Raw genomic sequence first — 57671 nt, forward strand, 5'->3', positions numbered from 1 at the left:
TTTCTACTTCTCTATTAGTGAACTCACCAAGTGCGCTCTGGTCTACTTCCCAATTAAATAAAAAAGAAATAAACGCAACGCTTAAGGCCAGGCCGAACAACATAAAGAAGCTGCCTAAAACTACCTTTTGTTGCCTATTAAGTTTAAAGGAAAATTTAGTTGATTTTTTCCCGGTATTTGTTTTAGTCCTGGTTTTCTTTTTGGCCATAAATAATTGGAAGGATTTTGAGCAAAAATACAAATTAGCCCCATCTAAAGTAAAGAAATTTTACTTCAGTTTAGTCAGGCTTAGTCTATATGTTTAAACGGTCAAATCTAAGCAATTATTTTTTGAGAACTAAGTCTTATATTTTTTGAAATTTAAATTGCCGGCTTTCTGTAAGTTATTTCAGCAAATAAATTAAAATATATAGGGGAAATAGATAATTGCACCAATAATTACCGCGGTAATTGCTGCTATAAAAACGGCTCCCGCGGCAATATCCTTAATATGGCCAATTTTATTATGGAAATCTGGGTGTACAAAATCTGCCATTGCTTCAAGCGCAGAGTTTAAGCCTTCTGCCGTCATTATAAGACCAATAGCTAAAAACTGAAACATCCATTCGGTTTTAGTGATTTCAAAGAAGTAGCCGGCAATACACATAATAATGGCAATTACAAATTGCACCTGTATACTTTGCTCGTGTTTTAATAGTAACCAGGCTCCTTTAATGGCATAACCGCTTCCTCTTATTCTCTTGCCCAGAAAACTATTGCGCATTATAAAAGGGTTTTTAATGCAGCAAGATAATCTGGTTCTTCTCCTATTTCCGGTACTTGTTGACTGTGAATCACAATCCCATTTTCATCTAGTACAATTACAACTCGTGATAGTAGTGCTTCAAATGCGCCATCTATAATTTCAAGGCCATAGTCTTTGCCGAAATTTCTATCTCTAAAATCCGATAGGTTTAGTACGTTTTTCAGTCCTTCGTCATTTACAAAACGTTTTTGCGCAAAGGGTAAATCGCGGGAGATACACAAAACCACGGTATTTTTGAGCTCGGTAGCACGTTCATTAAATTTTCTAACCGAAGTTGCACATACACCGGTATCTATACTTGGAAAAATATTTAGAATAACGCGTTTTCCTTGAAAGTCGTTTAAAGTAGCAGTACTAAGGTCTGATTTTACCAGTTCAAAATGTGGAGCTCTTTCTCCTTTTTCGGGTAGGTTGCCATAGGTGTTTATTTTTTCACCTTTAAGTGTTATTTGCGACATGGGTTTTACTATTAAATTGGTTTGCTAAATTTAGAACATCTAGCATGGGGATTTACTAAAATTATCATAAAAACAAAGGGCTGTCTAAATTTAGACAGCCCTTTTAAATTATAGTAATAATGCGATTTTTAGCGATCTATAGAACCCACTACTTTTTGCATAAAGTTGTTACAGGCATCTTTTTCAGGTGTTCCACCATCTATTGCTTGCTTAACTTCTACAGCACCGCATAAATTTGAGATCAATTCTCCTATCACATCCATTTCCTCGTCTTTTACTGAACGATGTTCAGAATAACTTTCAAGAACTTCTATGGTATGCTCCAGTTTTTGAGCCTCATTTTCGCGAGCTAAATGTTTAATTACTGGTAACTTCATTTACTAGGTCTTTTAGCGGTTCAAATTTGTTGGTTTGTACCTGATTTACGAAACTTCCATTTCTAAAAGTGGCGAAAGTTGGAAGGTTATCTACCTTAGCCAGTTTTCTGGATTCCGGATATTTCTCGGCATCTACCATTAAGAACGTTACATTCTCATTTTCTGAAGCCAATTTCTTAAACTTAGGCTTCATCAATCGGCAGTTACCACACCATCCGGCCATATACTGTACCACCACGGTTTCGTTATCTGAAACTATCTCGTTTAAATTATCTTTTTCTAATTCTTTTATCATAGCAATTTCTTTCCCTTTTTTTTAATTCAAGCTTAAGTAAGAAGCAACACCATCTCTATTGGCATTCATTGCTTCTTTACCTTCTTCCCAGTTTGCAGGACATACTTCACCTTTTTCCTGTACGTGCGTATATGCATCTACAAGTCTTAAAAATTCAGCTACGTTTCTACCAAGAGGCATGTCGTTTACTCCTTCGTGGAAAATTTTACCTTCTTCATCAATAAGGTAAGTAGCGCGGTAAGTTACATTGTCTCCTTCTAAAGTAACATCTCCTGTCTCTTCATCATAAGATTCACCGGTAATATCTAAAATACCAAGACGAGAACTTAGGTTTCTGTTAGAATCTGCAAGAATTGGATATTTAACGCCTTCAATTCCACCATTATCTTTTGGAGTATTTAACCAGGCGAAATGTACTTCAGGTGTATCGCAAGAAGCACCAACCACCATTACATTTCTTTTCTCAAATTCTTCTGCAGCTTTTTGGAAAGCATGTAATTCTGTAGGGCAAACAAAGGTGAAATCTTTTGGGTACCAGAATAACAATACTTTTTTCTTGTTTTTCTGAGCTTCTTCCAAAATGTTTAATTGAAAGGTATCACCCATTTCATCCATTGCATTTACGCTTAAATTTGGGAATTTTTTTCCTACTAAAGACATATTACTTCTATTTTTATTGGTTTAACTTTTTTTCTTATTTGAGTACAAATTTAGGGAATGATTCCGTAGAAAAAAGTTATTCAAATTTTAAAATCCTATTTAGTAATAGTTTTTGTTTATGCGTATTTAGTTTTTTAATAATTAAATCTTATTTATCCCTTTAAGCCCTATTATTGTTGAATTTTAAGCAGTTTGAGTTTTAGTTGATTGACTTAGCTCTTTAATTTTTATACCCAAAGCGGCAAAAAGTAAAGTCATAAACGGACTCAAATAATTAAAGAAGGCATAACCTGCGTAACTTAAGGTAGGAACACCTAGCACACCGCTGTGGTATGCACCACAGGTATTCCAGGGAATTAGTACTGAAGTAACCGTTCCCGAATCTTCTAAGGCTCTACTTAAATTCTCTGGGGCCAGGCCTTTATCGCGGTAAGCTTTGGCAAACATCTTTCCGGGTACCACTATAGCTAAATATTGATCGGAAGCGGTTGCATTTAAGGCTAAACAGCTAAAAACCGTACTGGCAAATAAGCCGAATGTGGTATGAAATAAATTCAATAGCGCCCTGCTTATTCTTGCCAGCGCTCCAATGGCTTCCATAATTCCACCAAAAACCATAGCGCAAATAATTAACCAGATTGTTCCAAGCATTCCTGCCATCCCTCCGGAAGAAAATAGGTCATTTAGGTTTTTATTGTCGGTTTCTACCGCAGTATCTACCGTAATGGCATTCATTACCCCACGATAACCACTAACAAAATCTAAATCTGTAGTGCCTGCAATTTGCGCAACTATGCCCGGTTGAAAGAGTAGGGCAGCAATAGCTCCTAAGAGGGTTCCCAATAAAAGAGCGATTAAAGGAGAGGTTTTTTTAACGATTAAAGCAATTACGATGGCCGGAACGAGAAAAAGCCAGGGAGTAATTTTAAAAGATTTTTCTATTGAAGCCAGGATAGCAGAAGTGTCAGTAGTCCCTGATGTTTCCAAATTAAGTCCTATAATTATAAAAATAAGTATGGTTATGCTTATGGTTGGAACCGTGGTTATGGTCATATACCTAATATGGGTAAACAAATCGGTTCCTGCCATTGCGGGTGCCAGGTTTGTAGTGTCGCTTAAGGGCGATAGTTTATCCCCAAAATAAGCTCCGGAAAGAATGGCCCCGGCAGTCATCCCTACCGAAATGCCTAAAGCTTCGGCTATACCTATTAAGGCAATACCCACGGTTGCAGAGGTGGTCCAGCTACTTCCTGTAGCCACCGAAATAACAGCACAAATAATTACACAGGCTGCTAAAAATATGGTAGGATTTAATATTTGTAGGCCGTAATAAATCATGGTAGGTATAATGCCTGAAATAAGCCAGGTCCCTGCCAGGGCGCCTACCATTAAAAGAATAAGAATAGCCCCCGCCGTACTTTGGATGTTACCGGCAACTTCGTCTATCATTTTCTCATATTTTACCTTGTTGAAATATCCAACAACGGCAGCTACAGCACCACCCAATAACAGGATAAATTGATTGGAGCCACTTAAGGAGTCGTCGCCAAAAACAAAAACATTAAAAGCAAGCATAATAATAAGCGCAAAAACAGGAATTAATGCAGGCCAAATGCCAAGTTCTTTATTGGTAGAAATTTGTTCAGTTTGAGACGAGTCCAGATTTTCCATTAAGATATGAAATATAAGATGAAACCTTTTTACGAGGTTTTAGTTGAAATTATATTAATTAAATTTTAATTTTCGCTGGTAATTTTACGATTTTACAGGAAAATGAGCAAGTTTTCCTTAAAACTATAATTTAATTAAAATTTATAGCCCAGTCCAAGTTGCACACCAAATGAAGTAAGTTTTTGATGATTGCTTTCTTCTTCAAAAGGAATAACGGCATACCTTCTAAAGTTTGGGTTGATAAAAACACTAAACTTGTTAAATGCATATTGTGCACCCAGGCCAAAGCCTACACCAATTCCCGCTTGTGGATCTACAGATTCACTTTCCGATCCCTGAAAATCCATCACGGGGCCGCCATTCGCGAAAAAATAATCTAAAAAACGAAAGTTGGCAAAAATGGGTATAGAGGTAGTTTGTAATTCTTCGGTGCGCGTAGTTTGCCCGGGCATAGGCGCCGAGGTTATTAATACTTCTCCCCGCCAGTAATTGAGCCCGGTTTCCAGGGCTATATTATCGGTCACATCAAGCAAATACCTAAACCCAAATTCATACGTGTTTTCAATATCATAACTGGCAGCTCCATCAAGATTGTCTTCTGTAAACAAATCACTACCGGTAAATCCATAGTATAATCGTATCTCGTTTTGGGTTTGAGAAAAAGCACTAATGCAAAAAAGTATAAAAAATAGGGGGAGTAGAAGTTTCTTCAAAGTTTTATTTTTTTGTGAATATACAAAAAAGAAAAAGTTCGAAAATACAGTCATTGATTATCAACTGTACATTCGAACTTTCAGTTAACTTCTGTGATTGTTCTATTTTAAAATGCCTACTTCCTGCATACAGGATTTCATCATTTTATAAGTGCGTTCTATATCGTTGTCCAAACCAATAGAAAATCGAATTAAACCATTGCTTAAGCCCATTTTTTCCTGTTCGTCTATTGGAATTTCGGAAGAAGTGGAACTTCCGGGTGCACTAAAAAGTGTTTTATAAAAACCTAAGCTTACGGCTAGATAGCCCAGGTTTTTTTCTTGCATCAGTTCCATTAGTTCGTTGGCTTTTTCCAGGCTACCAACATCTATGGTCAATAATCCTCCAAATCCATAATCGGGATTCATCATTTTTTTAAAGATTTCGTGGCCGGGGTGACTTTTTAATCCGGGGTAAACGGTTCTTAATCCATCTTCCTGAAATTTTTCAGCCAAAAACATAGCATTTTTGCTATGTTGTTTAATCCTAATGTGTAGAGTTCTTAAGTTTTTTAAAACTGAAGCAGCTCGCATACTATCCATCGTTGGCCCCAATAGCATATTTGCGCCATCATTTACACTGCGAAGTGCATTGATGAAATCCTGGGTTCCGCAGGTTACTCCGCCAACCGTATCGCTGCTGCCATTTATAAATTTGGTTAAGCTATGCACTACCACATCGGCACCCAATTCTTTAGGACTAATGGAAAGTGGGGAAAATGTATTGTCTACCACAAAACTCAGCTTATGTTTTTTGGCAATTTTGGCAAGGACTTCAATATTGGCCACCTCCAACAAGGGATTGCTTACCGATTCGCAGTACAGGACTTTTGTGTCTTTGGTAATGGCAGCTTCAACCTGTTCGGGATTGGTAATATCTACAAAGGAGGTTTGAATATTAAATTTCGGAATAAAATTTTTTAAGAATGCATAAGTGCCACCATATACCGTTCTGCTGGAAACAATATGGTCACCGGCCTGGCACAATTGAAGTAGGGTAGAGGTGATAGCTCCCATGCCACTAGCCGCTACATTCGCGGTTTCAGTACCCTCCATAGCGGCAAGCGCTTCGCCTAAATATAAATTTGATGGTGAAGAATGCCTGGAATATAGGTAACAACCCTCAGCATTTCCTTCAAAAGTATCGAACATGGTTTTTGCTGAAAGAAAAGTATAGGTAGAAGAATCAGAGATAGAAGGATTTACGCCTCCATATTCTCCAAAGTATTGAAGATCTTGAATTTTATCGGCAGGTTTATATTTCATCTTTATGTTATTTTAAATTCCTATAAAAATATACTTATAAAGAATTAAAATCAATTTAAAATTATATAATTAGTAAATAAAACTGTTTAAATTGAGTTTTTTAGAATTAAATTCTATATTTAATTTAAATTTCCAATACTTTAGAAAATTTTTCATTTAAGGTCCAGATAAATTTCAGCGAAAATATAGCTCTATCGATTTTATAGTATTAATGCTCCAACATAAATCAACAATGAATTTAGACCAGAAAGACCTTCAAATATTAAAACACCTGCAGCAGGATAGTAAAATGACCAATAAAGAAATTGCCAACAAGTTGCAGCTTTCGGTTACCGCGGTTTTTGAACGTATAAAGCGACTTGAAAGGGAGGGGGTGATTTCAAAATACGTAGCGCTTGTTGCTCCTCAAAAGGTAGCAAAGGATTTTATGGTTTTCTGCCAAATAAAACTTATTCAACATTCCCGGTCTTATCTCACCAAGTTTGAAGCTGAGGTCACTAAACTTACCGAAGTTTTGGAATGTTATCACGTTAGTGGAGAATATGATTATATTTTAAAAGTCCTTGTAAAAGACATGGAAGCTTATCGGGAATTTATGGTGACAAAGCTTACTAATTTAGACCATATTGGCAGTACCCAAAGCACCTTTGTAATTAGTCCTGTAAAAAATACAACTGCAATAAACCTTTGATTTCTAAATTTTAGAATGTATAATTCCTTCATTGGTCATTGATTTGAATAGTTGTACTTTTGTGTTTACTTTATTAGAAAAATAATACAAAAACTAAAATTATGAGTAAATATGATGTTGCAGTTATAGGTTCTGGCCCCGGAGGCTATGTGGCCGCTATACGCTGCGCACAACTGGGAATGAAAACTGCTATCATAGAAAAATATTCAACTTTGGGAGGAACCTGTCTTAACGTAGGGTGTATTCCAAGTAAAGCATTGTTGGATTCTTCTCACCATTACCACGATGCTGTAAAACATTTCGAAGAGCACGGGATAGATATTCCGGGAGAGGTAAAAGTAAACCTTGAGAAAATGATGGAGCGTAAATCTTCAGTGGTAAGTCAAACTTGTGATGGGGTGAAGTTCCTGATGGATAAAAATAAAATAGATGTTTTTGAAGGTGTAGGTTCTTTTAAGGATAAAACCCATATCAATATTACAAAAAACGATGGGGAAACCGAAACCATTGAGGCGGCTAAAACCATTATTGCCACAGGTTCAAAACCGGCTAACCTCCCTTTTATCGAGCTGGATAAAGAACGAGTGATTACTTCTACTGAAGCTTTAAAATTAAAAGAAATTCCTAAACACATGGTCGTGATTGGCGGTGGTGTAATTGGTTTGGAACTAGGCCAGGTTTACCGTCGTTTGGGAGCCGAGGTTACCGTAGTAGAGTTTTTAGATAGAATTATTCCTACTATGGATGCTGCGCTTTCAAAAGAGCTTCAAAAGGTGCTTAAAAAGCAAGGTGTAAAATTCCATACGTCTACTAAGGTGAAATCGGTAGAGCGTAAGGGAGACGAGATTATTATAAAGGCAGATGATAAAAAGGATAAGGAAATTGAAATAAAAGCAGATTACTGCCTTGTTTCTGTTGGACGTAAGCCTTTTACCGACGGATTAAATGCTGATGCTGCCGGAGTAAAAATAGATGATAAAGGCAGAATTGAAGTAAACGAACATTTGCAAACCAATGTAGATAATATCTATGCTATTGGCGATGTGGTAAAAGGTGCGATGCTGGCCCATAAGGCCGAAGAGGAAGGAACTTTTGTTGCTGAAAATATTGCGGGACAAAAACCACATATTGATTACAATTTAATTCCGGGTGTTGTTTATACCTGGCCTGAAGTTGCCGCAGTAGGAAAAACCGAAGAACAACTTAAGGAAGAAGGTGTGAAGTATAAGGAAGGAAAATTCCCAATGCGCGCCCTTGGACGTTCCAGGGCAAGTGGCGATACAGACGGATTTGTGAAAATTCTTGCTGATGAAAAAACCGATGAGGTTTTAGGCGTACATATGATTGGTGCACGTACCGCCGATCTTATTGCTGAAGCTGTTGTTGCAATGGAATACAGAGCATCTGCAGAAGATATTGCCAGAATGAGCCACGCACATCCAACCTATGCTGAAGCCGTTAAGGAAGCTGCTCTTGCCGCTACCGAAAATCGTGCGCTTCATGTGTAAGTAGTTTTTAATAGTTATATAAAAACGGCTGTTTGGTTTTTTCAAACAGCCGTTTTCTATTTTATCCACTGAGATTTAAATAAACCCTTTGGCCTGGTAAGAAATCTCATTCTGAACTCGTTTCAGGGTCTAAGCTTAGTAGACCTCCCAACTTTTAATATGAATTAGGTAAAATAAAAGTAGCTTTTAAATGAGAATCTACACTTCCAATTTTTTTAATTCTTTATAGTTATTATTTAATCTTCGCAGTAGAATTCCATAAATAACCCGGTAAAATAGCCATATTAATCCAAGAAACACAGCAAGTCCTCCAATCATTATTGCTGCAAACATGAGCCATTGTAAAGGAGTAAAACTGTACTTTTCGATATCTTCTACTGTAGTGCTTGAAATATGATAATCCATCATAAAATAGGTGTAGATTAAAGCAACTAATGCTGTAGAAATCAAAATATAACCTATATAGTACTTTACGGTTTTTCTGGTTCGTAAAATATTTTTCATTAACTGAGCTGCATTATCTGTAGAAGATATTTTTCGGTAGTTTTTATAGAAGCAAAAAATAAAGAAAAAAGTAATGCCGTAATTAATTACATAGGTGGCTACGGTAAATTCTTTTAGATGAATACGCTCCATTTCCTCCCAATATTCATGGTCTGCCATAAAAACCGTAATAAGTGCCCAGAATAAAAATTCAATAATACTAATTACAAAAATCCATTTTACTATAGAAGAAGATCGCTTCCATAGCATTTGGTATATTTGGTTATAGGAAAGATGGGGTAAGCTGCTTTCCCGTTTTTTCCAGTCTTTTTTTAATAAATCCAATCCATCCATTATTCACTACGGATTTAAAATGTTCTTTAATTTTGTTTTTACCCTATTCATCTTCACTCTTGCATTTACTTCAGTAATACCAAGGGTTTCAGAAATATCCCTGTAATTTTTATCTTCCAGATATAAAAAAACAAGTGCCTTTTCAATATCATTTAATTCCTGAATTGCGGCATACATTACTTTTAATTGTTGCTCGGTTTCATCGTCATATTCTTCTGCTTTAATCTTAAAATCTACCGTATCAAAATCTTGTGTAGGTATACTTCTTTTTTTCTTTCGGTATAACGTAATAGCAGTGTTAAGTGCCACCCGGTACATCCAGGTACTAAATTTTGCTTCGCCCCTAAATTTTGGGTAAGCTTTCCAGAGCTGAATGGTTATTTCCTGAAAAAGATCGTTATGCGCATCTTGATTATTCGTATAAATACGGCAAATTTTATGTGCAATATTCTGGTGCCTTTCCAGGTTGGTTACAAATTGATGTTCTAATTCCTTGTTCACAATAATTGGTTAGCAACTTATATGTAGCGCAAGTACCTGCAATGTTACAAAAAAGTATAAATTCGCGTTAATGACACTTTATTTTTTCCACTAAAGAACCAGAAAACTTAAATTTGAAGGCACTACCGCGATAATTGTGGTATTTTATAATCTCTAATTATTGGAGAAAAACCAAGTTTTATGAATATTCCAAGAACAAATTTACCTCGAGTCGTTATTATTGGTGGCGGTTTTGCAGGAATGGCCATGGTAAGAAAATTGATAGGCGAGGACGTACAAACTGTAATTCTAGATCGGCATAATTACCATACATTTCAACCTTTGCTTTATCAGGTTTCTACCTCCGGTTTAGAGCCAGATTCTATTGCGTACCCGATGCGTAAAATTACACGAAACAGCAAGAAATGCCTTTTTAGGATGGCTGAAGTAAAATCTATAAATCCTGAAAAAAGCCTTATTGAAACTTCTATTGGAGATTTAATTTACGATTACCTGATAATCGCAACGGGATCTAAGACCAATTTCTTTGGAAATGAAAGTATTGAGAAAAACGGAATGTGGATGAAAACGGTTCCACAGGCCCTAAATATTCGTAGTTTGATCCTTGAGAATTTGGAACAGGCGGTAATTACCGATGATCCTGAATTAAGAAAAGCACTGCTAAATTTTGTTCTAGTGGGTGCCGGACCAACCGGGGTAGAATTAAGCGGTGCCATAGCCGAACTTAAAAACCATATTGTCCCTAACGATTATCCCGATATTAATCCTAATGAAATGAATATTCATCTTTTAGAGGGACTGGACAGGGTTTTACCCCCAATGAGCGAAAAATCTTCTAAGAAAGCTCATAAGTTTTTGGAAGAACTCGGTGTGAAAGTTCATTTAAATACTATGGTAAAGGAATATGATGGGCATTTGGTAACCACCAATACCGATCTTAAATTAAAAACAGAGACTTTTATTTGGGCAGCCGGGGTAACAGGGGCACCGGTTAAAGGTTTAAAGGCCGGGGCATTGGTAGAAAAGGCCAATAGATATGAGGTGAACGCTTTTAATCAAATTAAAGGATACGAAAATATTTTTGCCATAGGTGATATTGCTTTAATGCAAACCAAAGATTATCCAAAGGGGCACCCAATGGTTGCTCAGCCGGCAATTCAGCAGGGAAAACACCTGGCCGCTAATATTATGAATATTGTGAATGGTAAAACCCTGGAACCTTTTAAATATAAAGATAAAGGGACTATGGCCACGGTAGGAAGAAATAGGGCAGTAGTAGATTTAGATAAAGGCTCTTTTGGCGGCTTTATGGCTTGGTTTATCTGGATGTTTGTGCACCTTTGGTTTCTTATTGGCTTTAGAAATCGTTTGGTGACTTTCTTTAACTGGCTCTATAATTATTGGAATTATGATAAAGCAGCCCGACTAATTATTAGGCCTTTTAAAGGCTATGAAAAACAAATGAAATTAGATAAAGAAGAGATATAAAAAGAAAAAAGAGAAAGAGACTGTTTGAGAATTTTTTAAAAACGTCATCCTGAATTTATTTCAGAGCCTGCCCCGATTCTTTATCGGGGATCTAATATGATGATAATTAAAGAACATGTTAGAAGCTGAAACAAGTTCAGCTTGACAAGAATAAACTTTTTCAAACAATCTCTTTTCCTTAGCCTGACTTTCCTTAATTTACTTTATTCCGAAAGCTTATTAATTGGCTTTTTCAATTATCTCATTTTCTTAATTTCTTTATTGTAATCTTCGGCAAGGGAAAGCTTTTGGTTATCGGTTAGCGCTTTTCCGGCCATTTGAAAAACTTCCTGTTCTTCTTCATCTAAATGATGAATTACCTTATGCTCCAATTCTTTTGCGATTTTAAGCCAGTTGGAAGCATCCATCTCTGTGTCTTCCAGTTGTTCTATAAGCTCATCCATCTCGTGATGTTCAGCTACACTGTGTCTGGCTTTTTCCTGGGTAAGGTCTTTTTTTATTAAAGGAATATAAAAATGCCTTTCTTCGGCATCTGCATGAATCTTTAACTCGTGTTTTAATTGTTCAAAAATCTTTTTACGCTCTTGGGTATCGCCGTGGGTTTCTACTAACTTGGCAACAAGATGTCGCTGTATTTCATGCTCCTGTCGTAAAGCTTCAAAAATATTCATAATTTAGGTATTGGTTGAAGTCCTAAATTATTGATTTATATGTTAAGAAATATGTAAACCATGTTTTTTGATTAACAGTTTAAATCGATTCTAAAGAAATGACAGTTCAGGTTCGTTTTTTTACAATTCAGAAATAATAATTAGTAGTATAAATTGCTTTAACCCATTTTAGTGTTCTAATTTAAAAATAGATGAAGTTTATTCTGAAAATATTAAAAATAAGTCTTGGGGTTGCGGTATTTATTATCTGTTTAGAATTAATTTTTGGCGGTTTTGAATTCGAGAAATTCCGGAATTTAGAAGTCTGGTTTATCTTCTTTACATACAGCTTTATACTCACTTTAATTAACGGACTTTACTTTTGGTGGTTTGGTGAAAAAATAACCTGGGAAAAAGCCACTTTAAAAAAAGTCCTGTTTGGAGCATTTGGGTCTATTATTATAACCTTAATAGGCTATTTCTTTTGCCGGGTTTTGCATTACGTGGTTTATAACGGAATCCCATTACAGGAGTTTTGGACAAATGAGAGAATAAATAATTACCTGTTTCCGCTACTTTTTACCACCATAATTTCCCTGTTTTTCCATCTTATATATTTCTATAAGGCTTTGCAAGAAAAAAAGGTTAAAGAACAGAAAATTATTGCCGGTGCTGCTTCAGCAAAATTTGATGCACTTAAAAATCAATTAGATCCGCATTTTTTATTCAATAGTCTTAATGTGCTGGCTTCACTTATAGATGAAAATCCAGATCAGGCGCAACGATTTACAACCGGCTTGTCTAAAATTTATCGATATGTCCTGGAGCAAAAAAATAAAGAGTTAGTGAGTCTCGAGGAAGAATTAAAATTTGCCAGTACGTATATGAAATTATTGAAAATGCGTTTCGAAAACAGTATTGAATTTGAAATACCCGAAGAAATTTCCAATGAAGAAGCCAAGGTGGTGCCTCTTTCCCTTCAGCTACTATTGGAAAATACCATTAAGCATAATATTGTAAGTGAAAACCGCCCTCTGAAAATAAAAATTTATGAACAAGACGAATTTCTTATAGTCGAGAACAATTATCAGAAGAAAGAAATATTGAGTAATAGAAAAGGCGTGGGTCTACAAAATATTGTAAATAGGTACAATGAAATTACGCAAAGAAAAGTATTAATAAATCAAACTGAAGAAATTTTTAGGGTAAAAATTCCTGTGTTAACCAAACAAATATCAATTATGGAAACAAACGAAATCAATAAGGAAAATGCTTATTTTAAAGCAAAGCAAAGAGTAAAAGAGATGAAAGAATTTTATGGGAATTTGATCTCTTATTGCGTGGTGATCCCATTTTTAATTTTTATAAATTATAGCACATACTGGGGCTTCCAATGGTTCTGGTTTCCGTTATTTGGATGGGGGATTGGGCTAACAATTCATGGGTTCTCTGTATTTGGATATGGTTCAGAGTGGGAAGAGCGCAAGATTCAGGAAATAATGGATAAAGATAAACTAAAAACAAAATCCTGGGAATAATGAGAACTAATTATAAAGAGAATTTTAGTTATAAGTCAGCTCAAAAAAGGGTAAAGGATATTAAAGGCTTTTATGTTCATCTGATAATTTATCTGTTCGTAAATATCGCCATTTTTGTTGTCACCACTCAGGGGGAAGGATTTATAAGTGGCATATCTAATTTATCAAATTATAGCACCATCTTCTTTTGGGGGATAGGATTGTTTGCTCATTGGGCCAGTGTTTTCGGACCTAATTTTATTTTTGGAAAGAAATGGGAAGAACGGAAAGTAAGGGAATACATGGAAAAAGAAGAAAAGCAGCGTTGGGAGTAATGAAAATAGTAATTGTAGAAGACGAAAAACCTGCTGCCCGGCGTTTGCAAAGAATGCTAAATAAAATCGGTTTAGAAGTAAACGTGATGTTGCATTCGGTGAATGAAGGAATTGCCTGGTTTAAGGAAAATACTGCACCAGACCTGGTTTTCTTAGATATTCAATTAAGTGATGGCATCTCTTTTGAAATTTTTGAAGAAGTAACAATAAATAGTGCCGTTATTTTTACCACAGCCTATGATGAATATGCACTAAAAGCCTTTAAACTGAACAGCGTAGATTATTTGTTGAAGCCTATAGATGAGGAAGAATTGACCAATGCTGTAACCAAGTTTAGAGAAAATTATCTGCAAAATTCACCAAAAATAGATTTTGATGCTTTCAAGAAAATCCTGGAAACAGGAACAAAGCCAGATTATAAATCTCGTTTTACGATTCAGGTGGGCCAGCATTTAAAGATTATAAATACCGAAGATATTTGTTGTTTTTATTCAGAAAATAAGACTTCTTACCTAACTACTAATACCGGAAGGAATTACCCGGTAGAACTCTCGCTAGAAAATCTGGAAAACGAACTAGATCCTGAAAATTTCTTTAGAATTAATAGAAAATCTATCGTTAATATTAACTGTATAGAAGATATTATTAGCTATACCAATAGTCGATTAGAGATTAAGCTGAAAACTTTTAAAGAGTTTCAACTAATCGTAAGCAGGGAGCGTGTGCGAGATTTTAAAAACTGGATTTCTTAAATAACAGTGTTAAAATCTAAGTAAACAAAACCCAAAGCTGTGTTTTTACGTATATATCTTTAGACAGTGGGGTAATTCAAATCTAATTTGCTACTAGCCCCGGTTTTCTTGAATTTTTTTTGGTTGGTTAAGTAAGGGTTTGCTGTATGATTTACAGCAGGCCTTTATTTTTTATGAATTAGAATTAAGAGATACTGGCTTTTTGTTTATCAATGTTCTATTTCTAGAAAGTGTTTCTAGTTTAGTTTTCACTAAGGGCTCAGTCTCCTTTTTAATAAATAATAAGATGTTTGTTTATGGAGCGGCTACGGTACCTAAAACATATAGCTGATCCATAGTTGGAGTCTCACTACCACCTTCAGGTTCTAAAGTAATTCCAAAGGCTTCAGACTGGTTTTGGTTTTCAAGACTAAAAACTTTATTGTCATCGGCTTTAAAATCTGCCAGTAAACCTATACTGGTAGGGGTAAGTGGTTGCATGGTGAGGGACCATACCTGGTAAACTTTTCCTCTTGGTGGTTCAGGAAGGTCTTTTGCATCTATATAAGCGGTATTATCACGGGTGTTCCAATATACCGAGGCATAAGCTTCCGGAGCTACTTCCTGCCCCCTTAATGGGATGCGCTGTACATTTTTATCCCTAATAATTGCCAGTAATTCCTCAGCATCTTTTGCATTCTCCCTGGCATTGGCAATTTGCTCTTCCATTTGCAAATTTCTGGCTTGTGCTGTACGTAATTCTTCTCTTAAATTATTGGTACGGTTAAAGAAGGTAAAAAGTCCTATAAGTAATAATAAACTAGCTGCCCAACCGGAATAGGTAATCCAACTTATGGTTCTAACCGGTCTTTCAGGAGTAGTTTTTGCAGATGTTCCGGTTAATTTATCTTTTATACTGGTAATTAAATGTTCTGCATTATTAGGTGCAGTAGCAGCCGATAAATTGAGTAGAGCTTTTTCAATCTCCTCTACTTCGGTTTTAACTTCGGGGTATTTTTTAAGCACACGGCTTACCTCCCGACTTTCTTTTTCAGAAAGCGCGCCATAAACATAAAGTTCCAGGATTCCAGATGATATGTACTTTTTAATATCCATTACTTAATAACCATTGCTCTTAACTTATCGATACAAATTCTATTACGGGTTTTTACCGTACCCAGTGGCATATCTAATTCTTCTGAAGTTTCTTTTTGTGTATATCCCTTAAAAAAAAGATAATCTATTAATTTCTTACAAACCGGTTTTAAAGCTTTAACATACTTTTTTAGGCCTATAGCATCTACTGCTTCAGAGAAATTTGTTTTTGCCTCTAATATATCTACGAAATTATCAGACGTAAGGTTTTGTTGATTGTTCTTAAAACTTTTAGACCTTATCTTATCTATGGCAGCATTTCGGGCAATATTAAGAATCCAGGTAAAAAACCGGCCTTTATTAGAATTATAGCTTGGGGCTTTGTCCCAAATTTTTAAGAATACATCCTGTAGTACTTCTTCAGCTATGCTCTCATCCCTAACTATACTATAAATAATACCATAGGTGCTTTCTGAATACAAATGATAAATACGTTCAAAGGCACGCTGGTTACCGTTTTGAAGTTCTAGAATTAAAGCATCTTGTTGCATAAAGTAGTATGTGGCTTGCCCAGTAAAAGTATGTAAATCTCTCGCCTCAAAAAAATAAAAAGCGGCAAAATGCCGCTTTTTATTAAAAATTATGTAAAAAAGATTACATTTTTATAACTCCACATCCAACTCTGGTTCCCGCAGCTCCAGAAGGTTGAGAAGTAAAATCGTCTACACCATCGTGTACAATAATCGCTTTTCCAACAATATTTTTGTTATCGTCTTCACAACCTATACACCATTCATCGGTTGTCATAGTAATAGTTCCTTCACCATTGGCATCAACTTCAAAGTTTCCTATATCGCCTTTGTGGTAGCCCTCGGCATCACCCCATTTCCCGTGTTTTTCATTGGTTGGGTTCCAGTGGCCCCCGGCAGAGGTTCCATCTTCAGCAGAGCAATCTGCTTTTTGGTGAATGTGTATTGCGTGCTTTCCTTCAGCCAAACCTGTAATGGTCGCTTCCATAGTAACTTCACCATTTTCCTGAGTGAAAGTTACTTCTCCGCCTAAGTCACTTCCACTTTTAGGCTCTAAAGGCACGGTAATCTCTTTAATTTCTTCTTCTTTTTCCATGCTATCCATTTCAGAATTCATTTCTGTTTCGGCAGCATTTTCTGTTTCATTTTCTTTCTTTTCGTTTTTACAACCTATAATAAATAAAGAGGCGCAAAATACTAATGATAAACTTATTCGTTTCATAATCTATGATTGGTTTTAGATTTAACAATGCTAAATTAATTTTATCGCAGGGTATAGCCAAAAGATTTAAGGATAGGTTAACAACCCTTAGCCTGGTTTAGATCAATTTGGTTTTTATAGTTGTGGTTGAAGTAAGACTTTTATGCACGGGGCAACGGTCTGCAATTTCCAGTAAACGCTCTTTTTGTTTTTTGTCTAAATCTCCATAGAGCTTAATCTCCCTTCTAAATGTATCGATTTTGGTATCGCTTTTTTCACAATTTTCGCAGTCTTTTTGATGTTCCCTTGAGTAATACACGTGGGTTTCTACATCGTCAAGGGGCCATTTCTTTCTCTTAGCATACATTTGAAGCGTCATGGAAGTACAGGCAGCCAGACCTGAAGATAAAAATTGATAGGGGGTAGGCCCATAATCTTTCCCTCCAAAGCTTATAGGTTCATCTGCCAAAAAACTATGATTTCCTGCTTTTATTCTTGTGGTGAAAGCATCTTCTTTTTCTAAGACCGCTACAACATCGGCATTAGATTCTGGAATTTCTTTATTCGGAATGCTTAAATACCTTGAAGCCCAGGTGGCGATTACATTACCGGCATAAGTTGCGTCTTCCTTATTACTTAAAAGATGTTCAGCCCCATCCAAAGAAACAAAACTTTTTGGATGTCTTGCTGCTATATATAATTCTTCGGCATTTTTAATGCCTACAATCTTATCTTGCGGCGAATGCATAATTAAAAGCGATTTTTTAAGCTTGTTTAGATAAGAGGTTAATTCATGTTTATCAATATCTTCTAAAAATTGTTTTTTAATGTTAAAGCTTCTTCCGCCAATATTCACTGTTGCGTTGCCATTTCTTTCAATCTCTTCAACACTGTCTTCTATTAAATGTTGAACATGCGCGGTGGTAGAGGGAGCGCCAATAGTAGTTACTGCTTTAACCGATTGTAAGTCTTTTGCAGCAAATAATACTGCGGCACCACCAAGGGAGTGCCCAATTAAAAGGCCGGGTGCTTTAAATTCCTGCTCTAAATAGGCAGCAGCCGCAAGTAAATCCTCTATGTTTCCTGAAAAATTACTATTTGCAAAATCGCCCTTGCTTTCACCCAGTCCGGTAAAATCAAACCTTAGGACGCCATAACCGTTTTGTGCGAGGGTTCTACTTATATTTTTAGCCGCAAAGAAATTTTTATTGCAGGTAAAACAATGAGCAAAAAGAACAAAATTATGAGGATCCTGGTCTATTGGTAGTTCTAGATAGCCCGATAAATCATTACCCTGGTTGTTTTTAAAATTTACTTTTTCGGTTCTCATTACTTTATTTTTTACTTCATAAGCTTTAAGTATCAAGACCTCGAGACATGTCTTGAAACCTAAAAATCTTTTTATGGGCACCGCCAAAGGGTGCAATAATCCGAGGCCTGCCTCGAAATTAAAAATTTGTTTCCAACGAATGTCTCGTGGGCTTACCCCGAGGTAGTTTACTTAAAAACTTGTAGGTTTCCCAACAGGTTTCTTGATAATTTACAAATTGTTTAGTACAAGTACTAAAATAAAAAAGAGGCTGTCTGAAGAGTATATTTTCGTCAAGCTGAAATTAATTCAGGATGACGGTTTTAAAATCTTTTCAAACAGCCCCAATTATAAAATAGGAATCAGGTTAATCTAATTCTCTAATTTTAATATTTCTAAACCACACTTTGTCTCCGTGGTCCTGAAGAGCAATATGGCCTTCTTTGGTTTTTCCAAAGTGTTCCCAATCTTTAAACTTAGAGTTTGCTACCAGTTTATCCCATTCTTCACCATGAACCGGGAATTCTGTAATTAGCGTACCATTTAAACGAACCGAACCTTTATTGGTTTTATGGTTAATTTTTATAACAGTTTTGTTCCATTCTCCGGCATTACGTGATTTATCTTCACTGGGTGGCATCATATCATAAAGAGCTCCGGCCTGCCTTATGGGACCGTTTTTGGCATCAGGATGCAGTTTATTGTCTAAAATTTGAATTTCAGGACCGGTTAAATAAGGTTCAGAAAACTCCTCACTTTCCTGAACGCCCCACATAATCCCGCTGTTTCCTGCTTCTGAAATTTTCCATTCTAATGAGAGTTCAAAATTGGCATATGAGTTTTTAGAAATAAGGTTTTCTGTGCTTTCTCTTTTTCCCTCTGCCGGGGTGAAAGCGATAGCCCCATCTTTTACCTGCCACTGGTCTGATATTGAATCGGCATTAAAAGCTTTCCAACTTTCAAGGTTTTCGCCATTAAACAAATGGGTCCAATTATCTTCATTATTTGCCATGGCGGTAGTATCTACAGTTTTATCGGCTTCCTGTGTTTTTTCATCTTTTTTATCAGATTTACAGGAGGTAGATAATATGGCTAAGGTTCCTAAAATTAAAATATTTTTCTTCATTGGTTTTTGGTTTTTTGCTCAATAATAGAGATTTATCCGAATAATTTTCAGGACTCCGAGGCTTGGCTCGAAATCAAATAAAATCATTTATTGCCTCGTTAGTTTTCCAGAAGGTAACTTATTTAAGAGAACTACAACTCTTCTTAATTTATATTTGAAATATTATAGGGTTTATTTTATAAATTTAGTTAATTCCTAAGATTCGCTTTAATTTCTCTTCATCAACTTCGCTGCCTGCGAAATCGTCAAATTTCTTTTGGGTAGCTTCAATAATATGACTTTTAATAAAAGGCGCACCTTCACGCGCACCCTGTTCTGGCGATTTAATGCAGCATTCCCATTCAAGAACGGCCCAAACATCACAGCCATATTCGGTTAATTTAGAAAATATAGTTTTAAAATCTACCTGGCCATCTCCCGGATGTCTGTATCTTCCCGCACGGTCTATCCAGTCACCATAGCCACCAAACGAACCTTTTTTTCCGGTAGGGTTAAATTCGGCATCTTTTACATGAAACATTTTTATGAATTCGTGATAATGATCTATGTACGAAATATAATCTAGTTGTTGTAGCACAAAATGACTGGGATCATACAGTAAATTTACCCTTTTGTGATTATTTGTGGCTTCAAGGAAACGCTCAAAAGTTACCCCATCATGCAAATCTTCACCCGGGTGAATTTCGTAACAAAGATCAACTCCCTGTTCATCAAATTCATTTAAAATAGGCAACCATCGTTTTGCGAGTTCCTGAAACCCCATTTCAACCAGGCCTTCAGGTCTTTGTGGCCAGGGGTGCGCGGTATGCCAAAGCAGTGAACCGCTAAAAGTTCCGTGCACATCTAAATCAAAATTCCTGCTGGCACGAGCTGCGCTTTTTAATTGTTCTACGGCCCACTGGGTTCTTGCCTTTGGATTGCCTTTAACTTCATTTGGAGCGAAATTATCGAACATAGTATCATAAGCTGAATGTACCGCTACAAGTTGGCCCTGTAAATGAGTACAAAGCTCGGTTACTTCTAGACCATAAGAAGCTACTTTTCCTTTAATTTCTTGGCAATACTCTTTGCTTTCACCGGCTTTCTTTAAATCTATTAGAGCCGATTCCCAGGTGGGGATTTGTATTCCTTTGTATCCTAAATCTGCAGCCCATTTACATAAACCATCCAAACTATTGAATGGCGCTTTCGAATCCATAAATTGTGCTAAATAAACCGCAGGTCCTTTTACTGTTTTCATCTCTTTATAATTCTGAACCCAAAGTGGGAATTTTTACAGGTTTAAATTACTTACCTGTATATTACTTATTTTATGTCCAGCATTATGCTGGTTCATCTTACTAAAATTTTATGAGTCTAATTTCACCCAAACGTTCCCTTTATTATGGGAGTCTACTACTTTTTCAATGAAATTCATTCCGCGTACTCCATCTTTCATCGTAGGGAACTCTGCCGGATGATATTTTTCGCCATTAATAGCTTTTGCTACTCCTTTGTAGATATTACCCATAGAATCGAAAATACCTTCGGGATGTCCCGGAGGTAGTTTTGTTCCGTCTAGCGAAAGTGCTGAATTATACTCGTGCCCGGGTTTTAAAACTTTTATTGGTTGCCCATCTTCCAATTTATAGAGGTAATTTGGGTTTTCCTGTTCCCATTTTAAGCCGGCTTTTTTTCCGTAGATTTTTACGGCAAAATTATTCTCTTCCCCGGTTGCAATTTGGCTGGACCTTAGTACTCCTTTTACATAATCTGAAAAGCGAAGCAGCACAGTACCATCTACATCCATTTTATTATCTGAATACACATAGTTTAAATCGGCTAAAAGTTCTTTTACCTCAAGCCCCGAAACGTATTCAATCATATCAAAGGCGTGTGTTCCAATATCACCAATACAACAGCTTATACCACCTTTTTCGGGATCGAGCCTCCAAATACTGTTTCTTTGATCCTTATCATGAATTATAGGGTTTATCCAACCCTGGTAATATTGTACATCTATTTTTTGAACCTCTCCAATCTCGCCTGTGGCAATCATTTCTTTCATCTGGCGAATCATTGGATAACCTGTGTAGGTATAGGTGACCGCGAAAATAGTTTTCGATTTATTGAGGGTTTCTTCAAGAATTTTAGCTTCTTCAAAAGTAGTGGTCATTGGTTTTTCACAAATCACGTGAAATCCATTTTCCAAAAGCTGCTTGGCCATAGGGAAGTGCAGGAAATTTGGCGTTAGAATAGAAACCACTTTTATACGCTCATCTTCCGGTAGTTTTGTTTCTTCTGTAATTAAATGATCCAGGTCTTGATAAACCCTATCGGTTCCAATCCCCAATTCCTTCGCAAACTTTTTGCTTTCGTCTAACTCAGGATTGAATACGCCTCCTACAAACTCAAATTTATCAAACATAGAAGAGGCTACCCGGTGTAAAATTCCGATAAGGGAATCACCACCACCGCCTAAAACTCCTAATTTTATTTTTTTACCCATACTATTCTATTCTTTTACTGTGTTATATTTCAATATCTTTTTTTTCTATTTTTTCATTTTTGAAGAAAATAGCAAATATTATCATTACTACAAAAGCAAATCCTGCGGGAACTACCCATATTTGTTGCCAGTCGTGACTACCATCGGCGTTTAGATAAAGATCACTTATTTGTCCTGCTACCCAAAAACCAATTAACATACCTACACCATAAGTAGCCAGGGTAATCAAGCCCTGCGCAGCACTTTTAATTTTTGGCCCGGCTTTGGAATCGGTATAGATTTGCCCGGAAACAAAGAAAAAGTCGTAACAAATACCGTGGAGTGCAATTCCTATAATTAGCATAAAAGTAAGTTCTCCGGCATCGCCATAAGCGAATAGTAAATAACGTACCACCCAGGCTAACATTCCGGCAAGTAAAGTAATTTTGAATCCGTATTTCTTAAAAAAGAAAGGCAATAACAAAAGAAATAAGGCTTCAGAAATTTGGCCAATAGACATCATAAAAGTTGGATCTTCCATACCAACTTCTGAAAGGAATGGGTTTGCATTTTGGTAATAAAAGGCCAATGGGATACAAATTAAAACCGATGAAATAAAAAACATCAAAAAGTTTTTTCCTTTAAGTAGAGCAAGTGCTTCCAGGCCTAAAATATCAGATAACGTAACTTTTTCCCCTTTACTGCTGGGAGGGGTTTTAGGCAGTGTAAAGCTAAATAAGCCTAAAATAGCAGAAGCAACTGCAGCCATTAAAAAGGTATATTTTAGCATTCCTTCTTCGCGGGCTATAGCAGAGTCCCAGCCAAATACAAGACTAATTACCACTCCCGAAATAATCCATCCAAGGGTTCCAAAAACCCTAATTCCGGAAAATTGTTTGGAAGGGTCTGTCATTTGGTAAAAGGATATAGAATTTACCAAAGCCAGGGTAGGCATATAAATAATCATATAACCTAATACAAAGGGATAGAAATTAGTAAAATCTTCAGATTGGAACATCATATAAAGCAAAACTGCACCTGCAAGATGAAGGAAGCCCAAAATACGTTCGGCATTAAAAAAGCGGTCGGCGATTAATCCAATTATAAAGGGAGCTATAATGGCCCCCCATGATTGTGTAGAAAAAGCCATACCTGTTTGTGCACCGGTAGCACTTAAATTTTGTCCTAAAAATGTTCCTAAGGTTACAAACCATCCGCCCCAAATAAAAAATTCGAGGAACATCATGGTTGAAAGTTGAATTCTGGTTAAAATTTTCATTATCTCCGGTTACTTCTATTGATTATTTAGTTTACTTCCAACTTCTATTAAAAGCTCTTTGGTGGCTTTAATACCTTCTTCTGGAGATAAATTTTGACCTTCATATTCTACACCAATAAATCCGGTGTATCCTGCGTCATATACAGTTTTAAGTATTCTTTCATAATCCAGCGTGGTTTCTTCGCCTTGTTCATTAAAATCGTAAGATTTTGCACTTACGGCTAAAGCGTGAGGCATCATTTCTTCTATACCCTGGTATTTGGGGTATTCTTCAACGCAAGAGGCGTCCCAACGCTCACCACCTTTTCTTTTAAGGCAGAAATTTCCAAAATCAGGTAGTGTCCCACAATTTTCCATATTAACATCTTCAATAACTTCTACTAATAGTGCAGCATTGGAGGATAGGTAACCGTGGTTTTCAACTAAAATGTTAACATTTTTTTCTGCTGCATATTCACTAAGGGCTTTTAATCCTTTAGTTGCAGCGGTTTTCCATTCTTCCGGTTCGTCGGTACCAAAAAGGTTTACCCTAATTGACTCGGCTCCCAGGTAATTAGCGGCATCAACCCATTTTTTATGATTTTCAACTGCTTTTTCACGTTCGTTTTGGTCTGGACTGGCCAATTCGCCTTCACCATCAACCATTATTAATACGTTTTCTACATTAAATTCTTCACTTTTTACTTTTAGAGTATTTAAGACCTGTTGCAAAGCTTCTTCAGGATTTTCGGCATCTTTAATCTTTTGCGCATAAAAACTACTCACATATTCAATACCTTCAAAACCCAATTCATTTGCTTTTTCAGCAAAATCCATAGGGTCTAAATCGCCTGCAAAAATAGGTTTGTTAAGAGACCATTGTGCTAGAGAAAGTTTAAAAAAAGGTTCTTTAGTTACTTCTGAACTAGCTTCGGTGGTTGCCGTACTTTCTTTTTGTGATTTTTGATCTTTACAGGAAGAAATTCCGAGGAATAATAAAAACATAAGGGAAATTGAAAAAAAATTGGTTGAGGTAATTTTCATAAGATAAGTTTAAGTGTTACGAAATGTAATTTTACTGATATTTTTGGAATCTTAAAAGTATACTTTTTTTTAAAGAAGTAAAATTATAAGCATAAATTTATATATTTGGAAGGATTCGATTAACTAAATTATTAATTAACTACAGGAGAGTGAGCAATTATTATGAAAATGACACTTATGATGCAATAGTCGTAGGTACCGGAATTAGCGGTGGTTGGGCCGCGAAAGAGCTTAGTGAAAAAGGATTTAAAACCCTGGTGTTGGAAAGGGGACGTATGGTAAAACATATTGAAGATTATCCTACAATGAACGATGATCCCTGGGATTATAAGCATAAAGGACAGTTAACAAGGGAGGAAAAGAAACGCCAGGAGAAGCAATCCCGTACAGGTTACACTACCAATAAAGCCAGTGCACATTGGTTCGTAGATGATATTAAGCACCCTTATAATGAAACTAAAAGATTCGATTGGATGCGTGGTTACCACGTGGGAGGTAGGTCTATTATGTGGGGAAGACATAGTTATCGTTTAAGCGATTTAGATTTTACTGCGAATAAAACTGATGGTCACGGAGTAGATTGGCCCATTCGTTATAAAGATATTGCACCCTGGTATGACTATGTAGAGTCTTATATAGGGGTAAGTGGTGAAAATCTTGGTTTAAGTCAGTTGCCAGATGGAAAGTTTCTTCCACAAATGCCACTTAATTGCGTAGAAGACCACCTTAGAAAAAGTATGTCAGAGAATTTTAGTGATGGTAGGGTGTTAACAGCAGGGCGTGTTGCACATCTTACAGGTAATAAGGAATTTGAAGGTCGTTCTAATTGTCAATTCCGAAATCGTTGTATTAGAGGTTGTCCTTATGGCGGGTATTTTAGTAGTAATTCATCTACTTTGCCGGCAGCCGAGCGTTCGGGCAATATGACATTAAGACCAAACTCTATAGTTAGCGAAGTCCTGTACGATGCCGATAAAAAACGTGCTACAGGAGTTAAAGTTATAGATACCGAAACTAAGGAGGAAATTGAATATAAGGCGAACGTGATTTTTCTTTGTGCTTCTGCTATTGCCTCCACAAGTATTCTAATGCAATCAAAATCAGATAGGTTTGAGAATGGTATGGGGAACGATAGCGGGGAATTAGGTCATAACTTAATGGATCATCATTTTCGAGCCGGAGCTTCAGGAAAGTATGATGGTTTTGAAGATCAATATTATAAAGGCCGAAAACCAAACGGCATTTACTTACCGCGATTTAGAAACTTAAAAGCCGGAGATAATCTTGATTTTAAACGAGGATATGGTTACCAGGGAGGTGCCGGTAGGGGAGACTGGAGCCAAAGCATTGCTGAAGCCTCTTATGGCAAAGAGTTGAAAGAAGCCATTGTAAAACCCGGAGGTTGGACTATGGGATTAATGGGCTTTGGGGAGACTTTGCCTTATCATGAAAATAAAATGACCCTGGATTATAACAAAACAGATGAATGGGGCCTTCCTACTGTAACTTTTGATGCCGAGTTTAAAGAAAATGAACTTAAAATGAGAAAGGATATGGTAAACCAGGCTGTTGAGATGCTTGAGAAAGGTGGATTTAGGGATGTTAGGCCTTATGATTATTTAGGAGCACCTGGTCTTGGAATACACGAAATGGGGACAGCCAGAATGGGAAGAGATCCTAAAACATCGGTTTTAAACGCTAATAACCAAATACATGCCGTTCCAAATGTATATGTTACCGATGGATCTTTTATGACCTCTGCCGGTTGCCAAAACCCATCATTAACTTATATGGCGATGACCGCAAGAGCGGCAGACCATGCTTCAAAGAACTTTAGAACATCTAACGCTTAATTTTAGGATTATGAACAGAAGACAGGCATTAAAAAACATAGGACTTGGAGCCGGAGCTATAGTTGTTGGCCCTGCAACATTAAATCTTTTGCAAAGTTGTAAAGGTGAATCCGGTTCTAATTGGGAACCCGTTTTTCTAAGCGTTTCTAATGGTTTTGCTTTAAAACAAATATTGGAGGTAATTATACCTAGAACAGATACACCAGGAGCAGAAGACCTAAACATTGCTGAGTTTATAGATTCTTATATGCAGGAAGTAGCTTCTGAAGAACGCCAGAAGAATTTTAAAGAATCTGCCGATGCTTTTTCCAGAGCTTTTAAAAGTCAGTTTAATAAAGAAGAAAGTGAAGGCAGTTTAGAAGAATATGAACAAATTGTGGCCAAATATTTAAAAGCTACGCAAGCAGAGAGGGATGAGATAGCAAAACGAAATACCGAGACCCAGGATCCACAGGATAAAGATTTGGAAATTACGTTAGATGCCGATGCCGGTTCTCTTGCCTATTTGCAAGAAGTACGTAATATGGGAATATGGGCTTATAAAACCAGTGAAGAAATTGGTGAGAATGTAATGTGGTACGATCCCATTCCGGGAGAATATATTCCTTGCGGTCCGGTTGAGGACTTAGGTGGCGGAAAGGCCATGTCTCTTTAAGTTTAGGAAGCTAAGTATATAAAAATATGCCCTCGCAATAATTTTTGTTGAGGGCTTTTTTATAATGTTTGGCTAATTGCGTTCAACCCATAATTGAGACTTGATGCTTCAGGGCTTGCCTCGAAATCAAATAATATTTAATCCCTTTTGGCTTGACACGGGGTAATTAACATATTCCCTTTTTTGAAGCAATGTTGAGAAGCTATATAAATGTTTGTTTAAATAGTGATACAGATTGTTTCACGATATTTTTAGGTCATTATTGACAGTTTTTCAGGAGAAATTTTGACATAAATTTCTTCTTCTTCACCAATATATTCACCATCAATTTGAAATGAAACCGGATTTTTACAATAGACTCGTGCTTCTTTTAAAGGAATTATCTCTACAAATTCAGAATTCACTTCGGTTTCGTTACGTAGAGTTTTTAAGATTTCAAGCATATTGAAATTCTTAAACAAAAGAAGCTCAAAAACACCATCATTAATTTTTCCTTTAGGATTTACATTGGCACCGGTGCCATATTTTTTTGCATTGGCAAAAGCCAGTAAGATTCCTTCTTTGGTAAAGCTTTTATCTTCCATTTGAATCTCAAATTCAAATGGATATTTACTATACAATAGGGTGGGGATAGACTGAAGAAGATACCCCATTTTTCCCCTAATTCGAGATTTTTGATAGTTTTTTATCAACTCGGCATTTATTCCCAGGTCTCCCATGTGCAAACATAGCTCGCCATTAATCTCCAATACATCCATTTTGGTTACCGTGTTTCCAAAGGCAATATTTAGTTGTTCTTGTAGATCATTTGGAATACCTAAATTAAGGGCAAGCCCATTAGCTGAACCGGCCGGTATTATGGCAATAGGTGTTTTGTGCGGTAATAATGCTTCGGCTACCAGCTTTATAGTTCCATCGCCACCGGCAATTAGAATCCTATCAAAGGTCTCTGAGGCGACCAAATTTTTAATTTTCTTTTGATCATTCTCACCGGTTGTCTGGTAAACTTCTAGCTCTGCATTTAATTTACTAACCTCCGACTCAATTTTTTGATTGATATTTCTTTTATTAATCCCGCCCGAAATGGGATTTACAATCAGTAAAACCTTATCTATTTCTTTCATATAGCTTCAAATATGTTCTTAAAATTAATTATTTTGGAATTAGAAAAATTCAATAAAATTCTAAAATTTTGAAATTAGATCTAAAACTTTATCGCGGTTACGTAAATGACCAGGAGCTTAATGTATATGGACATTTATTTAAATCGTGGGCGCCAGATAAGTATAAGATGGATAGGCGCGGACTTAAACATGCGGTGGCCATTATTCATATGTTTCGCATTAGTCCTTTAGAAAATAAAGAGATCACTTTAAGGTTTAGAGATATTGAGGTTACTACTAAAACCTTAAAAGATGGCTATTTTAGGTTTTCCATTCCATTTTCTGAAGATTTAAAAAGTGGTTGGCACGAATATGAGGTGAGCTGTAATATTAAAAATTTTGGAATGATAGAAAAAGGTGAGTTTTTAAAGCCTCATCCTTCTAAATATGGTATTATTTCAGATATAGACGACACATTCTTAATCTCCCACAGCAACAGTGTTTTTAAGAAACTTTACGTCATGTTGTCCAAGAATATCAATAAACGCCAGACATTTGACGATGTGGTAGAACATTACAAACAATTAAGCCGGGCTGGCCAGGATTTAGAACATGCCTCCAATAGTTTTTTCTATGTTTCCAGTAGTGAGTGGAATTTATATGAATTTGTGAATGAGTTCGCTAAAATGCATGAACTACCCAAAGCGGTCATAAAACTTAAAAAGATTAAAACCAGGATTTCAGATTTTTTATTTACCGGGCGGGGAAGCCACGATCATAAATTTGAAAAAATAAAAGATATAATATCTTTTTATCCTAATATTCCCTACGTTCTACTAGGCGATGACTCTCAGAAAGATGCTGATATTTATGAGCGTATTTGTAAAATTTTTCCGCAGAGCTTAAAAGCGGTTTATATTAGGCAAACGGGTAGAAAGAAAAAACCTAATATCACTGAAATTCTTAGAAACATTGAAAGTCTGGGGGTTAGCATTTGTTACTTTAAACATAGCCATAAGGCTATAGAACATTCACGGGAAGAAGGGATTATTTAATTCTTTTGAACCCTATATTTGCTAAAACCTACATATTATATAATTTGAAATTGCAATAATTGAAAGTACAGGACTATATACAATCTCGCACAAAGCTGGCTGCTAAAAGCATACAAAACACCATCTCACTTTTAGAAGCCGATGCCACCATTCCGTTTATTTCTCGTTATCGGAAAGAGGCCACAGGAAATTTAGATGAAACTGAAATAGAAAAGATTTCTCAACTGCTTAGTACTTTTAAGGAATTGGAAACCCGAAAAAATGCCATCCTTAGATCTATAAAAGAACAGGAGGCATTGACCGAGGCTTTGGCCGATAAAATAAATAAGGCCACAACCTTAGCTGAAGTTGAAGACCTTTATTTACCATACAAAAAGAAACGAAAAACCAAAGCAGATACTGCCAGGGAAGCCGGTTTAGAACCACTGGCTAAAATGTTAATGGCCCAGAACTCACCGAATATAGAGAGATCTGCACAACAATTTATTTCCGGAACAATAAAAAGTAAATCTGAAGCATTCGTCGGTGCCGGGCATATTATTGCCGAATGGATTAATGAGAATACTTATGTGAGAAATTCTCTTAGGAGGTTGTATACTCAAAAGGCCTTGCTAAGTACAAAATGGGTGAAAAAAGAGGAAGAACATCCTGAGGCACCAAAATTTACACAATTTGAGAAATGGGAAGAACCACTTAAAAGAATCCCTTCCCATAGATTTTTAGCAATATATCGTGCCGAAAAATTAGGGATTATTAAGCTTAAAGTTGAAGTCGATAAATTTGATGCTTTAGCCATAATTGAAAAGGCAGTAATTAAAAATAAGGGCTTTTCGGGAGTAAAGTACTTAAAGAATGCAGCAGAAGATGCTTTTGCGAGATTGCTTAAAAAATCTTTTGCAACCGAATTTCTTAATGATGCAAAAGAAAAAGCCGATGAAGATGCGATTGCTGTTTTTGCGTCCAACCTCGAGCAATTATTAATGGAAGCACCTTTGGGAAGCAAACGAATTCTGGCTATAGATCCCGGTTTTAGATCTGGTTGCAAAATTGTTTGTTTAGATGAGCAAGGAAATTTACTCTACAATGAAGCCATATTTCCCCACCCGCCACAAAAGAAAATCGATGCTGCTTCAGCGAAAATTAAAAGCCTGGTAAATGCGTATAAAATTCAAGCTATTGCTATAGGGAACGGTACCGCTGCGAGGGAAACCGAACAGTTTATTAAAAATGTTTACTTACCTAAAGAAGTATTGGTTTTTACGGTAAATGAAGCTGGCGCATCGGTATATTCGGCTTCTAAAATAGCCAGGGAAGAATTTCCTAATTATGATGTTACTGTTCGTGGCGCTGTTTCTATTGGCCGAAGATTGAGTGATCCGCTTGCTGAATTGGTGAAAATTGACCCTAAAGCTATTGGGGTAGGGCAATACCAACATGAGGTAGATCAAACAAAACTTAAGGAAAAGCTGGATGTAGTGGTTAAGCGTTGTGTAAATAAAATTGGAGTAAACCTAAATACGGCTAGCAAGGAATTACTTTCTTATGTTTCAGGAATTGGCCCCGGATTGGCGCAAAATATTCTGGAATATAGAAAAGAAAATCACCATTTTGCGAGTCGAAAGGAGTTGCTAAAAGTACCAAGACTTGGTGCAAAGGCTTTTGAGCAAGCAGCCGGATTTTTAAGAATTAGAAATGCTGAAAATCCTTTAGATAATTCGGCAGTACACCCCGAAAGTTATTTTATAGTTGAAAAAATGGCTAAAAGAAATGGTTTAAATCCTGAGGAATTTATAGGAAACAAAAAGGTCTTGGGAAATATAAAGCCCGAAGATTATGTTACGGGAGATTTAGGAGTCCCCAGTTTAAAAGATATTTTGCAAGAGCTAGAAAAACCGGGTGTAGATCCCCGGGCCAGGAAAAAGCCTTTTAGCTTTGATTCTTCTATAAAAACCATTGCCGATCTAAAACCGGGTATGCGTTTACCCGGCATTGTGAATAATATTACCAATTTTGGTTGCTTTGTGGATATAGGAATAAAAGAGAGCGGACTTATACATATCTCTAAACTGGCGAATGAATTTGTGAGTGATGTAAATACCGTGGTAAAATTAAATCAGGAAATGGAGGTGACGATCTTATCGGTTGATGAGGATAAGAAGCGAGTCCAACTTTCTTTAATAGATTGATATAATGTAGAATATAATCAAAGCAAACCTCGCAGATTTTCAAATCTGTGAGGTCTCTTTATCAAAGTTTTTTTAATGCTTTTTATCGGATTTTTCCGAGGAGAATTAATTTCCAGTTTTGTTTTCTTGTTAAAGTTTAACGAAAAACTCCTGAAGGGAAAACCACCACACTTTCGTGACCATCTTTTCCTACACTTGCAACTCCAAAAAAGTAGTTGTCTATTACGATTCCATCCAGGGTAAATTCATTTACATTACCCACAAAACGCGAGTATTGCCATTGTGCTTCGGTAGTTTCCCTCCAATAAATTTTATAACCTGCAATTTCACCTTCAACTTTATCCCATCTTAATGTTGCCGAGGGTTCTACAATTCCTCCAATCTCTACATTTTTTGGGGCGGGTGGAGCCCAGGCCAGACTTGCCATATTTATGGCGTTTACTGCGGTAAGCTTTTTGGCATAATCAAAATTTACACCGGCTACCACATCGCCATATTCTATTCCATTTTCAGTACGAATATCCTGGTGCTGCCGATTATAATTTTCATGTGCTTCCATAATTCTTATTCCGGCAAACCCCAGATCGTTAAAAGGACGATGGTGACCACCCCGGCCAAACCTGTCTAAACGATAAATCATCATCGGGTTCATTTCGGGCATATAGGTTTCTGTGGTTGTATGTACATAGCGAGCAAGTTGACGTGAAATACCATCTACCTCGCCGCCGTAAAACCTACGTCTGTTTCTTTCCCTATCTGTTTCATTTGGAGGAACGGATTCAGAAAATATTCTAAAAGTACGATTATCAATTACGCCGTCCACTCCTTCAATATTTCCAATCATATCGTTGTTAAGAACACCAATAATTTCCCAATTATTGGCTTTAGCATATTGGGCAAGGCCTTTACCTCCAAAAAGCCCCTGTTCTTCTCCCGAAAGTCCTACATACACTATGCTATTTTCAAATTCGTATTGTGATAAAACCCTGGCGGCTTCCATAGTACCGGCCATCCCACTGGCATTATCGTTGGCGCCGGGAGCATCGGTTTTAAAATCCATGGTATTGCTGGCACGAGAATCTATATCGCCGCTCATGATGATATACCGATTAGGATATTTTGTTCCTTTTTGAACAGCTACTACATTTACCACCCAGGCATCGTGAGGAATCCGGTCTCCATCTGCTGTGGTCACAAAATCTTTTTGATAAAAAACATCCAGGCAATTATCGCAATTTTTAGAAAGATAGTCGAATTCTGATTTTATCCATCTTCGTGCTGCTCCAATTCCGCGTGTGTCAGAGACGGTGTCACTGAAGGTATTCCTGGTACCAAAACCGGCAAGTTTACGAATGTTAGCTTCAATACTATCGGCAGATACATTTTCAATAATATCGTAAATGCGCTGATCGGTTTGTGCGTTTGTTTGCTGAATTAGTAATCCTGAAAATAAGGCTAGGGCAAGGGTGGGTATTTTTCTAAGCATAAAACAATTGTGGTTTAAGCTTCTAAAGTACCCAAAGTTTCTTTGATATCACAAAGAATTGCGAATTTGGTAATACTATAAATAAAAAATCCCGGAAATTTTACCGGGATTTTTTATCACATTCTATTTAAAATAGAATTTAGCTGGCTTTCATATTATGAATTTCAGCTTTTGCTTCGTGTGCTTTTTCGTCAACTTTAGATTTAGAAAGGCTAGCTTTGGTTTTGTTCTTTAAGGCATCTACTTTATGACTTAGAGAATTTGAAAATTCATTGAATTTTCCTTTAGTTCCTTCCAATGCTTCATTGCTTGAATCTGAAATCGCCTTTCTCGTATCTGCTCCTTTTTTAGGGGCAAATAATACTCCTAAAGCTGCACCTACAGCTGCTCCTGATATTAATCCTAATAACATTTTTCCTGATTTCATCGATCTAAGTTTTTAAGTTTGGTTCGTATAATTGTTCAATGTAAAAGTAGAAGATATTAGAATGTTTGCCATATTTTAGGAGTTAAGTTATGCATAAACTTTTTTGATAAATGTCAAGGATTTTAACAGTTTCAAAGCTTAAGAGTTTTCCGCAAATTTATTCAGAATATTCCTTACTCTAGAGGTGTCTTCTACATAATAGCGGGCACTGGTTTTTTTCATCCCAACTTTAACCGTAAAAGATTCTTCAGGGAGTTCTTCAAACATATATTCATCTGTCCAATCATCTCCAATAGCAAAAATGAAATCGTACTTTTTACCAACTAGTTTTTTGTTGGAAGCTTTTCCTTTATTAACTCCGCTACTTTTTATTTCAAGCACTTTATTTCCCTCAAGAACGCTAAGTCCGTGATTAGAAATCAACTCTTTTAAAACATTAGAAAGTTCATTAGCCCTTATTTCTCCTAATTCCGGATCGGCTTTTCTGTAGTGCCATGCCAATGAATAATTCTTATCCTCAATAAAAGTACCGGGTGTTCTATCTACAAAGGTTTCGATTACCGGTCTTACCGTACTCATCCAATCGTTATTTACATTTTCAGAAAGTTCCCATTCCGAGTTTTTTTGACGCATCCAAACACCATGTTCCGAAATAAGTTCTACAGGAATTTCCTGCCACCAGGAACCCAGGGTGTCTTTGTCCCGGCCACTAATAAGGATTACATCGGTATTTTTGGATTCGTTTAATTTATGAACCAAATCAATTAATTCTTGATCGGGTTTCGCCTTCTCAGGCTTGTCTGTAAAGTTCACTAGAGTTCCATCGTAATCAAGGAATAGGATTCTACTCTCTGCATTTTTAAATTTCTCCAAAATTTCATCTGAAACTTTAGAAGATATCCTTGTAGCTTTAAATGCTTCTCGATCCTGACTTGTGTCTTTTAGTGCCTTCATAAAATCATTGGCCCATTTTTCTACGCTGTAACGTTTTAATCGCTTTTGAAGTGTTTTATTTCGTTGCTGTTGTTCTTCTTTTGGCATTTCTATAGCCTGGATTAAAGCTTCTGAAATTTGCTGGAAATTATTGGGGTTTATTATTAATGCTTCATTCATTTCGTGAGCGGCCCCGGCCATTTCGCTTAAAATAAGCACCCCGGTTTGGTTTATTCGGGTAGCTACAAATTCTTTGGCTACCAGGTTCATTCCATCTCTTATTGGCGTTAATAATGCAATGTCGCAACTGGTGTAAAGATCTATTAAGTTTTCAAAAGGCATAGAACGATAGAAATACCAGATGGGAGTCCAGCTTACTGTAGAAAATTTTCCATTTATTCTTCCTACCAACTCATCTATTTCCCTTTTTAATCGTTGATATTGAGGAACATTAGATCTTGAGGGCACTGCAAGCATTACCAATCTCACTTTTTCAATAAACTCTGGGTGGTTATCCAGGAAATATTCAAAGGCACGAATTCTGTTGGCAATTCCTTTTGTATAATCTAAGCGGTCTATGCTTAAAATAAGTTTTGCATTAGGGGTCTCGCTTGCATGATGATCTAACCGCCTTTGTAATTCTGTACGCTGTTCTTCAGTATTTTTAAAATGCTCATGGGCGGCATTTTCAAATTTCTTATAGTCTATACCCATGGGGAAAGAATCTACTTTTACAATCCTTTCCGGAAGTGTGATTTCATTAAAATTCACCTGATGCCGTAAAATTCGGCTTACCGAACTTAAAAAATGTCGCTCATAATCATAGGTATGAAAGCCTATTAAATCGGCGCCCAGTACACCTTTTAACACTTCATCACGCCAGGGTAGTGTTCTAAAAACTTCATAAGAAGGAAAAGGAATATGATTAAAAAAACCAATAGTTGCTTCGGGTTGTTTTTCCCTAATCATATTAGGGACTAAAAGCAATTGATAATCGTGCACCCAAATGTGATCACCGTCTTTATAATGTTTCAGTACTTCATCTGCATATTTTCTATTTACGCTTTTATAGGTTTCCCAGTGCTCTTTATCGGCTTCGGTATATTCCATAAAATAGTGAAAAAGCGGCCAAATAGTTCGATTGCTGAATCCAAAATAGAAACCTTCAATTTCTTCTTCACTAAGATTTACCGCAACACAATTTTCTTTTCGGGCTTTTTCTTTAACATCTTTCAAAAGATTTTCCGGGATTTCTTCTTTTGTGAGTCCGCTCCAGCCTATCCAAATACTATCACCATCCTTATGGAAAGATTTTAAGCCGGTTGCCAGTCCGCCAACACTTGGAGTGACCTCCAGATGATTATTTTCTAAACTAATTTGTAAGGGTAATCTATTGGAAATTATTATCGTTTTACTCATAATTAAATGTGAATGGCGTTGTTGCGAATTTGATTTTTATTAAATTTCCGAAAATCATTTTACACTACAAGTCTTTTTAAAGAATTTTAAGAGTATATGGAGAATTTAGATTACGGAATTATAGGGAATTGTAAAAGTGCTGCATTGATTTCAAAAACGGGATCATTAGACTGGTGTTGTTTGCCAAATTTCGATTCTTCGGCTGTTTTTGCCAAGTTATTGGATGAGAAGGTTGGAGGCAGTTTTGAGTTTATAGTAGACGATTCCTATAAAATTACCCAGGAATATCTTTGGGAAACCAATATTTTAAATACCCAATTTAATGATGGTGAAAATTCTTTTCAGGTTATAGATTTTATGCCTAGATATCCACGAGAAGACGGGTCTTTTTATGCGCCGCCAGATATAATTAGATTTATTCGTTTAACAGGGGGCAGACCTAAGTTTAGAATTAAATACGATCCTCGTTTAGATTTTTCTCGCGAGAAAACATATAATAATCTAAAGGAAAATTATATTAAAAGCTATACCAAAGAAGGTAAGTACGACTCTCTTTTCTTTTATTCCAGTTTAGACCTGAATGACATTTTAGAACAAAACGAGATCGAATTAACCGGAAACGCATACTGCTTAATTGGGTATCACGAGAAGCTTATAACGCAAACTTTAGATCGTTCTTATTTGAAATTTCAACGAACCAAGACCTATTGGATGAATTGGAGTGCAAAAACCACCCGATATACGCATTATGAAAATGAAATAATGCGAAGTGCACTGGTTTTAAAATGCCTTAGTTATAAAAAATCGGGTGCTGTTTTGGCGGCCGCAACCACCTCTTTACCCGAAACTATCGGGGAAGAAAGAAATTGGGACTATCGTTTTTGTTGGATTCGTGATGCCTCTATGGTAATTAAAGTAATGGCCGGCCTTGGGCATATAAAATCGGCTAAAGATTTTCTTCAGTTTATCATAGATATTATCCCCGATAAGGATGAGAAAATCCAGATTATGTATGGGATAAATGGCGAAAAAGAGCTCACCGAGCATATTTTAGATCATTTATCTGGTTATAAAAACTCTCACCCGGTAAGAACCGGCAATGCGGCTTATATCCAAAAGCAAAATGATATCTATGGAATTTTGATGGAGGTAATTTACCAGCAATTTAACCAGTTTGAAACCTCTTTAGAGAATTCTGAAGAACTCTGGACGGTGGTACGCGGTATTGTAAGTATTGTAGAAGAAAACTGGAAAAAGCCTGATAAAGGAATTTGGGAATTACGTACTGAAGACCGGCACTTTGTGTTCTCAAAACTTTTATGTTGGGTAGCAATAGACCGGGCTATAAAAATTGGAGAGGTTTTAAGAATGGGTATTAATGATACACATTGGAAATCTCTACGTGCCGAAATTTATAATGATATTTATAAAAATGGTTGGAATGAAGAAGTGCAGGCCTATACACAATATTATGGTTCTAAAGATTTAGATGCTTCTACTTTACTAATGGAGCAATATGGCTTTATTGAAGCTAAAGACCCCAGATTTGTAAGTACCGTGAAAGCAACCGAAAAAGAGTTGTGCAAAGATGGACTCATGTACCGCTATAAAAATAAAGATGATTTTGGCGAGCCAACTTCTTCTTTTACAATCTGTACTTTTTGGCTTATAGATAGTCTATTTAAAATAGGGGAGAAGAAGAAAGCCAAAAAAATGTTCGATCAATTACTTTCTTATAGCAACCACCTGGGGCTATTTAGTGAAGATATAGACTTTGAAACTAAAAGGTTGTTGGGTAATTTTCCGCAGGCATACTCTCATCTGGCATTGATAGAAACCGCTGCTAATTTTAGCATTGGAACAAGCTCAGAGGAAAGCTGGCTTAGCGAGTTTTAATTAAAAGAGCATTATCTAATTGTGGAGCTTAATTTTTTATTGGCACCGAACACCCCCGGGGCTTCCTCAAAATTAAAAATTTGTTTCCAATGAATGCCTCGTGGGCTTTCCCCGAGATAGTTTACTATAGGAAGAAGTTTAGACAGATTTTATTTTATATAAATCTAAGGCTTCTTCCTGCAAATTCATAGATTAAAACCGGCAGCTACTTTAAGTCAATTATTCGTTTGGTTTTTTAATGTTTTTAGAGTTGAAATGTGGCTCTTTTACCTCTACGCGAGAGCGAGTTAAGTAAATTCCTTTTTCTAACTCTTTAATATAAGCAACCATTTGTTCCCTTAGTTTACAGTGTAGGTCCCAGGCCATAACTGCTGTACTGGCGCTACAAATTGCTCTTACTTTTAAAGATTTTTCAGTCATTTCTGTAACCTGTAATATAGGTGGATGCTCTTTATCCCACTCTTCAGAATTTTCGAGTAATTCTTTGAATTTCATTCTAAGTTTCTCAACATCTATCCTGTAATCTACATAAAGTTCTATTTCATTTAAAGAATGGGGACTGGTTATAGAAAGATTCTCAAAAGTATCAGAAATTATTGTTTTTAAAGGTACCACCAGTCTTCTAAGATCCCAGGTTCTAACAATCATATAAGTAAAACGAATATCCTCAACATAGCCCCATCGTCCTTCAATAATTACGGTATCCCCAATCCTGGCAGGTTTGGTAAGGGCAATTTGAATTCCGGCAATAATATTTCCCAGGGTGCTTTGCGCTGCAATACCTAAGATTATGGTTGCTAATCCTGCCGAAGCTAACATGGAAATTCCAAGTTTCTCCATAGATCTAAATTGAGATAGGATAATGGAGGTGCCAATAATTACCACCGTAAAAGTTAAAATTCTTCTGGCTACCGACAAATAGGTGAAAAGTTGCCTGGACTCATGACTGTTTTCTGAGGTAAGATCGCCAATTTTATGTTCGGCAACGTAGCGCATTGCAAAATCTAATATTCGCATAAAAAACCAGGTTCCGGATGCTATTACAATTGCAAGTAAAAGGGCATAAATAGTACTTGAATAGACCCCGGAATAGGATATGAGTTCATTAAGACTAATATAGAAGAAGAGCACACCCGTAGCTAAGGCAGCCGGAACGCCTAACTTTTTGGATAGAGCCATAATGAGCGGTTTGTTAAATGAAAGGGCAATTCTTCTAATTAAAAGAATAGCTACCTTTCCCAACATATACGAGAATATTAGCAATATAAAAGTTAGCACCGGCTTCCATAGGGGAACGGTACCTATTTTTGCCTGTGACCAGGTTGGCATATAGCGGTCTAAAAAAGTAGGACCGTAGACCTGGTATAAATCTTCAGTATTCTCAACAGTGTTCGCAGAAATTAACCAAAAAGCCCCATAATCTTTATATTTTACTCTTTGTAGCCTAAAAATTATATCACGATTTTCTATTGCTGCCTCGCCAAAAACCACACTTCTTCTGGGGGCACCTGCTACTGCCTGGTTGGTAGTTGTACTAATATCTACCTGCCCGTCTGGCCTGTCTGAAATACCATCCCAATTAATTGCCACGCGCTGATCCATGACAAAATATAGTTTTTGAGCAATGTTAATCGCTTCTTCTTCAGTTAAGTTGTTAGGGAACAAATTAAAATTTAAAGCATAAGCGGCATCTTTAAAATTTTTGTTCCTACAGTTAATTACAAAATGTTCCAGGGTAGCCTGGGGAGTTTGTAAGTTAAATTTGTTTGGGGCTAAACCTAAAGGATTATTTAATCGCGTAAGTTGATAATAGGCCTCATTGTAGTCTTCTAAGCTATTAGGGAGATAGTTTGATTTGTTTGGTTCATTTATTTTTTCTTCTGAAGGAAGCTCTTTGGAATTAGCTACCGAGTCTACTTGAAATGCGTATATTGAAATGGGTAGCAAAAAAATGCTGAAACTTAAAAATAACCATTTTAATTGGTTGCTCATACCTTTTTAATGAAGTTTACTTAAAAATTGCTAATGGATTATTTTTAAAATTAAGCAATAAAAAAAAGACCGTCTAAATTTGACGGTCTTTTAAAATAGATTTATCAGAATTTTTAGAAACAATATTTATTTTCTGAAGTAAGTTTTTCAGCAATAGTATTTCTTAATTCTACAACATTTGGCATTCGGTCGTACTTGGTGAAACGTTTAAGTCCCATGAGCATCATACGTTGCTCGTCTCCTTCAGCAAAAGATGCAATTCCCTCTTTGGCTTTTTGATTAACCGTATCTACAGCGTGGTATAGATACAATTTCGCCATGGCAATTTCTTCTTTTTGTGCCTCTTCGCCAAAACGCTTTGCATTTTTTTCGGCTCTTAAAATACCAGATTCGGCCATATAAGCTTCAATAAGTATATCTGAAGCAGCAAGAAGCAATTGTTGGTGCTCTTCTAAATCCTGACCAAATTTTTGAACTGCACTACCGGCTACCATCAGAAAAACTTTTTTCAGTTTTTTGATCATATCTTTTTCCTCGGCGAATAACTCATTATAATCTGGCTTATCCATAGAAGGTATAACTGTAAGTTCTTCGCCCACCGCCTGCGCTGGTCCTAAAAGATCTACATGGCCTTTCATTGCTTTTTTAATAAGCATACCAACAGCCAACATTCTATTAATCTCATTGGTGCCTTCATAAATTCGGGCAATTCTGGCGTCTCTCCAGGCAGATTCCATAGGGGTGTCGGCAGAGAATCCCATACCTCCCAATACCTGAATACCTTCATCACTACAATTTTGAATATCCTCAGAACAAGCAACCTTTAAAATGGAACATTCTATGGCATACTCTTCAAAAGTCTTTAATTCAGCATCGGCATGAGACTGGCCATCCTGTAAGCGAAGGTTTATTCTATCTTCAATGTTTTTTGCAGCCCGGTAACAAGCAGCTTCCCCAACATAAGCTGAGGTAGCCATTTCGGCAAGCTTAGATTTTATAGCACCAAACTTTGCAATAGGTGTTTTAAATTGTACCCGGTCGTTAGCATATTTAACGGCTTCTTCGGTTACTCTTCGCTGTGCTTCTAAAGATGCGGCAGCCAACTTAATTCGGCCTACGTTAAGGGCATTCATCGCAATTTTAAACCCGTTCCCTCGTTCCGAAAGCATATTTTCAGCCGGAACTACGGTATCATTAAAGAACACCTGTCGGGTAGATGAAGCGTGGATTCCCAATTTCTTTTCTTCTTCCCCAAAGGTGATTCCGTTAGGGTTCTCCTTGTCATACTCTACGATAAAGCCCGTAATATTTTTATCGTCCTTAATACGGGCAAAAACAATAAAAACGCTTGCGAATCCTGCATTAGAGATCCACATCTTTTGGCCGTTTATTTTATAGCTTTTTCCGTCTTCGGTAAGCTCGGCTTTGGTTTTTCCCGAATTGGCATCACTTCCGGCCCCCGGTTCGGTTAAACAGTAGGCACCAAACCATTCGCCTGTAGCTAATTTGGGAACGTATTTTTTGCGTTGCTCTTCATTTCCATATAGTAGAATTGGTAGCGTTCCAATGCCGGTATGGGCTCCAAACGCAGTTGCTATAGATCCTGTTGCTCCCGAAATATAATCGCAAACAAGCATTGTTGAAACGAAGCCCATGCCAAGGCCTTCATATTCCTCGGGTACAGCAACTCCTAAAAAGCCCAGTTCCCCCGCTTTTTGCATTACTTCTTCAGTAAGGGCGTAGTTCTTTTTCTCAAATTCTTCTTTTTTCGGCCAGATCTCCCGATCTACAAATTCCTTTACCGAATCACGCATCATTTTTTGCTCCTCTGTAAAATCTTCGGGCGTAAATATATCTTCTGCTTTGGTTTCCTTTACAAGGAATTGACCACCGCGGAGAAACTCATTTTTATTTTCTGTTGTTTCCATTATTTTGATGTTATTTTTAATTTTTCTTGGAATTAAGTATCCGAATACAGGAGTCAGGATTCAAGACTTGTCTAATCCGTCTATAAATCGTGAAATCATTTTTTATATTTCCTGAATTTTCAATTCACATTCCTTAAATCTTTCTTCTGAAATATATTTTTCTGAATAAGCAATTATTAATTGGGTTTCCCACTCAAAAGCTGAACCGAGACTATTTTCAAGGTATTGTATAAAATGTCTATTAGTTCTTTTACTCGTTCCTTCAGCAATATTAGAAGGAATAGAAACCGCACATCTAATTAATTGAGACACAAGATTAAATTTTTCAAAATCGGGAAAATTTCTAACTATTTTATAAGTTTCTTTAGTAAGAAACATTCCTTCTTTCCAAATTTTCAATCTTTTGAAATTATGTCTTTGCATCTCTTTAGTATTAAGTCTTGTCTCTTGAGTCTTAGTTCTTGCTTCTAGCTAAGAAACTCATAAACTCCCGCAGCTCCCTGTCCTGTTCCTACACACATGGTTACCATGGCATATTTGTCTTTTAGGTTGCGTTTTCGCATTTCATCAAAGATTTGTACCGAAAGTTTTGCTCCTGTACAACCCAATGGATGTCCCATAGAAATAGCGCCTCCATTAGGATTTAAAGTTTCAGGGTTTAAGCCTAATTCTCGAATTACAGCCAGAGATTGCGAGGCAAAGGCCTCGTTAAGTTCAATAAGCTGCATGTCGTCCTGTTTTAACCCCGCTTGTTTTAAAGCTTTTGGAATGGCGTGAACAGGACCAATTCCCATAATTCTGGGATCCACACCTACCGGGGCATAACTTACTAATCTGGCGATAGGCTCAAGATTGAATTCTTTTACTATTTCTTCACTCATTACCATTACAAAGGCAGCACCATCGCTCATTTGTGAAGAGTTACCCGCAGTTACGCTTCCACCTTCGGCAAAAACAGGTCTTAGTTTTCCTAAAACTTCTTTGGAAGTATCGGCACGTGGCCCTTCGTCTTTATTAACCGTATAGGTTTTGGTTTGCTTTTTACCATCTTTGCCTACAAATGTTTCTTCTACGTCAATAGGTACAATTTGATCTTGAAAACGATCTTCTTTTTGTGCTTTTAATGCTTTTTGATGAGAATTAAACGCAAATTCATCCTGGTCTTCACGGGAAACCTTATATTTCTCGGCCACTGCTTCTGCGGTTAGTCCCATTCCCCAGTAATAATCTTCGTTTCCTTCTTTGGCTACCTTGTAATTAGGAACCGGTTTATATCCTCCCATAGGAATGTAACTCATGCTTTCTGCCCCCCCTGCAATAATACAATCGGCCATACCACTTTGAATCTTGGCCGAGGCAATAGCGATTGTTTCCAGTCCCGATGCACAGTAACGATTAACCGTCATCCCGGGAACTTTCTCGGTTTCCAGTCCCATAAGAGAAATTAAACGCCCTACATTTAAACCCTGTTCTGCTTCGGGCATTGCGTTTCCAACAATTACATCGTCAATTCTGGTTTTATCAAAATCGGGTAATTGTTTCATCATGTATGCAATGGTTTCTGCAGCCAAATCATCGGGCCGTTTAAACCTGAATACTCCGCGAGGGGCTTTCCCTACGGCTGTTCTATATGCTTTTACTATGTATGCTGTCTTCTTCATTTCTTAGTATTTAGATGTTAGTATTGAGTATTGAGACAACTCAAACAGCTAACGATTTTATTAAAGCGTAATTCATTTTTTGAACCTCAATTACTTCAGATAAAATTGGAGCAACTTTTTCTTCGTCCACCAAATTCAATCTATAAGAAAGTAACAGTTGAGTATAAAGTTCGTAAGAAGAGCCGCTCGCAATTCCAAGGAAATTTTTAAATTCTCCCTTAGTATTTCTGCCGGCTCCTTCTGCTATATTCGAGGGAACTGACACAGCACTTCTTCTTATTTGACTTGTTAAACCGAATTTTTCCTCAGCTGGAAAATTAGCAGAGAGCTGATAAGTTTTTTTAGCAATATCCATTGCTTTAATCCAAACTTTTAAATCATTTAAATTGTGCATATTCTAAACTTTTAAGTTTTTCACTCACTACTCTATACTAAATACTCCATACTAGTTACGAAGCGGCTTCCCTTTCTTCAACATATGCTGAAGTCTCTCAAGGGTTTTGCGTTCACCGGTTAGGGATAGGAAAGCTTCTCTTTCCAGGTCTAACAAGTATTGTTCACTTACCATTTGTGGTTCAGATAAATCTCCACCGGCCATAACATAAGCCAGTTTGTTTGCAATCTTTTTATCGTGGTCACTAATATATTTACCTGCATTCATTTGGTCGGTTCCTACCAGGAAAGCACCTAAAGCCTGTTTTCCAAGTACTTTTATATCGGTACGGCGAATTGGCCTGGTATACCCATTTTCAGCCATTAATAAAGCGTGTTGTTTAGCAATGCTTAGTTGGCGCTCGGGATTAACAACTACAATATCTTTTCCTTTTTGAAGAATATTTAAATCGTATGCTTCGTAGGCCGAGGTAGAAACTTTTGCCATTCCAATGGTTAAGAAATGCTCTCTTAACCGGTTTAATTCCACATCATCTTTTTCAAAAGTATCTGCGGCCCGAAGTGTCATTTCTTTAGAGCCCCCACCGCCGGGAATAACGCCAACTCCAAATTCTACAAGGCCAATATAAGTTTCGGCTGCTGCCACTACCTTATCGGCGTGTAGTGAAAGTTCACATCCGCCACCCAGGGTCATGGAATGTGGGGCGGCTACCGTAGGAATAGAAGAGTAGCGCATACGCATCATCGTATCCTGGAAATATTTTATAGCCATATTAAGCTCTTCATACTCCTGTTCTACGGCCATCATAAAGATCATCCCAATATTTGCACCTACCGAAAAGTTTTTACCATTATTGGCTACTACCAATCCCTGATAATCTTTTTCTGCCATATCTATGGCTTTATTAAGCCCATCGAGAACATCACCACCAATGGCATTCATCTTACTGCGGAACTCTACATTAAGGATTCCATCACCAAGATCTTCAACTACAACTCCGCTATTGCTGAAAACCTCTTTAGACTCACGAATATTATCTAAAATGATAAACGAATCCTGTCCCGGAATCTTAACGTGATCTTTTTTATTAATGTCGTAATAATAAGTGTTTCCATCTTTAACGGTGTAAAAAGAGTCTTTACCGCTCTCTATCATCTCATGTACCCAAGCCGCGGGTTCTTTACCTTCGGCTTTCATGATTTCAACACCTTTTTTAACACCCAGGGCATCCCACATTTGGAAAGGACCGTGCTCCCAACCAAATCCGGCTTTTACACCATCGTCAATTTTATAAAGTTCGTTCGAGATTTCCGGAATTCTGTTAGAAACATAGGCGAAAAGTGCAGCGAAATTCTTGCGGTAAAATTCACCGGCTTTACCCTTGTCACCTACTAAAACCTCGTAGCGGTCTTCCAGTTTATCTATTGTCTTGGTTTGCTCCAGTACACTAAATTTCGCGCTTTTTCTATCGCGATATTCCATTTTATCCAGGTCTAACGATTTAATTTCGCTAGAACCATCTTCTTTCTTTATCTTTTTATAAAACCCGGTATTATTGGTTTTACTACCCAGCCATTTATTATCCATCATGGTCTGTATAAAATCCGGTAAGGCAAAAAGATCGTGTGCCTCATCGTCTGGAACACCTTTATGAAGTCCGTTGGCCACATGCACCAGGGTATCTAAACCAACCACATCTACCGTACGGAAGGTGGCAGATTTCTGGCGACCAATAACGGGACCGGTAAGTTTATCTACCTCTTCTATTGTCATATCCATATCTTTCACCATATGGAAAAGACTCATTATGCTAAAAATACCTATCCTGTTTCCTATAAATGCCGGAGTGTCTTTGGCAACAACCGATTTCTTACCAAGGTATTTTTCGCCATATTCGTTTAAGAAATCTAAAACCTCCTGCTTGGTATCTGGCCCAGGAATAATCTCAAATAACCTTAAGTATCTTGGAGGATTAAAGAAGTGTGTTCCACAAAAATGTTGCTTAAAGTCTTCACTTCTGCCTTCATTCATTTGCTGAATAGGAATTCCCGAAGTATTAGAGGTAATAAGTGTACCTTTTTTACGGTGTTTTTCCAGCTTTTCAAACACTTGTTGCTTTATATCCAGTCTTTCCACAACTACCTCTATAATCCAATCGGCTTCGGAAACTCTGGAAATATCGTCTTCCATATTTCCGGTTTCTATACGATTTGCAAAATCTTTATGATAAATAGGGGAGGGCTTAGACTTTAAAGAAGCTTGTAAAGAATCGTTTACCAATCTGTTTCTAACTTGCTTATCTTCTAGAGTAAGTCCTTTTTTCTTTTCTTTCTCATTGAGTTCTCTTGGGACGATGTCCAACAAAAGAACTTCTACGCCAATATTGGCGAAGTGGCAGGCAATACCGCTCCCCATAATTCCGGAGCCTATTACTGCTACTTTATTAATTCTTCTCTTCATAATTATAATCTGGTTTTAACTATAAGGTTTTCGTTATTAAATAAAAACTACAGGTTTTTAAACTGTAGAATTACTTGTTTTTAGTTTACTTTAATTTCTTTCTGGTAAATTTTCTTTTCTGAAATAAGGTTCAGAATTGTGTTGGCTACTTTAATAAAGGTTTTTAAATCTTCTTCTGAAACGTTTTCCTTTACAGCCTCATCAAAACGCAAAACTACTTTTTTGGAGTACTCTCGCATTTCCTGACCAAAATCGGTTAAATATATAAGCACACTTCTGCCATCTTTTGGGTTTTTCTTACGGAGGATCAATTTTTTCTCTTCCATTGTTTTCAATATTCTAGATAAGCTTGTAGCTTCCATTCCCATTTTTGGGCCAAGGGAAGTAGATGGCGTCCCGTTTTCAGGATCTATACTTAACAGAGCAAAACCGGTAGACATAGTGCTTCCGGCTTTACCGGCTTCTTCATTGTACATTTTAGATACCGCCATCCAGGTAGCTCGTAAAACATAGTCTATTGTTTTTTCCTTCATTCTTAAGTGTTGATATTCAAAGTTAATAAAATATATTATGCACGCATAATAAAAATAACATAAATAATTATGTTAATGAAAGTTATGAGGTAATTGATACTTAAATTCTTTGTAAACTGTCTATAAATAAAGATTATTTTCCTCAATAGTATTGCTAAGGCATGCTTTAGTTATTCGATAATCAATATTTAATGCTCAGAGGCCAGCCTCGAAATAAAAAATCTTTTCATTTAATGCCTCGTTGGCTAGCCATTAGGTAATTTACCAATTAAATTTAAAGGAATTGTATAAAAAAACCCTTCGGAGAGAAGGGTTTAACATTATTATATAGATTGGTAAATTTTATCGTATAATTTTTTGTAACGGTCTTTAATATTTCTTCTCTTTAATTTCATAGTAGGGGTAAGGTGGCCTTCTTCAATTCCCCAAACTTCTCCTGTGAGTTCTATCACTTTTATACGTTCCCATTTACCGAACCTTTCATTGTAAAAATCTATTTCCTCCTGAATACGGGTTTTAACCTGTTCGTTTTCGGCGATTGTCTTTTCAGAGGCATCGCCAAGGTCTATATTTTTTCGTTTTGCCCACTCCTTTATAAACTCGAAGTTTGGCTGAATGAATGCAGCAGGCATTTTTTCTCCATCTCCAATAACCATAATTTGCTCTATAAATCGAGATTGTTTCATGGTATTTTCAATAAGCTGGGGTGCAACATATTTTCCGCCCGAAGTTTTAAACATTTCTTTTTTACGATCGGTAATTTTAAGAAAGCCTTCGTCATCAATTTCCCCAATATCGCCGGTATGAAAAAAATTATCTTCAGTTAAGACCTCTTTACTTTTTTCAGGCTCCTTATAATAGCCTTTCATCACGTTGGGACCTTTACATAAAATTTCTCCATCTTCAGCAATTTTTACGGTTACATTATCTATAGGTTTTCCAACAGTTCCAATTTTAAAACCTCTATTTCTTTGGTCATTCACCGCAATAACCGGAGAAGTTTCGGTTAGGCCGTAGCCTTCCATTACCGGAATTTCTGCAGCGGCAAAAACACGAGCAAGTCTGGGTTGAAGAGCCGCCGAACCAGATACTATTAATTCAATATTTCCCCCCAAACCTTCTTTCCATTTAGAAAAAATTAATTTTCGGGCTAGCTTAAGCCGGGTTTCGTACCACCATCCGTTAGCACCGTAAGGTTCATATTCTAAACCTAATTCTACCGCCCAGAAAAACAATTTTTGTTTAATTCCGCCCAGAGTAGAGCCTTTGGCAATTATTTTATCGTAAACCTTTTCTAAAAGCCTGGGTACAGCTGTAATTACATGTGGTTTTACTTCTTTAAGGTTATCGCTAATTTTATCTATAGACTCTGCAAAGTGAATAGAAACCGAATAGTATTGATATAAATATAATATCATACGCTCAAATACGTGGCAAACCGGTAAAAAGCTAAGCGCAACATAGGTGCCCCTTTCAAAAGGAACACGCTGCGAGCTATCCAATACATTGCTTACAAGGTTTTTATGTGAAAGCATAACGCCTTTTGGTCTTCCCGTAGTTCCCGAAGTATAGATTAAAGTAGCGATATCATCTGGCTTTACCGCTTTTTTTAGTTGTTCTACCTCATCCTGGTTGCTTTTGTCCTCTCCAAGATCCAGTACTTCTTTCCAGTTTTTAGTACCTTCTATTTCATCAAAACTATAAACCTCTTTTAGTTTTGTATTCTGTTTTATGGAATTAAGTTTTTCTAAAACTTCTGAGTCTGAAACAAAACAAAATACCGCTTCACTGTGGTCTAATACATATTGATAGTCTTCTTCAGAAATTGTAGGATATACAGGTACCGTTTGCGCTCCTGTTTGTAACACCCCAATATCCATAACATTCCATTCCGTTCGGTTGCTGGTAGATATTATAGCAATTTTATCGTTTGGTTTAATCCCAAGACGCAATAACCCGCGACTTATAGCATTGGCTTTATCAATATATTCCTGGGTAGAAAGAGCCTCCCAGGTACCATTATATTTAGTGACCAGGGCCTTTTCTAAAGCATGTGTTTCCAGTTGAAAATAAGGGAAATCAAATAGTCTTGTTGGTTTATTCATGTTGGGTGTGGAATTATTATATACCTTGCAAAATAGCAAATTTGCGCTCTATTTCAAATTGAAAAATTAAAATATAACCAGATTTTTTAATAAGAATATAAAATCTTAATAAATGAGATTGGAAAAGTTTAAAGAATGATCGGTAATATGAAATTGATAATCAACCGGTTAATTTATAAAGAAAAGAAGCTGTCTGAAAAGATTTTAAAAACGTCATCTTGAATTTATTTCAAAGCCTGCCCCGATTCTTTATCGGGGATCTAACGTGTTAGTAATTAAAAACATGTTAGAAGCTGAAACAAGTTCAGATTGACGAGAATAGACTTTTCAGACAGCCTCTTTTAAAAAGTTTACTCGATAATCGAGATTTCAAATAAAAAGATTTTCTGTAAACAAGGTCTTCTGTTAAAATTTTATTTCTCTTCTAACCACTTCCTTGCATTTACAAAGGCTTCTAACCATGGACTTACTTCATCTCCTTTTCTATCTTTTGGATAATAAGCCCAGTTCCATGGAAAAGTAGAACGCTCCAGGTGTGGCATCATCACCAGGTGTCTCCCCGAATCGTCGGTTAACATGGCGGTGTTGTAGTTAGAGCCATTAGGGTTGGCTGGGTATGCATCATAGCCGTATTCTCCAACAATATTATAATGCTCTTTTTTATAAGGAAAACTAAACTTTCCTTCTCCATGCGCTGCCCATATACCAAGTTTACTACCGGCCAGGCTGGAAAGCATCACCGACTTGTTTTCCTTTATTTCTACCGAAGTAAAGTTACACTCAAATTTATGCGAGGCGTTATGAAGCATTTTGGGTTTTTCTTCGTCCCCCGGATTTATTAAGCCTAATTCTATAAAAAGTTGGCAACCATTACAAACTCCCAGAGAGAGCGTATCTTCTCTACTAAAGAAGTTGTCGAGGGCTGTTTTTGCTTTTTCATTATATAAAAAGGCACCGGCCCAACCTTTGGCACTTCCTAAAACATCAGAGTTAGAGAAACCACCAACGGCAGCAATAAACTTAATATCTTCAAGTGTTTCCCTGCCCGAAATCAAATCGGTCATATGTACATCCTTTACATCAAAACCTGCAAGGTGCATTGCGCGTGCCATTTCACGTTCAGAATTTGATCCTTTTTCACGAATAATCGCAGCCTTTATCTTTTTACCGGTACCTTCGGTAGAGGCTATACGACCTGTAAAATGCTCTGGAAATTTAAATTCCAGCGGCTGATTTTTATAATTGTTAAAGCGCTCTGTTGCTTTGTCTAAGCCACTTTGTTTTTGATCTAAAAGAAAGGAGGTTTTATACCATGTGTCTCTTAATTCACTAATATTAAAACTGAAATTTTCTGTATTGTTTTTAATGTTAAGTGTATTTGTTTCGGTTACACTTCCAATTTTAAAGAACTCAATTTTATTATCACTTAATACTTTTTCAGCTGTTTCGTCTTTTGCCTGGAATAGAATTCCGCAGTTTTCATTAAAGAGCAATTTAACACTGTCTTCCTCATTTAATGCCGAAAGATCTATATTGGCACCCAGGTTATTATCGGCAAAACACATTTCCAGGAGGCTGGTAATTAATCCTCCTGAAGCCACATCGTGACCGGCAAGAATTAAATCCTGTTTGATCAATCCCTGTATATTATAAAATGCATCTGCAAACTTTTTATCGTCTTTTATTGTAGGTACTTCTTTTCCAACTTTGTTCAAAATTTGCGCAAAAGAAGAGCCGCCAAGTTTAAAGCTGTCTTGTGATAAATTGATGTAGTAGATGTCGCCTCCATTTTTTTGCAACACCGGTTCAACCACTCTGGTAATATCGTCACAATGCCCGGCAGCAGAAATAATAACGGTTCCGGGTGAAAGTACTTCGCTATCTTTATAACGCTGTTTCATGGAAAGGGAATCTTTTCCGGTAGGAACATTTATTCCAAGGGAAATCGCAAAATCTGAAACTCCCTGTACCGCCTCATATAGTCTGGCATCTTCACCTTCATTATTACAGGGCCACATCCAGTTGGCTGAAAGTGAGATAGATTTTAGGCCTTTTTCTAATGGGGCCCAAACAATATTGGAAAGTGCCTCGCCTATCGAATTTTTAGAACCCGCAACCGGGTCTACCAATGCAGAAACAGGAGAGTGACCAATAGAGGTGGCCACCCCTTCTTTTCCATTATAATCTAATGCCATTACACCGCAATTATTTAACGGAAGTTGTAGAGGGCCAGCGGTTTGCTGTTTGGCTACACGACCTGTTACACAACGGTCTACTTTATTGGTTAGCCAGTCTTTACTTGCCACAGCTTCTAATTGAAGTACCTGGTTTAAATAGTCTTTAATATGATTTGAAGAATAAACTACATCTTCATAAACCCTTGTTACCGACTTGTCTTCCATGATGGTCTTTGGTGAACTTCCAAACATATCGGAAAGTTCCAAATCCATAGGTTTTTGTTTAGATTCTGAACCTTCAAAAGTAAACCTGTAATCGCCGGTTACATTACCCACCTGGTAAATAGGAGAGCGTTCGCGTTCAGAAACCCGGCGCAGTATTTCATAATCTTTACCGCCAATAACCAATCCCATTCGTTCCTGAGATTCGTTTCCTATAATTTCTTTTGCCGAAAGGGTAGGATCACCAACCGGTAATTTATCCAGGTCTATTTTTCCGCCGGTTTCTTCAACCAATTCACTAAGGCAGTTTAAATGGCCGCCGGCACCATGATCGTGAATAGAAACAATAGGATTTTCTTCACTTTCAACCATTCCGCGCACCGCATTAGAAGCACGTTTTTGCATTTCGGGGTTGGCTCTCTGAATGGCATTTAATTCAATACCGCTTCCAAAAGCTCCTGTATCTGCCGAAGAAACTGCGGCACCGCCCATTCCAATTCGGTAATTTTCACCACCAAGAATCACTATTTTATCGTCTTTTTTTGGAACATCTTTTTGTGCCTGGTTGGCTTTGCCGTACCCAATTCCACCGGCCAGCATAATTACTTTATCATAGCCTAAATTTCTTTGGTGTTCTGTATGTTCAAAAGTAAGTACCGAACCAGATATTAAAGGTTGCCCAAACTTGTTCCCGAAATCTGAAGCCCCGTTAGAGGCTTTTATCAAAATATCCATTGGGGTTTGGTATAACCAATCCCGTTCTTTCATACCATTTTCCCATTTTCGGTCTTTTTCAAGTCTGGAGTAAGAAGTCATATAAACCGCAGTCCCGGCTAGTGGCAAAGAGCCTTTTCCACCTGCCAGTCTATCCCGTATCTCCCCACCACTTCCGGTGGCAGCTCCGTTAAAGGGCTCTACTGTAGTTGGGAAATTATGGGTTTCGGCTTTAAGGGAAATCACCGAATCAAAATCTTTATTTTCATAAAACTCCGGTACATCGGGAAGTTTTGGAGCAAACTGTTGTACTCGTGGCCCATTAATAAAGGCTACATTATCTTTATATGCCGAAACAATTTCGTTGGGATTCTCTTCAGAAGTTTTACGTATTAGTTTAAAAAGCGAACTTGGTTTTTCTTCTCCATCAATCACAAAAGTGCCGTTAAAGATCTTATGGCGGCAATGTTCAGAATTAACCTGTGAAAACCCAAATACTTCAGAATCTGTAAGTTTTCTGCCTAATTTTTCAGACAATCCCTGCAAATAAGCAACCTCATCAGTACTTAGGGCCAGGCCTTCCTGCTGGTTATAAGCTTCAATGTCATCAATTTCCATGATTGGCTCAGGATTGATATGAATATCAAAAATATCCTGGTCCAGACCTTCATATTTCTGTGAGATCATAGGATCAAAATCGTGGTAATTCTTATCTATTCGCAAGAACTCTTCTATCCTAATAATACCATGGATTCCCATATTTTCGGTAATTTCAACCGCATTGGTACTCCAGGGGGTGATCATGGCTGCCCGGGGACCAACAAAAAAATCTGCAAGCGCAGATTTATTGATTTGTTGTGTATTTCCAAATAGCCAATTTAATTTCGTGATGTCTTGAGCCGTAAGGTTGGTATGCGTTTCTACTGCATAAACCTTAGTAGTTTGGTCTCCAAAGAAAAGGATCATTCTATGTTGTTTTGTGTTGTTTGAGAAAGCACAAATTTAGGTTTTTTAAAGGAAATATTTTATGATGTTGGCATAGAAATAAATGGAGTTTTTTTGCAGCAATTCATATAGCTGATTTCTTAATTGATTATGGTCGAAAAGATCGTAGCCAAATCGGTATTCAGAAGTCATTTTTAGGCTTTAAAAAAGTCATTTCTCCAAATGATAAAGTTAGTTTTGGTGAATTAAAAGGTGAAATTTTAATAATCTCCCAGCCCCTCTATATTATTCATTTCATGAACTTCCCAATCCTCTATACGAAATTCGGTAGATGCTTCATTGATAGCTTGTTTTCTTCTTAATGTTTGGTCTTTGGCAAATTCTTCGGAAGTATTAGGAATTCCAATAATATCTATTAATTGGCCATTTTTAAAAAGCCCTACGGGGTCGTTTCCATTAAAATCTAAAGGAGCCCCGGTTTTTAATTGATTGGCTTTGTTGGTAATTTCAGGAATATCTGCAGCCTCGTTACTTATCACAAAAGTTTCGTTATGCGCTATGTTACCCTTAAGCATAACTTCGCCCATCCAATCCCCATCGCCATTAGATTGTTTTTTTATTGAATAGGCTAAAGTTTCCAGGTTAATTGTTTTGCCTGTAAGGTTTACAATCTCCAGTGCTTTATTAAAGGAGCTACCTTCTATATATTCTGAAAAGAAAATTTCAGTTGAAAAATTATCTTCCGGCGGAATTTCAATAGAAGTATCATCTTCGGCACAGGAATAAACCAGGATAGTAAGAAGAAATGCGTAATATTTTTTCATCGGAAATCAATTTCAGGGAAAATACCTGGATTTTTCCTGAAATTGATTCAGTTAAAGATTTCGGGTAAAAACCCTTAAGCTTTTTTCTCTAAAAGGGCCATGTAGAAACCATCAAAACCGGTTTCTGAAGAAAGTATTTTTTGCTCTTTAAGCATTTTGAATTTTTTACCTTCTTCGGTGTTTGTAAGGAAGTTTTCTACTTGTTTTTCATTTTCTGAAGGCAAAACAGAACAGGTTGCGTACACCATTTTTCCTCCCGGTTTTACAATACGAGAATAGGTTTCAATTATCTCGGCCTGGGTTTTTATAAGCTTGTCTATAAACTCGGGTTGTAATTTCCATTTTGCATCCGGATTTCTGCTTAAAACACCAAGTCCGCTGCAGGGGGAATCTATTAATACACGATTTGCGGTTCCATAAAGTTTTTTAATCACTTTAGTGCTGTCAATGCTTCGTGTATCTATATTATGGGCTCCGGCACGTTTAGCACGGCGTTTAAGTTCTTTGAGTTTATTGGCATAGATATCGGTCGCGATAATCTGGCCTTTGTTTTCCATTAAAGCTGCTAAGTGAAGCGTTTTTCCACCGGCACCGGCACAGGTGTCTACCACCCGCATTCCGGGTTCTACTTCAAGAAATTCGGCTACTAATTGGGAAGAAGCATCCTGAACTTCAAAAAAGCCGCTTTTAAAAGCCTGGGTTCTAAAAACATTACCACGTTCTTCCAATTTTAAAGCGTTTTTGTAACCTTTTAGAGACTCAGAAATAATTTCTTCATCCTTAAGAACACTGCGTAATTTATCTTTGGTGATTTTAAGGGTGTTGGCCCTAAGAATAACTGGTGCCTGTAGGTTAAGGGCAGCTATTTCTTTTTCCCAAAGCTTTTCTCCCAGTTCTTTTACCCCAAGTTCGTCCATCCAGTCGGGTATAGATTCGCGGTATTTTCTAATTTTACTTAGGCTATCAAATTTACCTTTAATTCTTCGGGTAGGCGTAGCCTCAAATTGTGGCCAGTCTGGTAAAGCAATACCACGTAAAGTGGCCCAAACGGTAAAGAGACGAAATAGGTTTTCCCGGTCAAAAGGTTCTTTAACTTCAGCAATTTTAGCGTAAAGTCTTTTCCAGCGAACAATGTCATAAACGGTTTCAGCTATAAAACTACGATCCCTGGAACCCCAGCGTTTATCTCGTTTTAAGGTTTGCTCAATAACCTTATCGGCATATTTACCATTATTAAAAATTTCATTTAAGGCATCCATGGTCGCAAAAACCAAATTCCTGTGTAACCGCATAATTAAATTTTGAGTTTGCAAAGGTATGTTTTTTACTCGATAATCGAGATTTAATGTATAGAGGCTTAGAACCAAAGCTCAAAATCTACTTTATTTCAGATTTTTATAACTATTGGAGGCGTAATTTCCCGATAATTGATATATAAAATCATCAAGATTTTTCCCAATACAATCTGCATTTTTTACCTGAATTAGAATTGGGCTAATTGCGTTAGAAAAAATTATCTTTGATTACAAAATAGTAAATTACCTCGGGGTATTATGTCCTTTGGCGGTGCCTATAAAAAATACTTTTATGAAACGACTTATAGTTTTTTGCCTGCTTGCCATATTTAGTAGCTGTAAAAACCAGGATAAAACCGAAAAACAACCAGAGAAAAGTTCTCAAATAAATTATTCTTCAGTAAAGATAGAGCCTATTCTTGAAGATGACTCCTTAAGTATTAGAGCTATAGAAATAATTGGTAATAATTTAGCTTTTGCAGCCAATAGGGGCAGTTTTGGAATGTATAATTTTGATAATAAAACCTGGCGAACCAATACACAAACCTTGGACAGCCTGGTTCCGGAATATAGAGCAGTTGCTGCCACAAATACCGATTTTTTTATGTTAAGTGTAGGTAGTCCTGCTTTGCTTTATAAAACAGGAGATTCGGGAGCTATGGAATTGGTATATAAAGAAGATAACGAAAAGGCCTTTTATAATGCTATGGCCTTTTGGAATGATAGGGAAGGAATTGCGATGGGCGATCCAACAGATAATTGTATTTCTATAATAATAACACGTGACGGAGGAAAAACCTGGCAAAAAGTAAATTGTGACCTGTTACCGGAAGTTGTTGAAGGCGAAGCGGCTTTTGCCGCAAGTAATTCTAACATTGCTATTAAGGGTGATAAAACCTGGATTTTATCTGGCGGAAAGACGTCGAGAGTATATTTTTCAGCCGATAAGGGCGAGACCTGGGAAATTTTTAACACTCCATTGGTTGACGGAAAAGCAACTACCGGTGGCTATACGATAGATTTTCATGATGAGAATTTTGGGGTTATTATGGGAGGAGATTATACCAATCCCGAGGGTAATAATGGAAATAAAGCCATAACAAAAGATGCTGGGAGAACCTGGAAACTGGTTGCAGAAGGGCAGAAGCCTGGCTATAAAAGTAGCGTTCGTTTTGTGCCAAATAGTGGGGGAGAAAAGATAATTGCTACCGGATTTAGCGGTATTTCTATTTCTAGAGATTCGGGCGAGACCTGGGAGGAACTATCTAGTGAAGGTTTTTACACTTTGAGGTTTAAGAACGATTCTATTGCTTATGCCGCCGGAAAAGGCCGAATTGCAAAACTTATATTTAGGTAAAAAAGAATCCCGGAAGACTTAAACCAACCGGGATTCTAACTACTAACTAACCAAAAAACTAACTTTTATCTATTCTTGTTGCTTATTTTCGCGCTCTTTACGGGCGCGGTATTCTTTAATTAACTTTTTATGGAATTCATCTTCCAGTTTATGAAGGTTAATAATTTCCTGGGCAGACATTATTTCTCTTAAATCTTTAAAAAGCTTTTCTTTAAGTACATAATCCTGCTTTTCTATCGCTACATATTCTTCCAGCATATTTTCAGCATCATCTTCGGTAATACATTCAAGGTTGGGAAGATCTCTATGTTCCCGTTTTCTTAGTTGATGTAATTTAGATTCGTATTCATTATAAATTGGCCAAAACTTTTGTGCCTTATTTTTATCGAGGTTTAATTCCTGTGTGAAAAATGCTGTTTTTAGCTCTTTGATTTTCTCACGATGTCCATCATGTTTGTCCTGTGATTGCATTTGCCATAATCCAGAAAACATCAATAATATTATAAGTAGGGTTTTCATATTAATCTTCATCTAATATATAAAGGGGTTCTTCTAAACTTTCATCAAGATAATTTATCATCGCCTCAGAGTCTACTTTATTTAAATCGGTGTCATCTATTATATAGCCCTGTTGAAAAATATAGTTTGAAATTTCACCGGTAGAGAATTCTATATTGTTGTTATCTATATAGCTTTCCATAACAGAAAGTTCTACATTTTCCCAACTGGTTTGATTTTCAGGGTTTATATAAAAAGTACTGGCAAAAGCAATGATTATTGCTGCTATACTCGCTGCATATAAAAAGGCCTCTTTTGTAATTAAACTACGTACTTTAGGTTTGTTTGGAGTTGCTTTCTTTAGCAGCTCATCTTCCATTTCATCAAAATATCCTTTAGGTACGGTAAACCCCGCATGTTTTATATCGCGTAAGCCTTCGTTAAAATGTATTTTATTCAGCAATTCATTTTCCAGGCCCTCAAAATATTTTTGTGGAGCTTTAAAACCTGAATTGGAATAATATGATATTTTATCTTTCTTCATTTGAGTATTTGACTATAAAAACGGCAAAAGGTTTAATTTGTTTTTAAGTATTCTTCAATTTTTTTTGCAGCATGATGATAGGAAGCTTTTAAAGCACCTTCACTAGTTTCAAGAATTTCAGACATTTCTCTATACTTTAGTTCCTGAAAATATTTCATATTAAATACTTGTTGTTGTTTCGTGGGAAGACTGGCAATTGCTTTTTGTAATTTAAGCTGAATTTGATCACCTTCAAAATACACGTCACTTTCTAAATTGGCAATAAGTTGTTGCTGTAATTCTTCTGAAGAAATTTGATGCTGCTTAGCTTTTTTGTTTAAAAAGCTAATGGCCTCGTTAGTTGCTATCCTGTACATCCAGGAAAACAATTTGCTTTCTCCTTTAAAGTTTTGAATATTTTTAAAAACCTTAATAAAGGTATTTTGAAGAACATCATGGGTATCCTCATGGTCCTTAACCATGTTTCTTATATGCCAGTATAAACGCTCTTTGTATAAAGAAATCAGTTCTTTAAAAGCTTCGGCTGAAGTTTCTTTATCCTGTAAACGTTTAATAAGTAGATTTTCGGACGTTTTCAAAGGGACGCTAGTCTTAATAAAATTGGTGAACCTCGTATAACGGGAATCAAAGGTAGTTAAAACTTTATTCTTCTTAAAGTCGGTCTCTAAAAGAATTTAGCCCGAAATTCTTTTCAATACATTCTAGTGATTTTCCGACTAAATGCGTAAAAATAAGATAAAATGCATTTTTTGTTTGGTGAATAAATTTTTCTAACCTATATTTACCTTATAAATAAGATTTGAATTTTTTGCCCCAAACAAGATTGATTTAAATCAAGTATTCTTATTAGCCCCAAAATGAGAATAATTTAAAAAAGGATAGAGTTTGCTCTATCCTTTTTTTATGCCCAAACAACAATTCTTTCATTAATCCTGCTA

General features: G+C 36.7%; 51 protein-coding genes (1 of these 51 running past the window's edge). 12 read left to right on the plus strand and 39 right to left on the minus strand.

All coding sequences use genetic code 11. From position 1 onward, the window contains the following. The 9 genes from GUB10_RS07245 to GUB10_RS07285 form a co-directional block, all read right to left on the minus strand. On the minus strand, positions 1-208 hold the 5' end (the start) of the coding sequence (locus GUB10_RS07245) for a DNA translocase FtsK (protein WP_193710769.1). Its footprint begins 2171 nt before the window's first position; 208 of the gene's 2379 nt are visible here — the first part of the coding sequence; its start codon is at positions 206-208; its stop codon lies off the left edge, out of view. Between the two features lie 192 nt (positions 209-400). Continuing rightward, on the minus strand, positions 401-763 hold the full coding sequence (locus GUB10_RS07250) for a diacylglycerol kinase (protein WP_193710770.1): 363 nt from the start codon (positions 761-763) through the stop codon (positions 401-403). Continuing rightward, entirely contained in the window at positions 763-1263 is a 501-nt protein-coding gene (gene tpx / locus GUB10_RS07255) for a thiol peroxidase (RefSeq protein ID WP_193710771.1), read from the minus strand. The genes GUB10_RS07250 and tpx overlap by 1 nt, the downstream gene beginning before the upstream one ends. Before the next feature lie 128 nt (positions 1264-1391). Then, positions 1392-1640 carry a hypothetical protein gene (locus GUB10_RS07260; protein ID WP_193710772.1) on the minus strand — a complete coding sequence of 83 codons (249 nt, stop codon included), beginning with the start codon at positions 1638-1640 and terminating at the stop codon, positions 1392-1394. After that, positions 1621-1935: a thioredoxin family protein gene (locus GUB10_RS07265; RefSeq protein WP_193710773.1), complete on the minus strand. Its 315-nt coding sequence runs from the start codon at positions 1933-1935 to the stop codon at positions 1621-1623. The genes GUB10_RS07260 and GUB10_RS07265 overlap by 20 nt, the downstream gene beginning before the upstream one ends. Positions 1936-1956: 21 nt before the next feature. Then, on the minus strand, positions 1957-2595 hold the full coding sequence (locus tag GUB10_RS07270) for a peroxiredoxin (protein WP_193710774.1): 639 nt from the start codon (positions 2593-2595) through the stop codon (positions 1957-1959). Positions 2596-2778: 183 nt separating this feature from the next. After that, on the minus strand, positions 2779-4266 hold the full coding sequence (nhaC, locus tag GUB10_RS07275; protein WP_193710775.1) for a Na+/H+ antiporter NhaC: 1488 nt from the start codon (positions 4264-4266) through the stop codon (positions 2779-2781). Positions 4267-4400: 134 nt separating this feature from the next. Next, the gene (locus GUB10_RS07280; RefSeq protein WP_193710776.1) at positions 4401-4979 is read right to left on the minus strand and encodes an outer membrane beta-barrel protein; all 579 of its coding nucleotides are present in this window, start codon (positions 4977-4979) and stop codon (positions 4401-4403) included. Positions 4980-5081: 102 nt separating this feature from the next. Further along, complete coding sequence (locus GUB10_RS07285; protein ID WP_193710777.1) at positions 5082-6284, minus strand: aminotransferase class I/II-fold pyridoxal phosphate-dependent enzyme; 1203 nt, start codon at positions 6282-6284, stop codon at positions 5082-5084. A gap of 232 nt (positions 6285-6516) precedes the next feature. Here GUB10_RS07285 and GUB10_RS07290 point away from each other — a divergent pair, with 232 nt between their 5' ends. Together GUB10_RS07290 and lpdA are read left to right on the plus strand one after the other, a co-directional pair. Then, a complete protein-coding gene (locus tag GUB10_RS07290) occupies positions 6517-6975 on the plus strand; it encodes an Lrp/AsnC family transcriptional regulator (protein WP_193710778.1) in 459 nt (152 codons plus the stop codon). Between the two features lie 101 nt (positions 6976-7076). Beyond that, complete coding sequence (lpdA, locus tag GUB10_RS07295) at positions 7077-8483, plus strand: dihydrolipoyl dehydrogenase (RefSeq protein ID WP_193710779.1); 1407 nt, start codon at positions 7077-7079, stop codon at positions 8481-8483. 198 nt (positions 8484-8681) lie between these two features. Here the strand turns inward: lpdA and GUB10_RS07300 are convergent, their stop codons facing one another. Further along, positions 8682-9320, minus strand: coding sequence for a hypothetical protein (locus GUB10_RS07300; protein ID WP_193710780.1), 639 nt, complete (start codon positions 9318-9320; stop codon positions 8682-8684). Between the two features lie 6 nt (positions 9321-9326). After that, complete coding sequence (locus GUB10_RS07305) at positions 9327-9821, minus strand: RNA polymerase sigma factor (RefSeq protein ID WP_193710781.1); 495 nt, start codon at positions 9819-9821, stop codon at positions 9327-9329. Positions 9822-10001: 180 nt separating this feature from the next. Here GUB10_RS07305 and GUB10_RS07310 point away from each other — a divergent pair, with 180 nt between their 5' ends. Further along, entirely contained in the window at positions 10002-11309 is a 1308-nt protein-coding gene (locus GUB10_RS07310; RefSeq protein ID WP_193710782.1) for an NAD(P)/FAD-dependent oxidoreductase, read from the plus strand. A 236-nt stretch (positions 11310-11545) separates the two neighbouring features. Here the strand turns inward: GUB10_RS07310 and GUB10_RS07315 are convergent, their stop codons facing one another. Then, positions 11546-11980, minus strand: a complete 435-nt coding sequence (locus GUB10_RS07315; RefSeq protein WP_193710783.1) for a hemerythrin domain-containing protein — start codon at positions 11978-11980, stop codon at positions 11546-11548. A 191-nt stretch (positions 11981-12171) separates the two neighbouring features. Between GUB10_RS07315 and GUB10_RS07320 the strand changes: the two genes are divergently transcribed. Genes GUB10_RS07320 through GUB10_RS07330 form a run of 3 tightly spaced genes read left to right on the plus strand, consistent with a single transcriptional unit; the run spans position 12172 to position 14563 of the window. Next, positions 12172-13497, plus strand: coding sequence for a 2TM domain-containing protein (locus GUB10_RS07320; protein WP_193710784.1), 1326 nt, complete (start codon positions 12172-12174; stop codon positions 13495-13497). Next, on the plus strand, positions 13497-13811 hold the full coding sequence (locus tag GUB10_RS07325) for a 2TM domain-containing protein (RefSeq protein ID WP_193710785.1): 315 nt from the start codon (positions 13497-13499) through the stop codon (positions 13809-13811). Before GUB10_RS07320 ends, GUB10_RS07325 begins: the two co-directional genes overlap by 1 nt. Continuing rightward, positions 13811-14563 (plus strand): LytTR family DNA-binding domain-containing protein, encoded by a 753-nt coding sequence (locus GUB10_RS07330; RefSeq protein WP_193710786.1) that lies wholly within the window; start codon positions 13811-13813, stop codon positions 14561-14563. Before GUB10_RS07325 ends, GUB10_RS07330 begins: the two co-directional genes overlap by 1 nt. A gap of 294 nt (positions 14564-14857) precedes the next feature. On the opposite strand, the gene GUB10_RS07335 is transcribed toward GUB10_RS07330, so the two are convergent. The 9 genes from GUB10_RS07335 to GUB10_RS07375 form a co-directional block, all read right to left on the minus strand. After that, positions 14858-15658 carry an anti-sigma factor domain-containing protein gene (locus GUB10_RS07335; protein ID WP_193710787.1) on the minus strand — a complete coding sequence of 267 codons (801 nt, stop codon included), beginning with the start codon at positions 15656-15658 and terminating at the stop codon, positions 14858-14860. Next, positions 15658-16188: an RNA polymerase sigma factor gene (locus GUB10_RS07340; RefSeq protein WP_193710788.1), complete on the minus strand. Its 531-nt coding sequence runs from the start codon at positions 16186-16188 to the stop codon at positions 15658-15660. The genes GUB10_RS07335 and GUB10_RS07340 overlap by 1 nt, the downstream gene beginning before the upstream one ends. 103 nt (positions 16189-16291) lie before the next feature. After that, on the minus strand, positions 16292-16888 hold the full coding sequence (locus GUB10_RS07345; protein WP_193710789.1) for a superoxide dismutase family protein: 597 nt from the start codon (positions 16886-16888) through the stop codon (positions 16292-16294). 97 nt (positions 16889-16985) lie between these two features. Continuing rightward, positions 16986-18197, minus strand: a complete 1212-nt coding sequence (locus GUB10_RS07350) for a bifunctional alpha/beta hydrolase/OsmC family protein (protein WP_193710790.1) — start codon at positions 18195-18197, stop codon at positions 16986-16988. Between the two features lie 346 nt (positions 18198-18543). Further along, complete coding sequence (locus GUB10_RS07355; RefSeq protein ID WP_193710791.1) at positions 18544-19302, minus strand: DUF1080 domain-containing protein; 759 nt, start codon at positions 19300-19302, stop codon at positions 18544-18546. 184 nt (positions 19303-19486) lie between these two features. After that, on the minus strand, positions 19487-20542 hold the full coding sequence (locus tag GUB10_RS07360) for a sugar phosphate isomerase/epimerase (protein ID WP_193710792.1): 1056 nt from the start codon (positions 20540-20542) through the stop codon (positions 19487-19489). 108 nt (positions 20543-20650) lie between these two features. Continuing rightward, entirely contained in the window at positions 20651-21790 is a 1140-nt protein-coding gene (locus GUB10_RS07365) for a Gfo/Idh/MocA family protein (RefSeq protein WP_193710793.1), read from the minus strand. Between the two features lie 22 nt (positions 21791-21812). After that, positions 21813-23048: a nucleoside permease gene (locus GUB10_RS07370; protein ID WP_193710794.1), complete on the minus strand. Its 1236-nt coding sequence runs from the start codon at positions 23046-23048 to the stop codon at positions 21813-21815. A gap of 15 nt (positions 23049-23063) precedes the next feature. Next, positions 23064-24071: a sugar phosphate isomerase/epimerase gene (locus GUB10_RS07375; protein ID WP_193710795.1), complete on the minus strand. Its 1008-nt coding sequence runs from the start codon at positions 24069-24071 to the stop codon at positions 23064-23066. Positions 24072-24220: 149 nt separating this feature from the next. On the opposite strand from GUB10_RS07375, the gene GUB10_RS07380 reads away from it, so the two are divergent. Next, complete coding sequence (locus GUB10_RS07380; protein ID WP_193710796.1) at positions 24221-25924, plus strand: GMC family oxidoreductase; 1704 nt, start codon at positions 24221-24223, stop codon at positions 25922-25924. 10 nt (positions 25925-25934) lie between these two features. Further along, entirely contained in the window at positions 25935-26579 is a 645-nt protein-coding gene (locus tag GUB10_RS07385) for a gluconate 2-dehydrogenase subunit 3 family protein (protein WP_193710797.1), read from the plus strand. 251 nt (positions 26580-26830) lie between these two features. Here the strand turns inward: GUB10_RS07385 and GUB10_RS07390 are convergent, their stop codons facing one another. Then, a complete protein-coding gene (locus tag GUB10_RS07390) occupies positions 26831-27703 on the minus strand; it encodes a diacylglycerol kinase family protein (protein WP_193710798.1) in 873 nt (290 codons plus the stop codon). 68 nt (positions 27704-27771) lie between these two features. On the opposite strand from GUB10_RS07390, the gene GUB10_RS07395 reads away from it, so the two are divergent. Next, complete coding sequence (locus tag GUB10_RS07395) at positions 27772-28737, plus strand: App1 family protein (protein WP_193710799.1); 966 nt, start codon at positions 27772-27774, stop codon at positions 28735-28737. Between the two features lie 59 nt (positions 28738-28796). Beyond that, complete coding sequence (locus GUB10_RS07400; RefSeq protein ID WP_193710800.1) at positions 28797-30923, plus strand: Tex family protein; 2127 nt, start codon at positions 28797-28799, stop codon at positions 30921-30923. Between the two features lie 136 nt (positions 30924-31059). Here GUB10_RS07400 and GUB10_RS07405 read toward each other — a convergent pair whose 3' ends face one another. The 3 genes from GUB10_RS07405 to GUB10_RS07415 all read right to left on the minus strand — a co-directional run bounded on the left by GUB10_RS07405 (position 31060) and on the right by GUB10_RS07415 (position 35188). Further along, the gene (locus GUB10_RS07405; RefSeq protein WP_193710801.1) at positions 31060-32409 is read right to left on the minus strand and encodes a M28 family metallopeptidase; all 1350 of its coding nucleotides are present in this window, start codon (positions 32407-32409) and stop codon (positions 31060-31062) included. Between the two features lie 139 nt (positions 32410-32548). Beyond that, complete coding sequence (locus GUB10_RS07410; protein ID WP_193710802.1) at positions 32549-32836, minus strand: YtxH domain-containing protein; 288 nt, start codon at positions 32834-32836, stop codon at positions 32549-32551. 138 nt (positions 32837-32974) lie between these two features. Further along, positions 32975-35188, minus strand: coding sequence for a bifunctional alpha,alpha-trehalose-phosphate synthase (UDP-forming)/trehalose-phosphatase (locus tag GUB10_RS07415; RefSeq protein WP_193710803.1), 2214 nt, complete (start codon positions 35186-35188; stop codon positions 32975-32977). Between the two features lie 96 nt (positions 35189-35284). Between GUB10_RS07415 and GUB10_RS07420 the strand changes: the two genes are divergently transcribed. After that, complete coding sequence (locus GUB10_RS07420; protein WP_193710804.1) at positions 35285-37084, plus strand: glycoside hydrolase family 15 protein; 1800 nt, start codon at positions 35285-35287, stop codon at positions 37082-37084. Positions 37085-37303: 219 nt separating this feature from the next. On the opposite strand, the gene GUB10_RS07425 is transcribed toward GUB10_RS07420, so the two are convergent. The 11 genes from GUB10_RS07425 to GUB10_RS07475 form a co-directional block, all read right to left on the minus strand. After that, complete coding sequence (locus GUB10_RS07425; RefSeq protein ID WP_193710805.1) at positions 37304-39076, minus strand: mechanosensitive ion channel family protein; 1773 nt, start codon at positions 39074-39076, stop codon at positions 37304-37306. Between the two features lie 113 nt (positions 39077-39189). Next, positions 39190-41004, minus strand: coding sequence for an acyl-CoA dehydrogenase family protein (locus GUB10_RS07430; protein WP_193710806.1), 1815 nt, complete (start codon positions 41002-41004; stop codon positions 39190-39192). Between the two features lie 102 nt (positions 41005-41106). Beyond that, complete coding sequence (locus tag GUB10_RS07435; protein WP_193710807.1) at positions 41107-41427, minus strand: four helix bundle protein; 321 nt, start codon at positions 41425-41427, stop codon at positions 41107-41109. A gap of 44 nt (positions 41428-41471) precedes the next feature. Next, positions 41472-42665 (minus strand): acetyl-CoA C-acyltransferase, encoded by a 1194-nt coding sequence (locus GUB10_RS07440; protein WP_193710808.1) that lies wholly within the window; start codon positions 42663-42665, stop codon positions 41472-41474. A 40-nt stretch (positions 42666-42705) separates the two neighbouring features. Beyond that, positions 42706-43059: a four helix bundle protein gene (locus GUB10_RS07445; RefSeq protein WP_193710809.1), complete on the minus strand. Its 354-nt coding sequence runs from the start codon at positions 43057-43059 to the stop codon at positions 42706-42708. 51 nt (positions 43060-43110) lie between these two features. Next, the gene (locus GUB10_RS07450) at positions 43111-45519 is read right to left on the minus strand and encodes a 3-hydroxyacyl-CoA dehydrogenase/enoyl-CoA hydratase family protein (protein ID WP_193710810.1); all 2409 of its coding nucleotides are present in this window, start codon (positions 45517-45519) and stop codon (positions 43111-43113) included. Between the two features lie 80 nt (positions 45520-45599). Next, the gene (locus tag GUB10_RS07455; protein ID WP_193710811.1) at positions 45600-46052 is read right to left on the minus strand and encodes a MarR family winged helix-turn-helix transcriptional regulator; all 453 of its coding nucleotides are present in this window, start codon (positions 46050-46052) and stop codon (positions 45600-45602) included. 323 nt (positions 46053-46375) lie between these two features. After that, positions 46376-48157, minus strand: coding sequence for a long-chain fatty acid--CoA ligase (locus GUB10_RS07460; RefSeq protein WP_193710812.1), 1782 nt, complete (start codon positions 48155-48157; stop codon positions 46376-46378). A gap of 413 nt (positions 48158-48570) precedes the next feature. Then, a complete protein-coding gene (gene purL, locus GUB10_RS07465; protein WP_193710813.1) occupies positions 48571-52236 on the minus strand; it encodes a phosphoribosylformylglycinamidine synthase in 3666 nt (1221 codons plus the stop codon). A 239-nt stretch (positions 52237-52475) separates the two neighbouring features. After that, positions 52476-53039, minus strand: a complete 564-nt coding sequence (locus GUB10_RS07470) for a lamin tail domain-containing protein (protein ID WP_193710814.1) — start codon at positions 53037-53039, stop codon at positions 52476-52478. A gap of 74 nt (positions 53040-53113) precedes the next feature. Further along, positions 53114-54331, minus strand: coding sequence for an RsmB/NOP family class I SAM-dependent RNA methyltransferase (locus tag GUB10_RS07475; protein ID WP_193710815.1), 1218 nt, complete (start codon positions 54329-54331; stop codon positions 53114-53116). A gap of 295 nt (positions 54332-54626) precedes the next feature. Between GUB10_RS07475 and GUB10_RS07480 the strand changes: the two genes are divergently transcribed. Continuing rightward, a complete protein-coding gene (locus tag GUB10_RS07480) occupies positions 54627-55691 on the plus strand; it encodes an oxidoreductase (RefSeq protein WP_193710816.1) in 1065 nt (354 codons plus the stop codon). Positions 55692-55760: 69 nt separating this feature from the next. Here the strand turns inward: GUB10_RS07480 and GUB10_RS07485 are convergent, their stop codons facing one another. From GUB10_RS07485 to GUB10_RS07495, 3 genes are read right to left on the minus strand one after another with little or no spacing between them, the layout of a single operon-like run. Beyond that, positions 55761-56210 carry a hypothetical protein gene (locus GUB10_RS07485; protein WP_193710817.1) on the minus strand — a complete coding sequence of 150 codons (450 nt, stop codon included), beginning with the start codon at positions 56208-56210 and terminating at the stop codon, positions 55761-55763. A 1-nt stretch (position 56211) separates the two neighbouring features. Further along, on the minus strand, positions 56212-56733 hold the full coding sequence (locus GUB10_RS07490) for a hypothetical protein (RefSeq protein ID WP_193710818.1): 522 nt from the start codon (positions 56731-56733) through the stop codon (positions 56212-56214). 32 nt (positions 56734-56765) lie between these two features. Next, the gene (locus GUB10_RS07495; RefSeq protein ID WP_193710819.1) at positions 56766-57311 is read right to left on the minus strand and encodes an RNA polymerase sigma factor; all 546 of its coding nucleotides are present in this window, start codon (positions 57309-57311) and stop codon (positions 56766-56768) included. Between the last annotated feature and the right edge of the window lie 360 nt (positions 57312-57671).

This window comes from Salegentibacter sp. BLCTC (genome assembly GCF_015143665.1).
Taxonomy (GTDB): domain Bacteria; phylum Bacteroidota; class Bacteroidia; order Flavobacteriales; family Flavobacteriaceae; genus Salegentibacter; species Salegentibacter maritimus.

Excerpts from the sequence above, each read along its gene's own strand:
- GUB10_RS07250 (WP_193710770.1), bottom strand. The coding sequence starts at position 763 with ATGCGCAATAGTTTTCTGGGCAAGAGAATAAGAGGAAGCGGTTATGCC.
- tpx (WP_193710771.1), bottom strand. The coding sequence starts at position 1,263 with ATGTCGCAAATAACACTTAAAGGTGAAAAAATAAACACCTATGGCAAC.
- GUB10_RS07260 (WP_193710772.1), bottom strand. The coding sequence starts at position 1,640 with ATGAAGTTACCAGTAATTAAACATTTAGCTCGCGAAAATGAGGCTCAA.
- GUB10_RS07265 (WP_193710773.1), bottom strand. The coding sequence starts at position 1,935 with ATGATAAAAGAATTAGAAAAAGATAATTTAAACGAGATAGTTTCAGAT.
- GUB10_RS07270 (WP_193710774.1), bottom strand. The coding sequence starts at position 2,595 with ATGTCTTTAGTAGGAAAAAAATTCCCAAATTTAAGCGTAAATGCAATG.
- nhaC (WP_193710775.1), bottom strand. The coding sequence starts at position 4,266 with ATGGAAAATCTGGACTCGTCTCAAACTGAACAAATTTCTACCAATAAA.
- GUB10_RS07285 (WP_193710777.1), bottom strand. The coding sequence starts at position 6,284 with ATGAAATATAAACCTGCCGATAAAATTCAAGATCTTCAATACTTTGGA.
- GUB10_RS07290 (WP_193710778.1), top strand. The coding sequence starts at position 6,517 with ATGAATTTAGACCAGAAAGACCTTCAAATATTAAAACACCTGCAGCAG.
- lpdA (WP_193710779.1), top strand. The coding sequence starts at position 7,077 with ATGAGTAAATATGATGTTGCAGTTATAGGTTCTGGCCCCGGAGGCTAT.
- GUB10_RS07300 (WP_193710780.1), bottom strand. The coding sequence starts at position 9,320 with ATGGATGGATTGGATTTATTAAAAAAAGACTGGAAAAAACGGGAAAGC.
- GUB10_RS07310 (WP_193710782.1), top strand. The coding sequence starts at position 10,002 with ATGAATATTCCAAGAACAAATTTACCTCGAGTCGTTATTATTGGTGGC.
- GUB10_RS07315 (WP_193710783.1), bottom strand. The coding sequence starts at position 11,980 with ATGAATATTTTTGAAGCTTTACGACAGGAGCATGAAATACAGCGACAT.
- GUB10_RS07320 (WP_193710784.1), top strand. The coding sequence starts at position 12,172 with ATGAAGTTTATTCTGAAAATATTAAAAATAAGTCTTGGGGTTGCGGTA.
- GUB10_RS07325 (WP_193710785.1), top strand. The coding sequence starts at position 13,497 with ATGAGAACTAATTATAAAGAGAATTTTAGTTATAAGTCAGCTCAAAAA.
- GUB10_RS07330 (WP_193710786.1), top strand. The coding sequence starts at position 13,811 with ATGAAAATAGTAATTGTAGAAGACGAAAAACCTGCTGCCCGGCGTTTG.
- GUB10_RS07335 (WP_193710787.1), bottom strand. The coding sequence starts at position 15,658 with ATGGATATTAAAAAGTACATATCATCTGGAATCCTGGAACTTTATGTT.
- GUB10_RS07340 (WP_193710788.1), bottom strand. The coding sequence starts at position 16,188 with ATGCAACAAGATGCTTTAATTCTAGAACTTCAAAACGGTAACCAGCGT.
- GUB10_RS07345 (WP_193710789.1), bottom strand. The coding sequence starts at position 16,888 with ATGAAACGAATAAGTTTATCATTAGTATTTTGCGCCTCTTTATTTATT.
- GUB10_RS07350 (WP_193710790.1), bottom strand. The coding sequence starts at position 18,197 with ATGAGAACCGAAAAAGTAAATTTTAAAAACAACCAGGGTAATGATTTA.
- GUB10_RS07355 (WP_193710791.1), bottom strand. The coding sequence starts at position 19,302 with ATGAAGAAAAATATTTTAATTTTAGGAACCTTAGCCATATTATCTACC.
- GUB10_RS07360 (WP_193710792.1), bottom strand. The coding sequence starts at position 20,542 with ATGAAAACAGTAAAAGGACCTGCGGTTTATTTAGCACAATTTATGGAT.
- GUB10_RS07365 (WP_193710793.1), bottom strand. The coding sequence starts at position 21,790 with ATGGGTAAAAAAATAAAATTAGGAGTTTTAGGCGGTGGTGGTGATTCC.
- GUB10_RS07370 (WP_193710794.1), bottom strand. The coding sequence starts at position 23,048 with ATGAAAATTTTAACCAGAATTCAACTTTCAACCATGATGTTCCTCGAA.
- GUB10_RS07375 (WP_193710795.1), bottom strand. The coding sequence starts at position 24,071 with ATGAAAATTACCTCAACCAATTTTTTTTCAATTTCCCTTATGTTTTTA.
- GUB10_RS07385 (WP_193710797.1), top strand. The coding sequence starts at position 25,935 with ATGAACAGAAGACAGGCATTAAAAAACATAGGACTTGGAGCCGGAGCT.
- GUB10_RS07390 (WP_193710798.1), bottom strand. The coding sequence starts at position 27,703 with ATGAAAGAAATAGATAAGGTTTTACTGATTGTAAATCCCATTTCGGGC.
- GUB10_RS07405 (WP_193710801.1), bottom strand. The coding sequence starts at position 32,409 with ATGCTTAGAAAAATACCCACCCTTGCCCTAGCCTTATTTTCAGGATTA.
- GUB10_RS07410 (WP_193710802.1), bottom strand. The coding sequence starts at position 32,836 with ATGAAATCAGGAAAAATGTTATTAGGATTAATATCAGGAGCAGCTGTA.
- GUB10_RS07415 (WP_193710803.1), bottom strand. The coding sequence starts at position 35,188 with ATGAGTAAAACGATAATAATTTCCAATAGATTACCCTTACAAATTAGT.
- GUB10_RS07420 (WP_193710804.1), top strand. The coding sequence starts at position 35,285 with ATGGAGAATTTAGATTACGGAATTATAGGGAATTGTAAAAGTGCTGCA.
- GUB10_RS07425 (WP_193710805.1), bottom strand. The coding sequence starts at position 39,076 with ATGAGCAACCAATTAAAATGGTTATTTTTAAGTTTCAGCATTTTTTTG.
- GUB10_RS07430 (WP_193710806.1), bottom strand. The coding sequence starts at position 41,004 with ATGGAAACAACAGAAAATAAAAATGAGTTTCTCCGCGGTGGTCAATTC.
- GUB10_RS07435 (WP_193710807.1), bottom strand. The coding sequence starts at position 41,427 with ATGCAAAGACATAATTTCAAAAGATTGAAAATTTGGAAAGAAGGAATG.
- GUB10_RS07440 (WP_193710808.1), bottom strand. The coding sequence starts at position 42,665 with ATGAAGAAGACAGCATACATAGTAAAAGCATATAGAACAGCCGTAGGG.
- GUB10_RS07445 (WP_193710809.1), bottom strand. The coding sequence starts at position 43,059 with ATGCACAATTTAAATGATTTAAAAGTTTGGATTAAAGCAATGGATATT.
- GUB10_RS07450 (WP_193710810.1), bottom strand. The coding sequence starts at position 45,519 with ATGAAGAGAAGAATTAATAAAGTAGCAGTAATAGGCTCCGGAATTATG.
- GUB10_RS07455 (WP_193710811.1), bottom strand. The coding sequence starts at position 46,052 with ATGAAGGAAAAAACAATAGACTATGTTTTACGAGCTACCTGGATGGCG.
- GUB10_RS07460 (WP_193710812.1), bottom strand. The coding sequence starts at position 48,157 with ATGAATAAACCAACAAGACTATTTGATTTCCCTTATTTTCAACTGGAA.
- purL (WP_193710813.1), bottom strand. The coding sequence starts at position 52,236 with ATGATCCTTTTCTTTGGAGACCAAACTACTAAGGTTTATGCAGTAGAA.
- GUB10_RS07470 (WP_193710814.1), bottom strand. The coding sequence starts at position 53,039 with ATGAAAAAATATTACGCATTTCTTCTTACTATCCTGGTTTATTCCTGT.
- GUB10_RS07475 (WP_193710815.1), bottom strand. The coding sequence starts at position 54,331 with ATGCGGTTACACAGGAATTTGGTTTTTGCGACCATGGATGCCTTAAAT.
- GUB10_RS07480 (WP_193710816.1), top strand. The coding sequence starts at position 54,627 with ATGAAACGACTTATAGTTTTTTGCCTGCTTGCCATATTTAGTAGCTGT.
- GUB10_RS07485 (WP_193710817.1), bottom strand. The coding sequence starts at position 56,210 with ATGAAAACCCTACTTATAATATTATTGATGTTTTCTGGATTATGGCAA.
- GUB10_RS07490 (WP_193710818.1), bottom strand. The coding sequence starts at position 56,733 with ATGAAGAAAGATAAAATATCATATTATTCCAATTCAGGTTTTAAAGCT.